Source organism: Burkholderia sp. AU45251, assembly GCF_030482905.1.
GTDB classification, from domain to species: Bacteria; Pseudomonadota; Gammaproteobacteria; order Burkholderiales; family Burkholderiaceae; genus Burkholderia; species Burkholderia aenigmatica.
The window spans coordinates 457171-514841 of the sequence record NZ_JAUJQH010000001.1 but is presented as its reverse complement, the minus strand read 5'-3'; the positions used below and the strand labels follow the sequence as shown (position 1 = coordinate 514841).

Below are 57671 nucleotides of genomic sequence, written 5' to 3'. Positions count from 1 at the left end.
GCCGCGCCGTACACGATCCGCATCGAAGACGCGCGCTGGGTCGACGGCAAGCTGACCGCCGACGGACTCGAGCCGTTGAGCTTCGAACAGCTCGCGAAGCAGGCCTATGCGCTCGGCCTGCCGACCGGCGCCGTCGTGCACGTGTTCAACCGCTGGCAGTGGACCGACGCCGAGTTCGAAGTCGGCGGCACGGTCGAGCGCTTGCCGATCGACGGGCTGTCGCTGCGCGTCGGCGCGCCGAAGACGGGCGACAACGGCCCGGTGCCCGGCACCGCCGCGCCGGCCGGCGCGACCGCGATGCGCGGCACGCTGGCGCCGACCGCGAACGGCTATCGCGTGCTGGACCGCAAGCGCGTGTTCATCCCGCCGACGAGCCGCAACAACGCGGCTGTCACGTACTACACGGCAGTCGGCACGCTCGTCGAGCTGGCCGTGCACGAAGCGACCGGCAAGGTCGAGCTGCTCACGCATCACTCGGTCATGGAATGCGGCAACCAGATTTCGCCGCAGCTCGTGTCCGGCCAGTTGCAGGGCGGTCTCGCGATGGGGATCGGCCACGCGCTGCACGAGTACCTGCCGCTGTATGAAGACGGCCCTGGCAACGGTACGTGGAACTTCAACCGTTACCAGCTACCGCGCGCGTCCGACGTCGCCGTGTGGACGCAGACGGGCGACGTGCTGCCGCCGCTGTCCGAGACCGATCCGCCGAAGGGCGTCGCCGAAGTGGTGATGATCCCCGTCGTCGGCGCGATCGTGAACGGCATCGCGCACGCGATCGGCCATCGTTTCACCGACCTGCCGGTGACCCCGCAAAAGATTCAGGAGGTGCTCGCATGACGACCGCCCAAACCGCGGCTTCGGCCGCGAGCGCCAGCGCCGCTGCGACCGGCGCTTCCGCGCCGAGCGCGGCTTCGGCCGCACCGGCCTCGGCCCCGGCAGTGCCGGCTGCGGCATCTGCACCGGCTGCCGTCGAGCGTCCGCTCGTCCGGTTCCAGTCGAAACCGCTGTCGATCAACATCAACGGCAAGTCCGTCGGCCCGATGCAGGTGCCGGAAGGGCTGATGATGATCGAGTTCCTGCACGAGTACGCGGGCCTCACCGGTTCGCGGCTTGGCTGCGGGCAGGGGATCTGCCACGCGTGCGTCGTGATCGTCGACAAGCCGGACGGCACGAGCGAGGAAATGCGCACGTGCATTACCGGCGCGCACTTCTTCCACGGCCGCTCGATCCGCACGATCGAAGGCCACGCGAAGCGCAACGAAGCCGGCGAAGTGGTCGAGCTGTCGCCGATCCAGCAGAAGTTCCTCGAGCACTTCAGCTTCCAGTGCGGCTACTGCACGCCGGGCTTCGTCAACGCGGCGACCGTGCTGATCGAACGCCTGAAGCGCGAGCCGATCGCGAAGGCCGACGTCGAACGCACGATCACCGAATCGCTCGACGCGCACATCTGCCGCTGCACGGGCTATGTCCGCTACTACGAAGCCGTCAAGGACGTGGTGCTGACGACGCCGGGACTCGTGAAGGACGCCGCATGAAACGCACCTACGCTCACCGTGTCGCGCGGGCTGCGGGCCTGCCCGCACTCGCCGCGGCCTGCGCGCTGCTGCTCGCTGCGTGTGGCGGCCGCGACGCGCCGGCCTCGAACGCCGCTTCCGGCGCGCCCGGCGCCGACCAGGTCGCGCGCGGCCGCTATCTCGTCAAGGCCGCCGACTGCGCGGCGTGCCACACCGCCAAGGACGGCGCGCCGTTCGCCGGCGGCGCGCCGCTCGAATCGCCGTTCGGCACGTTCTACGGCTCGAACATCACGCCCGACAAGGATCACGGGATCGGCAGCTGGAGCGCGGACGACTTCTACGCCGCGCTGCACGACGGCAAGGCGCCGGGCAAGCGCCTCTATCCGTCGATGCCGTATACGTCGTACCGGCAGCTCACGCGCGCCGATTCCGACGCGATGTACGCGTACCTGAAGACCGTCAAGCCGGTCGCGCAGGAAAACCGCGAACACGAGCTGAAGTTCCCGTACAACCTGCGTTTCGGGATGGTCTTCTGGGACATGGTGTTCCTGAAGGACAGCCTGCCCGATGCATCGACCGGCCAGTCCGCCGACTGGCAGCGCGGCCGCTATCTGGCGGGCGCGCTCGGCCACTGCGCGGAATGCCATACGCCGCGCGCGTTCACGGGCCAGCTCGACAGCGCGAAGCCGTTCGCGGGCGCGGCGCTCGGCCGTGTGGCGGCACCCGACATCACGCCGGCCGGCCTGGCCGCGCGCGGCTGGACGGGGGCCGACCTGCAGACGTTCTTCGGCGTCGGCATCGCACCGCAAGGGTCGGCATTCGGCGAGATGTACCCGGTCGTGCACCTGAGCACGCAGTACATGGCGAAGGACGACCTGCGCGCGCTGTCCGTGTACCTGCTGGGCGATACGCCGCCCGCGCCGCAACCGGTGAAGCCGGTGTCGGCCGACGCCGCGCAACTCGCCGCCGGCCGCTCGGTGTATCTCGCGGTCTGCGCGGGCTGTCACGGCTTCAACGGCGAAGGCAAGCCGCACGTGGCGGTGCCGATGAACGGCAATTCGACGGTGCGCCAGGGCGATTCCCGCAATCTGCTGGTCGCGATGCTCGACGGCATCGGCGAGCAGAAGTTTGCCGGGTTCGAGAACCTGCAGCCGATGCCCGGTTTCGCGCACACGCTGAGCGACGACGAACTCGCGCAGCTCGCGAACTACCTGCGTGCGACGTGGGGCGGCCAGCCCGCGAGCGTCACGCCGGCCGACGTGAAGGCCATGCGTTAAGTCGTGCCGCCGGGCAGGGCGTCGCGCGCGATTCAGCCGGTTTCCGGTGCTCGCGCGCGACGCGTCGCCCGATTTCTTGCGGCGGTTCTTCAGTAGCCGCCGCCCCCTCCGCCCCCCCCTCCGCTGCCTCCCGCGCCGCCACCGCCATACCGGCTCATGCCCGGTCCCTGCGCAGGGCCACTCCCCGACGACATGCATCCCGCCGACAGGACGAGCACCAGCGCGGCGATCAGCGCCGCGGCCAACGTTGCCGATTTCATGTCCGCCTCCTTGCCACGCGCAGGCCGCGGGAAAGGCCGGTTCGCGTGAACCGCACGTCTGCGCGCTGACGAAACACGAAACGTTTCGGGCGGGCCGTTTATTCCATGCTTTTTGTGGATCGTCGAACGCGAAGGGGCCGGATCGGAGCCGTCGCGCGGCGCCTTGGTACACTGCGGCACGCCGTCATTCCGATTCCGACTACAAAAACATGAGTGCCACCGTTGAGCGTCCGACGTCGCGTCCGTCCCATTCCGTCCTGCTCGGCTGCGTGTCATTTGCCGTCGGCGGCCCGCTGGTCACATCGCTCGTCTGGCCGGCGGTGACGCTGATCATGTGGTCGTTGCTCGACGGCCCGTCGTGGGAGCGACTGAATGTCAGCGCCGGCATGGTGCCGATCATCTTCTTCGGATCGTTCCTGCTTGGCTTTTTCCTGCCGGCAGCCGTGGCGGGCGGCATCATGGGCGCGATCGGCACGCGAATCCAGCGGCGCTGGTTCGTGCTGCTGGGGATGGTCGTCGGTGCTGGCGCGGCGCTCGGCTTCGTCGAAATCGTGAATGGCCTGGCGAAGACCGACAAGTTCGACACCTTCACAGCGGCCGCCACGCTCAATGCGATCGTGGCATCGGCCGTGATGTCGCACTGGCTGCATCGCCGGCTCGAACGCCGGCATTGAACGAGAAGCACCGCGGCATCGTCGGTGGCGTGCATGCGCCGCGCGGCCGCTTCTGCGGCCTGCGGGCTGCCATGCTGTTCGTGAAGCGGGTGCCACCGTCGCGGTGGCCCACGATCAACGATAGACGAGATCGGCGCGGCGGTTCTGTGCCCAGGAATCCTCGTCGTGGCCGAGCGCGACCGGCTTTTCCTTGCCGAGGCTGACCGCCTCGAGTTGCGTGGCCGGCACGCCGAGCGTTTCGAGCCCGCTCATCACGGCCTGCGACCGGCGTTGGCCGAGCGCGAGGTTGTATTCGGACGTGCCGCGTTCGTCAGTGTTGCCCTGGATCAGCACGTGCCGCGCCGGATGGCTGCGCAGGTAGTCGGCATGCGCCTGCAGCAGCGACTGGTATTCGGGCTTGACGGAGTACTGGTCGAAATCGAAGTAGATGCTGCGCTTCGCGAGCGGGCTGTTCGGATTATTGAGCTCGTCGGCCGTCACCGTTGCGACGGCTTCGCTCGAGGGCGTCGGCGCCATGCCGGCATTCTCGGGCGTCTTGGCCGCGTGGTGGCAACCGGCCAGCAGTACGACGGTTGCCAGGACCGCAATTCGGTTCGTTTTGCTCATCGTTCGTCTCCTGCGGTTGACTGCGTTGAACGCGTGGGGCGTGCGATCGGCACGTCCGTATCCGGCCTCGACAGCGCGAAAGGTCCGGCACCCACGACGTGAATCGTGTTCGTAAGCCGGTGGTGCGCCATATGAAAGAGTGTCGCGACCGGAACGCCAAATCTCGGCGCCGCTGCAAACAGATTAGGAAAAATGTCACAGCGTGACCAGTTTCTCCGCATTTTTTTGCGCCGACGCGACAGACCGGGCGGCATTCTTGCCTTCGTGCGGGGCGATGCCACAGCGAAAAGGCCGCGCACGGGCGCGGCCTTTTCGGCTCAGGGGCATGACGATCGGGCAGTGCCGGAACGCATGCCTTACGCGGTTGGCGTAGCGGCGTTGCGCCGCGCCGCGTCGTCAGAACTTGTGCCGCAGCCCCAGTGCGACGACGACCTGGTTGCTGTTCGCCGACGGCGTCAGCGTCCAGACGGTCGCGTTGAATGCGGGATTGCCGTTGCCGCCGCTCACGCTCTGGTAGACGCCTTCGAGATACGCATCCGTGCGCTTCGACAGCGCATAGTCGGCTTGCGCGACGACCTGGTTCCATTTCGGGCGCGTCTGGCCGGTGCGCGTGTCGAAGCGGCCCATCGTGTACGTGTACGCGGCCGAGAGGCTCAACGCACGCGTGACGAAGAAATGTCCGTCGACCGTGAAGTTGTCGAACACCAGCGATTCACCCTTCAGCGGTGCGATGCCGCCGCCCTGGAGGACACCCGTCACGCCATCGGTGGTCGAATGCGACCACGCGGCGCCGACCGAATGCGGCCCGAACGCATAACGGCCGGCGGCGGCCCAGATCTGCTGGTTGCCACCCGTGATCGTCGCCGAGCCGTCGACTGTGCTGAGTGCGCCATTCGGGTTCGGCGCATTGCGGTCGCGGCTGATTTTCAGGTAGCCGGCGCCGAGCTTCAGCGGCCCGTTCGCATACGACACCCCCGCGCTCCAGGCCGCGTTGTTGGCGAACTGGCCGGCCGTGTTCGAGAACCCGTACATTGCACCGAACGTCAGCCCCCGGTACGTCGGGCTCGTGTACTTCACCGCGTGATTGATGCGAAGGTTGCGGTTCGAATCGTCGTTGTCGTACGGATGAACTGCCAGGTTGCCGCCCCAGCCGGGGCCGGACGCGCCGAGCGGCGTCACGAAATCGAGGATCAGGTCGTACTGGCGGCCGAACGTGAGCGTGCCGGCCGTCTTCGAACTCAGGCCGATCCAAGCCTGGCGGCCGAACATGTCGACGCCTTTCTGCGACAGCGCGCCGGTGGTGCCCGAGAAACCGTTCTCGAGCGTGAAGACCGCGGCCGTCCCGCCGCCGAGATCCTCGCGGCCGCGCAGCCCCCAGCGCGACGCGTTAAGCGCACCGCTCGTCATCGCGACGGTGCCGCTGCCCGGCGAGCCGGCGCCGTGCGAGCGCTGGTTCGTCGCGTAGGTGATCGACGTATCGATCAGGCCGTACAGCGTCACGCTGCTCTGTGCGTGCGCGCCACCCGGCGCGAAGGCGGTCAGGCTGGCGGCAATGGCGGTCCCCGCGAGTCGCGTGCTGGCGTTCTTGGTCAATTTGTAGGAATGCATAGGAGTTTTTATCGTTTTTCCGGCCCGGTGGCCGGCGGATCGAGCGGCCATTATTGGAGATCGTGCGGCGGTCGATTAAGGCGTTGCACAGGAAAGGTCCTCTGCGAAATCGCTCGGAATCGCGGCGGGACGGAAGACGAGGGCGTGCGGTGCGGTGGAACGCGCGCGCCGGGTTGGCGATGCGTTCCAGCGCGACGTCGGGGGATTCAGGCGGCCATCGCGTGATCGTCGATCGAGCGATCGACGGCGAGCAGTCTAACGGCGAGCAACCGGCAGAGCGGCTTCGACGCCACCGCTGCGATACGCGGCGCGGACGGCGATCGCCCAGGCTTCGAGCGCTTCCGGCGAGAGCCAGGGCCGCAACCGAACCGCGACGCGCGGCAACGCGGCAAGCTGATCGCGCAGGCGCACGATCGACTGGCAGCCACGGAATGCCGACGATCGTGCATCGGGGCCCGACGCGGCTTCGGCGAGCTCTGCCGTCCACTCGACGCCGCGGTGGCCCCTGACTTCGTCGAGGTGCGGCAGATGACGCGCGTCGCCCGATAACGCGATCAACAGCGCGGCCCATTGCGCGCCGCGCCATCCGTGGTTCATGTCGCGCGTGAGGTCGGCCAGCAGCGCGTCGTCCAGCACGGACAGGCTTTGCTGGCACAGGTAGTGGAAGTCGAGCGGCTGATAGCGGACCTGCGGGTAGTCGCGCAGCACGTGCCCGAGTTCGGTGCCGGTCTCGACGGCGGCGGCCAGGAATTGTTCGGCCGGCGCGGGACGGTTCAGCAGCAGCGTCGGCACGCTCCGGTAGAGCCGGTGGATGTCGTCGGGGTGATAGTGCATCGCGAATGTCGGAGTGATCGACCGGCGCACGCGGTGCGCCGTTCAGGTTTTCTGCTGGTCGCCGGACAGTAGCGCCGTATAACGCCGCTGCATTTCATCGGGTTCGACCGCTTCGATCGTATGCCCGATCAGCCATTCGTAACCGAACGGGTCGCGAATCTTGCCGGAACGCTCGCTGTAGAACTGGTCCTGGATCGCGCGTGTCAATTGCGCGCCGGCCGCGACTGCGGCGGCGATCGTCGCGTCGGCGTCGTCGACATGCAGGTGAAGCGACATCGGCGCTTTGGCATCCGGGTCGAGGGCAACGATATCGTATTCGGGGAACTCGTCCGAGATCATCAGCGTGCATGGCCCGAGCTGCAATTCCGCGTGGCCGATGCGTCCCGACGGCTCGACGAGGCGGAATTTCTCCTGCGCGCCGAACGCCTTCGCATAGAACGCGATGGCGTCGTCCGCGTGTTTGGCGCGCAAATAGGGAAAGACTTCGTGAATCGCCATGGTGCCCTCCGGGTGATGGGGTGGGTGTCGCTCGATCCTGTCGGGCCTCGCGGGCCCGGTCTTGAACAAGATTTGCCGCCGTACCTGACATCGGGTCAGAGCGGAACGTGAAAGCCGTTCGCGTTCGCGCGTTACCGGTACTCTTCCGGCGACAGCCCCGTGAACGCGCGAAACTCGCGGTTGAAATGCGGCTGGTCGGCATAGCCCGCGGCACAGTTCATTCCGGATCGGAGGCGGCGGGTACGCCGCCCAGACCGAGTCGATGAAGGGCCGCAGGGCGCCGCCGGGGCGGCGGCTGACGATCATGCCTTTTACCGTGTCATGAACGGCGAACACGCCGATTCTACAAACGAATCGCGTGGGTGGGGGAAGGGCGGCGATGGCGAGCGGATGCTGACCGGTGGACTGTCATCCGCAATCCGCCGATCGGTCATTGTTGTGATTCCGCAGCGGGTCGAAAGCGATCACGATACGCACCCGGGCTGAGACCGACCTTCTCCTTGAACAGCCGGCAGAAAGAGCTCGTATCGCTGTATCCCACCTGGGCCGTGATCCGCTCGAGGCTGAGATCGCCGGTCTCCAGCAAACCGCGCGCGGCTTCGATGCGCAGGCTCTGCAAATACCGCAAGGGCGGCTGATTCAACGCGGCCTGGAATCGGCGGATGATCGTGCGCTCGCTCACGCCGAGATCATGCGCCATCGCCGACATCTTCACGTCCTTCGCCATGTTCTTCTGCAGCCAATGCTGTGCGCGGTGAACCAGCGAATCGGCGTGCGTCTTGTCCGTCAGCAACGGGAGGTACGGCGATTGCTTGGTCTGGCTCACGTCGATCAGCATCGTTTTGGCGCACTGCGCCGCGATGATCGCCCCAGCGAAACGCTCGATGACATGGATGGTCTGCAGCAGGTAGGACGCTGACGCACCGGCACAGATCAGTCGATCCGCTTCGGTGACGACGGGTTCCAGTTGAAGGTCGACACGGGGAAACCGGCTGCGAAACTGGTCGGCCAGCCACCACGTGGTCGTCGCAGGCCGTCCGTCCAGGAGACCGGTGTTGGCCAGCACGAACGTGCCGGTGCAGTTTGCCGCAAGGTAGGCCCCCGCGTTCCATTGCGAAACCAGCCAGTCGCATGCGGCAGACTGTCGTGCCAGCAACTGGTCGAACGCCTTGCCGCTCGCATAGTGCGCGCTGGGAATGAAAACCAGGTCGAACTTCTCTTGCGGCCGGATCGGCTCCGTGTTCAGTTGTAGCCCGTTGCTCGCCATCACCGGCTTCCCGGTCGGAGACAAGAACCGCCATTCGAACTGCGCATGTCCATCGCCCCGCTGTCGCCGCAAATGCGCGTTCGCAATCTGGAGGATGTCGGCGAACCCGCCCAGGCTGGAGGCGTAGCAATCGTCATACGCAAGGATGGCGGCGCGGGGCATGGCGTGTCGGATATCGCATTCAATGTGTCAGTTTAGCCAATGTACTGCAATCCGAACTGCGAGGAAACTGTCCAAATCTACCGGGGGCCAGTCGCGTTTCCGGCATGCGAAGGCGCTTTCGTCTCAACCTGAACCGAAAACATCATGAAAACCAGGATCACCGAACTCTTCGGCATCGACTATCCAATCATCCAGGGCGGCATGCATCACGTCGGGTACGCGGAGCTGGCCGCGGCAGTCTCCAATGCCGGTGGCCTCGGCATCATTACCGGCCTGACCCAGCGATCGCCGGCGGATCTCGCTGCCGAAATCCGGCGTTGCCGCGAGATGACCGACAAGCCGTTCGGCGTGAACCTCACGTTCCTGCCGACCGTCACGTCCCCCGACTATCCGGGCTATATCCGGGCCATCGTCGAAGGCGGGGTCAAGATCGTCGAAACGGCCGGCAACAACCCGCAGCCATACCTGGCCGCGCTCAAGGACGCGCATGTCAAGGTGATCCACAAGTGCACGTCGATTCGTCATGCGCTCAAGGCGGAGGCTGTCGGCTGCGATGCGGTCAGCGTCGATGGATTCGAATGCGGCGGCCATCCGGGCGAGGATGACATTCCGAACTTCATCCTGCTGCCGCGCGCGGCCGACGAGCTCAAGATCCCGTTCGTGGCCTCCGGCGGCATAGCTGATGGCCGGTCGCTGGTTGCGGCACTTTCGCTAGGCGCGGATGGCATCAACATGGGGACGCGCTTCATCGCCACCCGCGAGGCGCCGGTGCACGAAAACGTGAAGCAGGCGCTGGTCGCGGCGACCGAACTGGACACGCGTCTGGTCATGCGCCCGTTGCGCAATACCGAGCGCGTGCTGCGCAACGCCGCGGTCGATCGCATCCTCGACAAGGAAAGCAAGCTCGGCGCCAGTATCCGGTTCGACGATATCGTCGAAGAGGTCGCCGGCGTGTATCCGCGCATCATGAAGGAGGGCGCGCTCGATGCGGGCGCCTGGTCGTGCGGCCTGGTCGTCGGGTTGATCCGCGATATCCCGACCGTGAAGGAACTCGTCGAGCGCATCGTGAACGAGGCGACGGAGATCATTCGCGGTCGGCTGGCAGGTATCGCGGGTTGACATCGATGTGAGACACGAGATGCCGCTGGCCTTCGGTGACGAACGAGCGGCGTCGAACGCGCGATGAGCAGCCTGTTGCGGTGTTCATCGCACCCGCTCCATCACGAACCGGTGCCCGCGATCGAATCGCGGGATCGCCAAAACGCATGTTGACGGATCTTGTCGCCGCGCAGCGATATAATTCGCGCTCCGAGGGCATTCGAGCCCGACCGCGAATACAAGACAAGAAGAAGCAGACATGGCTCCGTCTCAACCGCATGCATTGCAGCGTCCGCCCGCTGAAGTCCTGTACGCCGATCAGCTCGCCGAGCTGAAGGCGCAGGATGGCGGCCAACCCCGTCCGCCGGGCTGGCAACTGAGCCTGACGGCCGCCCGTGCATTCATTGCCGGCGATCGCTCGCTCGGCATTGCGCCGAAGATCGTCGCGCCGATCGCAAGCATCGAGCGCATGCTCGTCACGCTCGCCACCGGCCGCGGACTGATGCTGGTCGGCGAACCGGGTACCGCGAAATCGATGCTGTCCGAGCTGCTGGCGGCCGCGATCAGCGGCACGTCGACGCTGACGATCCAGGGCGGCGCATCCATCACCGAAGACCAGATCAAGTACGGCTGGAACTACGCGTTGCTGATCAACGAAGGACCGAGCCCGCGCGCGCTCGTGCCCGCGCCGCTGTACCAGGGCATGCACGACGGCAAGATCGTGCGCTTCGAGGAAATCACGCGCGCGCCGCTGGAGGTGCAGGACTGCCTGCTCGGCATGCTGTCGGATCGCGTGATGGCGGTGCCCGAACTGCATGGCGAACACGGGATGCTGTATGCGCGCGAGGGTTTCAACATCATCGCGACCGCGAACACGCGCGATCGCGGCGTGAACGAGATGAGCGCGGCGCTCAAGCGGCGCTTCGATTTCGAAACCGTGTTTCCGATTCTCGACTTCGACAGCGAACTCGCGCTCGTGCGCGAAGCCAGCGCGCGGCTGCTGGCCGGCAGCGGCATTCCGGCGGCCGTGCCGCAGCCGGTGCTGGAATTGCTGGTCACCACGTTTCGCGACCTGCGCGGCGGGACCGGCGACGGCACAGGCAGCGACGGCGCGATGGATCGGTTGACGGCGGTGATGTCGACAGCCGAAGCGGTGAACGTCGCGCATGCGGTCGGGGTGCGCGCATGGTTCCTCGAGCAACGCGAAGGATCGCCGCAGGATCTCGTCGACTGCATCGCCGGCACCGTCGTCAAGGACAACGCCGACGATCGCGCAAAGCTGCGCCGCTACTTCGAACAGAAAGCCGCGCGGCGCGAAGGGGCGCACTGGCGCGCGTACTACGCGGCACGCCACCGTCTGCCGTGACGCGCGACATGAATGCGACCGATCACGGCGGCATGCCGGGGCGGGGACGGATTGCGCCCGACGCGTTCGACGCACACGGCGTGTGCGGGATGCACGGCGGCAAGGGCAGGTCGGGCGCCATCGTCGGCGCCGCATGCATCGACGTCGACTGACGGGCGCCGCATGCAGACCGAGACATCCAGCAACCCGCACATCGTCGGCATCCGGCATCACAGCCCCGCCTGCGCGCGGCTGGTGGCCGAGCGCATCCGTGCGCGGCGGCCGCGCTACGTGCTGATCGAAGGGCCGGCCGACTTCAACGGCCGGCTCGACGAACTGTATCGCCCGCACCGCCTGCCGATCGCGATCTACAGCTATCTGTCCGGCGATGCCGCGCATTACGGCTCGTGGACCCCGTTCGCCGAACATTCGCCGGAATGGCAGGCCTTGCAGGCGGGCCGCGAAGTCGGCGCGACGGTGCGCTTCATCGACCTGCCCGCGTGGCACGCGGCGTTCTCGCAGTTGGAGAACCGCTATGCCGATGTCACGGACGCCGAACACGAGGCACGTGCCGACGCCTACGAGCGCGCGCTGGCGGACACGCTTGCCGTGCAGGGGCGCGATGCGCTCTGGGACCACCTGTTCGAGAGCGTCGGCGAGACGCCGGACGCGCTGGGCGAGCTCGCGCAGCGCCTGTCGACCTACTTCTCGCATCTGCGCGACGCCGATCCGGGCTCGCTCGGCAACCAGGCACGCGAACGGATGATGGCGCGCTGGATCGCGTGGGCCGTCGCCGAAGCCGGCGGGCGGGCGGACGACGTGCTGGTGGTCTGCGGCGGCTATCACGCGCCGGCGCTGGCACGACTCTGGCGCACGCTGCCGGCCGCGTTGCCCGATACGCCCGAACCCGGCGCGCTCGACGGCGGCACCTGCACCGTGCTCGACGGACAGGCGGACGACGCCTGCGGGCCCGGGACGGATGCGAATACCGCCGACGGGGCCGCGCGCAGCGTCCGATACGGTTCCTATCTCGTGCCGTACACGTTCAAACGCCTCGACGCATTCGCGGGCTACGCGTCGGGCATGCCTTCGCCGGCCTATTACCAGTGGGTCTGGGCGTACGGCGCGGAAGAGGCCGCGCGGCGTGTGCTCGAGAACGTGATGCAGCGGCTGCGCGCGCGCAAGCTGCCGGTATCGACGGCCGACCTGATTGCCGTGCACGTGCGGGCCGAAGGGCTGGCACGCCTGCGCGGGCACGCGCGGCCGCTGCGCTGCGACTGGCTCGACGCGCTGGCCGGCGCGCTGGTCAAGGACGCGCTCGACGCGCCGCTGCCGTGGACCTATCGCGGACCGTTGAGGGCCGGCACCGATCCGGTGCTGGTCGAGGCGATGGCGGCGCTGGCCGGCGACGTCGCGGGCGAGCTTGCGCCCGGCACGCCGCAACCGCCGCTCGTCGCCGCGGTGCGCGACGAGCTGGCCACGCTCGGCATCGTGCTGCGCGGCACGCTGACGCTCGATCTGCTGACTAATGAAGGTCGTGCGCGCAGCCGCGTGCTGCACCGGTTGGCGCTGCTGCGGGTGCCCGGCATCGTGCGCTGCCAGGGCGCGCAGCTTGCGATGTCGGGCGAGCGCGACGAGGTCTGGCAGCTCGGCGAGCCGCTCGAGCAACAGGCCGCGCTGATCGAAGCCGGCGCGTGGGGCGCGACGCTGGCCGACGCGGCGCGCGCGCGGCTCGAGGATGAATTGCGTGAGGCGGGCGGCTGCATCGCGCCGCTCGCGGACGGGCTGAACCGCGCCGCGTGGGCCGGGCTGGCGGCACTGAGCGACAGCTTGCTGGACACGCTGCACGACGCCGTCGCGCGCGAGCAGCGCTTCGAATCGCTCGCACCGGCGCTCGGGAATCTGCATACGTTGCTGCGTCACGGCCATCTGCTCGGCATGCACGATGCGCCGGTGTTGCGGATCGTCGTCGAGGCCGGTTTCGATCGCGCGCTGTGGTTGCTCGAACCGGCCGCCGCGCTGGCGCCGGGCGATCTCGATGCTCATGTGCAGGGGCACGTCGCGCTGCGCCGGATCGTGGCCGACGTGCTGGCCGGCGCCGAGGGTGTCGCTCACACGCCGCTCGCGATCGAGCCGTTGCGCGCGCTGGCCGTCTGGCGGCGCAAGGCGGCCGATACCGCGGCGGCACCCGCGAGTCGCGGCGCGGCGCTCGGGGCGTTGCTTGATCTCGCCGCGCATGCCTGCGCCGACGACGGTCAACCCGTCGCCGGCATCGACGATGCGATGGCATTGCTGCAGGCGATGCCGGCCGCCGCGCTCGGCGATGCGCTCGGCGGATTGCTGGCGCTGGCGCGCGAGACGCTGGCGAGCGCGCCCGCGTTCGTCGCGGGCATGGATGCGACCGTGCGCGCACTCGACGACGCCGATTTCGTGCTTGCGCTGCCGGGGCTGCGCGGTGCGTTCGCATGGTTGCCGCCGCAGGAGCGCGGGCGGCTTGCCGATCAGGTGCTCGCGCTGCACCAGGCGACCCACCTGTCGCGACGCGTGCTGACCGAGCGGCACGCGGAAGAGGCATCGCCCGAGGCGGCCGCGCACGCGGCACGCATCGAGGCGCAGGTGCTGGGCCGCTTGCGGCGCTGGGGGCTGACGCCCGATCCGGAGGCATCGTGACGCGCCGATCGACGGGCCGCCGCGCGCCCGGCTTCTCCTTCCTTCACCCCGAGGCCGCGCCGTCACGGCACCACGCGGCGCGGTTTCCACGAGTCCTGCCATGCCGCTGAACATTCCCGGTCCGCTCGAACGCTGGCGGCTGCTGCTCGGCGAACCGGCCGAAGCCGCGTGCGGCACGCCCGGTGCCGATGCGCAGGCCGCCGATGCGGCACTCGAATGGCTGTACGGTCGCGACGGCGACCGCGCGCAGCGTGGTGAGCGCGGTGCCAACCTTGGGCCGTCCGCGCTGAGCACGCCGGACTGGATCAACACGATCCACACGCTGTTTCCGAAAGAGGTGATCGACCGGCTCGAACGCGATGCGGTCGAGCGCTTCGGTATCGACGAAGTCGTCACGAACCTCGACGTGCTGGAGCGGATCGAGCCGTCCGAATCGCTGCTGCGCGCCGTGCTGCACACCAAGCACCTGATGAATCCCGAGGTGCTGGCGGCCGCGCGGCGGCTGGTGGCCGAAGTCGTCCGGCGCATCATGGAGCGGCTGGCGACCGAGGTGCGGCAGGCCTTCAGCGGCACGCGCGACCGGCGCCGGCGCTCGCGGGTGAAGATCGCGCGCAATTTCGACTACACGCGCACGCTGGCCGCGAACCTGCGCCACTGGCATCCCGAACGGCGCAAGCTGTATCTCGACACGCCGGTTTTCAACAGCCGCACGCGTCGCCAGGTCGAGCCGTGGGACATCGTGCTGCTCGTCGACCAGAGCGGGTCGATGGTCAACTCGGTGATCCACAGCGCGGTGATGGCCGCGTGTCTGTGGCAATTGCCGGGCATGCGCACGCGGCTCGTGGCCTTCGATACATCCGTGGTCGACCTGACCGCCGACGTGTCCGACCCGGTCGAGCTGCTGATGAAGGTACAGCTCGGCGGCGGCACGGACATCGCGAAGGCCGTCGCGTATGCGCAATCCTGTGTCGCGAATCCCGCGCGCACGGTGGTCGTGCTCGTCAGCGATTTCTACGAAGGCAGCAGCGACTACGAACTCGTGCGCCGCGTGAAGGCGCTGGCCGAGAGCGGCGCGCGCGTGCTCGGGCTGGCCGCGCTCGATTCGGCGGCCGAGCCCGCGTACGACCGCGAGATGGCCGCGCGGCTCGTGAACGCCGGCGCGCAAGTCGGTGCGATGACGCCCGGGCAACTGGCCGCGTGGCTCGCCGAGAAGGTGCAGGGATGAGTGCGCCGATGCGTGACGACCTGCTCGAACTGACGCCGGAGGCGCTGACCGCGCTCGCCAACGCCGGGTTCGTCAAGCGCGCACAGAAGGATGTCGCGGCCGGCGCGATGCCGGCGCTGACCGTCGACGGCGACGGTACGGTGCACGCGTCGTTCGACGACGGTGTGCGGACCAGCCTGCCGCCGGGGCGGACCTTGCGCGATGCGGCGTGCAGCTGCACCGCGAGCGGCATGTGCCGGCATCGCGTGATGCTGGTGCTGGCTTATCAGGCGAGTACGCCGGCGAACGAAGCGGCCGATGCGGCTGCGTCGGGCGATGGACATGCAGGCGGAGACGGCAAGGCGGGGCAGGCCGATCCCCGCGACGAATCGATCCGCGATCCGAATGACGCAACGCGCGGCGAAACGCGCGACGGCCCGGACGATGCGTCACCGGACAACGACACGAACGGCACGTCGTCCGCGGATCGCGCATGGAGCCCGGCCGATTTCGACGATGCCGCGCTGGCGGCGAGTTTCGCGCCGTCGGTGCTCGAACAGGCCGCGCGCCTCGCGGTCGCGCGTCCCGTCGTGGCCGTGCAGCCGTGGTCCGACGCGCAGTCGTCGCCGATTGCACGCCTGCCGATGTGCACCGTGCGGTTCTTCTCGCGGCGCTCGCTCGCGCATGCGCGCTGCGACTGCCGGCAGGGTAGCGGCTGCGCGCATGTCGTGGTGGCCGTCTGGGCGTTTCGCCAGGCCGGCACACCGGCCGACGGCGCAACGGAGACGATCGTCGAGGTGCGCCCGCCGGCCGGCAATGAAGCGGAGAGCGACGACGACCGTTCACCGCTGCGCGACGACGCGGCGCATGCGTTGATCGCCGACCTCGACGGGCTGGTGCAGGCCCTATGGCTGGACGGTTCGAGCCAGCCGCCGATCGCGCTGGCCGCGCGCGTGGAGTCGTTGCGCGGCCGTCTGCGCGAGCGCGGCTGGCAGTGGGTCGACGACGCGCTCGACGAAGCCTGGCAGCTCGTGCTCGCGCAGCATGCGCGCAGCAGCCGTTTCGAGCCGCTGCGGCTCGTGCGCGTGCTGGCCGAACTGTGGGCGCGCCTGCGCGCGGCGATGGGCGCCGCGACGCAGCCCGACGGTGCCGCGGTACCGGCCCGCCAGATGCTCGGTATCGGCGTGAAGGGCGAGGTCGAACTCGATCATCTGCGGCTGGTGTCGCTCGGTGTCGAGCTGTGGGCCGACGAAGCGGAAGAGGGGGCGAGCGTGCTGTTCGCCGATCCCGATACGCAAACCGTGATGGTGCTCACGCGAAACTGGCCGCGTGCCGCCGACGTCGCGGCCGGCGGCCGGGCGCAGGATCTGGCCGGCCGCCGTGTCGCGGGTTTTCCGCTGCGGCAGATCGCGGCCGGGCAGGTCGTCACGAAAACCGCGAAGCGGCGCGCGAACGGTGCGGTCGACATCGCGGCCGGCGTACGACAGACGGGCGTGCTGCCGCTGTCGCCGAAATCCTGGGACGATCTGGCCGCGCCGATCCGCCAGCCGGGCATCGCGGCGCTCGTGGCGTACCTGCGTGACGCGCTGCCCGATTTCGTGCGGCCGAGACAGGCGGCGAATGGGGCGGCGGCCGGCGCGGCCGGGTCGCTGCACGTCGTCGCGTTCGAGCCGATGGTCGTGCGGTCGGTTCACTGGGATGCGGCCGCGCAGGTGCTTCACGCCCGGCTTGCGCACGGCGAAGCCGCGACAACCGGCGTGGACGGCGGCGATGTGCTGCACCTCGCGCTGCCGCATCGCGCCGTGGCGCCTGGCGCCGTCGACGCACTGGCGCGTGCGCTGGCCGGCGAATGGGGCGCGTTGCGCGCACTGGCGGGCACCGTGCGCCTGCATGCGGGCACGGCTGTGATGCGGCCGCTGGCCGTGCTGACCGCACAGCGCGCCGTCGTGCTGCAGACCGAAGCGACGGCGCCGCAACCGCTGCCGCTGGCTGGCGGGCGCGCGCCGTTGCCCGAGCTGGTCGCGCTCGCGGAGGACACGCTGGCGCTCTTGGCCGAGTGGCTGCGCCAGGGGATGCGCCATCAGGGCGGCGGCGCGGTCGAGCGTGCGCGGGCGCAGGCCACGCGGCTGGAGCGGGCCGGCCTCGCTCACGCGGGCCGCCTGCTGCGCTTGCTGGCCGACGGCCTGCGTGCCGCGCAACCGGCGTCGCTACTGGCGCAACTGAGTTCGCTGACGTTGCTGTTGCTGGGCATCGTCGAGCAATGACGGCATGACCGTCGACCGGGCGAGCAGGTCGCGCCCGACATCGCGAGTCGTCGTGCAGGATGCACGGATCGCGGGATGAATGAACGAGAGGGCGTCGTGGCTGCCTGGCGGCCACGGCATGCAGGCGCGGCATCGTGCTGCGTCGTCGATCCGAGTGAGAGGGAACGGATGCGTCGTTTTGAACTGATCGAAGGCAATTCCAGCAAGTTCTGGGAAGTGGAGCAGGACGGCTCCGGGCTCAATATCCGCTGGGGCCGCATCGGCACCGCGGGTCAGAGCCAGACGAAGTCGTTCGCGGACGACGCGAAAGCGCGCGCCGCGCTCGACAAGCTCGTCAAGGAGAAGACCGGCAAGGGCTATGCGGAAGTTGCGGTGGCGGCTGGCACCAGCATCGGCGCGACCGCCGCGAAGCCGCCGGCCGCGGCGCCGTCGGCAAGCTCGTCCGCGGTGTCGGAGGCATCGACAGATGCAGAGCCGGCGGCGAGTACGCAACCCGTGGCGGTGACGGCGGGGAACAGCGCGGCGCCCACGCCGTCGCCCCAGCTGGCCGCATCGACACCGGCTTCTACGGCCACCTCCACCACCACCAACCCCGCACCCGTGCCGCCCGTTGCCGCCGAAAGTTTCGATGCCCAGTGCGAGCGCGTCGTCGAGACCATGCGCGCGGAGATCGCGAACGGCGACATGAAGCCTGGCGAGCGGCTGACGGTCGCTGCGATCAAGCGTCGCTACAACGTCGGTGACCAGGGCGCCGCGATGGCGTTCGACCTGCTCAAGTCGCGCCGGTTGCTGTATGGCTGGGGAACGTCGGCCGCCGTGCACGACCACGCGCAGGCGACCGCCGTGGCGCTTGGCGAGGCGGTGGCAACTGAGGCCGCTGCACCGGCGCCCGCAGCGCCCGCGGTCGCCGACACCGGCGCGCCGCCGTGGCTTGCGCACGGCGACCCCGTGCGCCTGTCGCCGCAGATGCAGCGCGAAGCGTTTGCGTCGCGCCGTTTTCCCGTCGAGGTGACCGTGCTCGACGTGCGTGCCGCGTGGCTGAAGATCGAAAACAAGGACAGCTACTCGATCGACATCGGCGCGACCGACGCGGCGCTGCGCCCGGCCGTCCAGCGGATGCTCGACCGGCTGGCCGCGCGCACGCCGATCGCCGGGCCGGTGGCGGATGCCGAAGCCGACGCCGCGCTGTTCGCGCTCGCGATGACCCTGGGCGACTATCACGGCGAAACCACGATCGGCCGGCCGGTCGTCGGCTACCTGATCGCGCAATACGGCCTGACGGGTGCGATCGACGTGCTGCTCGACGCGTTGAAAATCCAGGTGCACACCGACTACGACCGTCAGGCGCAGCGCCGCGTCCATCGTTTCACGACGAATGTCGAAGGCCCGGTGCGCGGTAGCTGGCGCGGGCCGATCGTCGGCGGCGAGGCGGCGCTGCGCGAGTATCTCGCCGCCGCGAGCGAAGCGGACTGGCAGGCCTGCGTCGACAGGATCGAGGCCGCACTGCCGGCGCTGCACCCGACCCGCCAGCCGATACCGGCACTGCTGCTGCCCGACGCGCCGCACGTGTCGAATGCACTGGTGCGCCGGCTGGGTGCGGAGCGCAACGTGCCCGAGACGCTGCACTGGATGCTGCTGACTGCGACCGACCCCGACGCGATCGCGGTTGCCGCGAAGATCCGGCCCGACAGCTTTGGCTATTCGTTCTGGGGAATGTCGCGGATGGTCGCGACCGTGTTGCGCGAGCGCGGCGCGGCGGCGTTCGATGCGCTGGAACGCGGCGCCGCCGACGATGCGGCGGGCGATGGGCTTGCCGCGATCGGCACGCCCGACGCGGTGGCCGCGCTGGGCAAGGTCGCGAGCGGTTCGAAGGGCGCGCTCGCGCGCCTGTCGCTGGCGCTCGATCGCTGGCCGGTGGCGGGCATGGTCGCGCTGTCGCGGCTCGTGGCCGCGGGCGGCAAGGATGCCGGGCTGCTGACGCCGAGCCTGACACGCCTGCTGCGCGCGCACGCGGTGCAGGTCGACGGGCTGCGGCCGTGGCTCGACGCACCGGCACAGGCCGTGATCGACAAGCTGCTCGCGCTGCTGGCAGGCCCGGCCGACGTCGCATCGGCCGACGAATTGCCGGGCGTGCTGGCCGCGCCGCCGTGGCTTGCCGCGCGGCAAAAGAAGGCCGCTGCGCTGACGCTGGAGCCGCTCGCACTGGCGGCGATCGAATGCTGGGACGAAGCGAAGCGCAACCAGGCGAAAACGCCAGGTCAGTGGGAGGCGAAGCGACTTGCCGAGGCGGCGAAGGACACGTTGACGCTGGTTGCCGGCCTCGGTTTCGAGGCGAGTAAGAAGTACTACGGGCCGCTCGGCGAGGCCGCGGCAAAGGCGATCCGGCAAGGCGACGCGCCGGCGTTCGTCGCCGCGTGGCGCGGGATGATCGACGAGCGCAAGCGCGAGCGGTACTTCTGGTACACGCTGCGCGCCGAGTACCTGACGCTGTTGCCGGCCGCGGTGGCGGTCGATATCTGGAATGCGATTGCGGGCGATTTCAGCACGGCGGGCGTCAACATGATGATGGCAACCTTCGGCTTGCCCGCGTTGCCCGGCCTCATCGCAGCCGTGCGCAGCAAGCCGACGGAGAATTTCGGCGGTGCGCTGAACTACGGCGCTGTCGAATGCGCGCCGATCGCGGCCCGCGCATTTGCGAAGCTGAAGACGTTGCGCGACGAAGGCCGTACGTGGCTGCTGAAGTTTCCCGAGCATGCGGCCAGCGGCCTGATCGCGCCGTCGCTCGGCAAGCCGGGCGAAGCGCGCGACTGCGCCGGCGCCGCGCTGCGTTTGCTGCAGGCGAACGGCCACGAGGCGCTGCTGATGGACATCGCCGCGCGCTATGCCGACGACGCGGTGCAGCAGGCGGTGCGCGCGGTGCTCGACGAGAGCCCGCTCGACCGTTTCCCGACCAAGCGCAGCAAGCTGCCCGAATTCTGGCAGCCGCGCGGCTGGCGCCGGCCGGTGCTGAAAAACGGCAAGGCGTTGCCGGACGACGCGCTCGACCATCTCGGCCAGATGCTGACGTTCTCGACCAATGAAGAGATCTACGGCGGCATCGACGTCGTGAAGGACGCATGCACGGCGGAGTCGCTGGCCGACTTCGCATGGGACTGCTTCAACGCCTGGCTCGATGCCGGCGCACCGGGCAAGGAAGGCTGGGCGCTGACCGCGCTGGGCCTGTTCGGCAACGACGATACCGCACGCAAGCTGACGCCGCTGATCCGCACGTGGCCCGGCGAATCGGCGCATGCACGCGCGGCGACCGGCCTCGACGTGCTGGCCTCGATCGGCAGCGACGTTGCGCTGATGCTGCTCAATGGCATCGCACAGAAGGTCAAGTTCCGCGCGCTGCAGGACCGCGCGCGCGAGAAGATCGAGGCGATCGCGGAAGCGCGCGGGCTGTCGTCCGAGGAGCTGGAGGATCGCCTTGCGCCGGATCTCGGGCTCGATGCGCAGGGCACGATGCTGCTCGACTTCGGTCCGCGCGTGTTCCAGGTCGGCTTCGACGAGACGCTGAAACCGTATGTGCGCGAGACGGGGGCCGACGGCGTGCCCGGCGCGCGGCTGGCGGACCTGCCGAAACCGAAGAAGACCGACGATCCGGTGAAGGGCAAGGACGCGGTCGAGCGCTTCAAGCTGCTGAAGAAGGATGCGCGCACCATTGCGAGCCAGCAGCTTGCGCGGCTCGAGGTCGCGATGTGCGGGCGCCGTCGCTGGACGCCCGAGGTGTTTCGCGCGTTTCTCGCCGAGCATCCGCTGGTGCGCCACCTCGTGCAGCGCCTCGTGTGGGGAGTGTACGAAGTCGACGACGGCGGCAACTTCGGCGGCACGCTGAAGGCCTGCTTCCGTGTGGCGGAAGACGGCACCGCAGCCACGGCCGACGACGACGCGTTCACGTTGCCGGAAGGCGCGACGATCCGCATCGGTGTGCCGCATGCGCTGGAAATCGCGCCGGCCGATGCCGCCGCGTTCGGGCAGGTGTTCGCCGACTACGAATTGCTGCAGCCGTTCGCGCAGCTCGGCCGCGACGTGTACCGTCTGACCGACGCTGAGCGCAACGGGCGGTTGCTCGAACGCTGGAAGGGCGTCAAGGTACCGACCGGCCGCGTGCTCGGGCTCGTCAACAAGGGCTGGCGCCGCGGCCAGGTGGAGGATGGCGGCTGCATCTGGTATTTCACGAAGCCGCTCGGCGCCGGCAAGGTGATCGAGCTGTCGCTCGACCCGGGGATCATCGTCGGGGCGATCGACATGTATCCGGATCAGGCGCTCGGTGCGTTGCAGGCCGGTGCGCCGTCGAACTGGGGCAGCATTCGCGAGCCTGATGCGCTGTCGACGCTCGACGAGATCTCGGCCAGCGAGTTGATCCGCGATCTGGAAGGGATGCGGGAGTAACGCGCGCTTGCCACCGAAGCGGGTGGGCGTTGCCCCGTCCGCTTCGGTCACGCCAACGTCGATCGTTCTTGCTTGCAACAACACCCACCATGACGCTGCTCACGCCTGAATTCCTTGCCGTCCTGCACCGGCCCGTCCTCGACGAAGCCGATCTTTTCACGATGGACGACTTCTTCGAACTGACCGAAGTCGACGACTTGCGCGAGCAGGCGCAGGATCGTGCCCGCGCCGACGCCATTCTGCGCGCGTGTGCGGCCGAACTGCCGGCGCTGCATCCGAATCGCGCGGCGTTGCTGGCGCTGCTCGGTGGCGCGATCGTCGAGCGCGGGGCCGATCCGCGCATCCTGTTTCCTGCCGCGCAGGCGAGGCTTGGGGCGTGGCTGCCCCAACTCGCGCCGTTTTGCGCAAGGGCGGTCGAGGAGGGCGACGATGAAGCCACCGACGACGAACGACGCGACTGGCAGGCGGCCCGGCAGCAGCTCGATGCACTCGACGCTCAGCAACGCCGGGAAGTCGATGCGTTACGGGACGCGGTCGATACGCTCGTCTTGCCGCTGATGGCCATGCTGATGCGCGATCGTGACAATCACGGCGACCTGATTGCTGACGCCGCGCTGCAGGCGTTGCTGGACAAAGTAGCCGACAACGACAGTTTGCCGTCCGACCAGTTGCACTTTCTATGCCGCGCGTCGGCGTTGAGCTACGAACCGGAGTGCGTCGTCGTGCTGCCGGCTTCAGGCACCGGCTTCGTCGCCAGCGCGCATGCGGTCAACAACACGTTCCACGCGTTCACGCTGCTCCAGCGCCTGATCGGCGAACACGCGCAGACGCTGTGCGTCGGCAAGGCGATTGCGCCGAGGAACGGCGACGAGGAGCTGGACACCTCGGAGTTTCACTGGCTGCAGGCCCATGCGTATGAGAATGGCGTGCTGGTCGACAACCTGGCGCTCGCGTGGGGCGAAGCGCCGTTGCGCAGCCACCGCAAGCACGGCAAATGCGTGCTGATCGCACTGGAGACGGAAAAGGGTATCCAGCGGAGCTGGGACGGCTTTGGTGGCGTGTTCCATCCGGCGCAGAATCCGTCCGTGACGCTGGTGCGGTTCCTGACGGCGGATGAGGTTGCCGTGTATCTGGCCTGATGCGTTGGCTTCGGCGGATTGACCTTGAATCGGTCCAGCTCGCGCATCGTCAGTGTCACCAGTCCGGCTGGTTGCATGGTCGGCTCCCGTGCTTGCTCAACGAGCCGTCCAGCATGCCAGCAGTCAAAAACACGACATCTGTAAATAGCCAGAACACGACATTTCTAAAAAGCTACTACAAACGAAAATATCGATAATTCACGTTATGTCAAATAAAGAAACGCCCTGAACGAGACGAGTCAAGGAGCCTTCTTGAAGAATGTCCCTGTCCCTGCATCTTGCGAAGTCAGTACAGCCTTTGCATGACTAGACATTGTTTGGCGTAGTTCCACTTTGCGTTAGTCACCAATCAGTCGGTTCTCCATCTTCGTCCTGGATCGTGATTTGAGTTTTCTCGCGGATCCATGAAAACAATGAAATCAAGTCAAGCTCGATCGTCCTGGGGTGCGAGCTGATCTCGATGAATATTTCACTTTTCCTCAGAAAGAGTCGAACATCAAATTCCCATCTGCCAGGAACTCCTCTTTCCTCAATGCCCAGGAGCCAATATTCCTCATCGATTCTTTTGGAAAATGTCGTAAGTAATTGAATTTTTTCATCAATCAGATCACGATTTGTCGAGTACCAATTGCCATCATTGAAAGACAAAATAAATTCGGCGGCCATCTTTCTAGTCCCCATGGTTTCTTCCGGATACAGCAGGAAAGTCGGATGGATTTTTTATCCCGATATGTGCGGCAGCAGAGAGTTGATGTACTGCAGTTCTTCCATCGTCTGCAAGCTCCACAGTGGGCGGAGTGGTGCTATTGGGGCCTGGTACGTTTCCGTGTTTTCCAAGCGACTTATGAGCGTGTGCGTTGTTGCTCGCTTTATATTGTGATGTATTTGTGTTTCCATACGCGTGCACCTGAACTTCGGATCCGTCGGGATGTTTCCAGCGCTGATTTTTCGGGTTTGAGGGGTTTGTTCTCGTGAAGCCCGCCCTCCGGAGAATTCCTTCAACGCCTTTTACGGTTTTTCCTTTCAGCTTCGGGAGTAAGGAAATGATTGGCGTGACTGCAAACCGACCGCGGGCATCGATCCATTGCCCCCTTGAATTCTGCCTTACTGCCGGCCCGCATGCAAGGCCAAGCGGATCGACCCAGGTAATCGGGTTTGGTGCGAACTGGTAGAGATTGAGTCCGCCGTCAAGCCCGATCGGGTCTTGAGATATAAATGCGGCACTTTTTGAATCGAAATATCGGTATCGATTGTAATGAAGGCCGGTTTCTTCGTCGTAATATTGCCCCTGAAGCCGAAGAGGATGGTTGCTTTCGAACTTTCTTTCGATGTTGCCGATGCCACCCCAGGCAACATGTTCAATTTCCCAAATAATCCCACCCTCCGAATCAGTAATTCTTGTTGGAGCGCCATTGGGGTCTACGTGGAAATAATGTACTGTGGTCTGGCTCGACGCCGGGAAAGTCGAATTTTGATCCTCTCCATCTCCATACCTTGCTTGCCCTCCTCCTCTCCGCGCATCGCCCGTTTCGTATTCGGTGATCCGTTCGTGGCCAGCCATAGAAACTGGAGCTTCGATTTTGTGCGGCCACTGAATACCTGCTAACGGAACAAAACTATCGGGATAGTAGATCCACTCCTGCGCGACACCGTGACCACCCTTCTCCGGATATTTAATCTCGCTTGCGAGTACATCGGTATCCCAGAAAAATGAAGTGGTCTGAGATTGTAATGAAGCCGTTTCCATTCCATCGGAAGCGTGTTGAACATGGGTAGTCTTTTTCGTGCGTCGATGGAAGGCATCGTATTCGTAACAAGTACGAAGGTGTAGAGTCTTGTCGATGCAAAGTCCATCACTATTTGATCCCCGACGTACAGCCAATGTCTCAATCAACAAACCATCGCCATCCCAACGCAAAATCAGATCCTGCTCCCGATCTCGCTTGTGAATCAGATTTCCGATTCGATCAAAAGCATAGTGGCAATCGTCATATTCACCATCCCTAGTCCATGTATCGTTGCGACTCGGACTGGAGGGAATTCGCGTTGTCAGAAGATTCCCCGTCGGGTCGTACGATAAACTAAGTAATTTGCGGATTGGATTGAGATGTCCGGTCAGTCGACCAACCGGGTCGTACTGATAACTTTCAAACCCAAGACGTGAATCTGATTTACCAATGATCTCATCGTTCGCGCTATAGGAATATTCGCTTGAAAATAGTGAACCGGTACCGGAGAATAGCTCCTGTTTCGCGAGAAATCCTTCAGATGTGTACGATAATTCGCGTCGCATCGCATCGGTTAATTGCTCTGTTTGGGTTCGCCCGAGCGCGTCACGCTCAAATATGATTGGCACGGCGTCATCGATCTGAATCGAAGTGACTGCATCGAGAATGTCATACTCGTAGCGAATCCGATGTACGACGATGTCATTTTCCGATTCGAATCTGGTTCGGCGACCAATGCAGTTCCCGGCAGCATCATAGTCGCGGTCGATTGTAAAGGTATCACCTTGCCTTTCCTCAACGAGACGGTTGGCGGCGTCATACATCAGCACGACCTGGCTATCCGGATGCTCCGCCGCTACCAGGTTGCCTCGGCAATCGTATGAGAACGTTTCAGTGCGAATCCCGTCCAATCGGCGTGGATCCGGCACACGTTTTTGTACGATACGCCCGAGTCGATCCACTTTATAATCGATCGCCTGACCGAGTGGATCGATGCTCCGCGTCAACTCACCTCTTACACCGTATTCGTAGCGGCGAGTTTGCCCCCAGTAATCAATTTCTTCAACAATCCTTCCCAGCTCATCGCGATTCAGGCGATAAATTTCGCCGCATTCGTTAATTATGGAAACCAGTTGATCTTCAGTATCATATCGATATGACACCACCCCGCCATCGGGCGTTGTTCGCTTTGTTACCTGACCAAGCGCCGAATATTCGAACTGTGTAACTTGACCTTTGGGGTCGCGATAGCGGACGAGGTTGCCTTCAGGATCATAGCTGCAGGATGTTTCTCGTTCACCGGGCTCGATTGCTCGAATCAAGTTGTCGTTGCGATCGTAGTCATATCTGGACACTTGCCCGAGTGCGTTAACAATTTTGATAACATTGGCCCTCGCATCACAGGTGTATCGCGTGCTGGCGCCAGCCGCGTTTATTATCTCTTTTAGATTGCCATTGGAGTCGTAGGAGAATCGTGTAATTGCACCGCGCGGCCCCGTATGGACAGCAAGTTGACCATGGCTGTCGTATTCGTAATGCATACGAGCGTTTGTGGGCAGGGTTTGTTCAAGCAGTTTGCCGCAATCATCCCAAATGTAATGCCACTGCCGATTACCGGGAGCCGTCACGCACGTTGGTCTACAGTTGTTGTCGTACTCCGTTTTTGTGAGGCTTCCATCCGCAAGCGTGCGTTTAATGATATTTCCGTATGCATCGTACTCCCATGTGGTAGTGAATCCGCCAGGATCGACTTCGGCGCAGGTGCGCCCTTGTTCATCGTAGCGATAATGTGTCACGCCACCGAGAGGATTGATCAAGCTTACCGGGAAGCCACGCTCGTTAGTTTGTAATGTTGTTATATCTCCCTGGGAATCAATAATCCGAATTTCGTGATGCTTGGCATCGTATGCGAAGCGATAATCAAATAGTCCGCCATCGCCCCATGCACGATCAACTTTCCACGATTCGGCATCACTTTGAAGATAGCTATAGTAAAATGACACTCCCCTTGCACTTGTGTGACGTATCATGCGATGGCCGGTGTCATATTCAAATTCATGCGGCTGGGCCATCGCGTCCAACGCGACCATCAGGTTTCCATTTTGATCGCACTCGTAACCTACAAGGGAGTGAGCGCCGCCGACACTATCGGTTAGTACCAGTTCTGTTATGAAATTGGTTTGTCTTTCGTTCCTGCTGGATAGATGCGTTTCGACGATAATTGCGCGGCCGGTAGCATCCTCCCCTTTGAATTCAATAATTCGCTCCAGCCCTTGACCAGCATTTCGCTCAAAGGCCCAGGCGTTTTTGTGTAGATCTGAAATTCGCCGAACCGGCAATGTTAATGCCGCGCCGTCAATGCCTTTGTTTATTTCGTTTTCCCAGTTTGATGGCAGCGAGAATTCATACTCAACTCCGGCGTGTGTGCGCAGAATTAATAGATTAACCCGTCGATAGAGTGCATACCCATTTTGCCAGTCATACTGGCGTGCCTCCCATCCAATTTTTCGAGGCATTACGTCGAACGCTGTCGCATGATCCGGGAAAAACGAGACGACTCCCACGACATTGTTATGTGGAACCAGTTCGAGCCGTATATCCGCGGGGGTTTGCCAGCCTACGCCGATCGCTCCTTTTCGCTTGTCGTGACTTGCGTAGGAGCGATCCCATTCGAGCGGTAGGCGACCCATGACGGTAAAATCATGCTGTTGCACAATCACCTCACCGGTGATTGAATCGACCGGCTCTGCCTGTAAAACATTGCACCGCAAAAATCCAGGCTTCAAATGAAGCTTGTCCGCCAGCGTCTTCGCCCACTTCGATCCCTGAAACGACTTGAACAACCCCTTCGCCGCCGCAGCCATGTTCATGATCGGCGGCCCGCCCACCAACACCGGCCGCCCGGCCGGAATCGGCAACATCACCGAACTCGGCATCGACGGATAGGTTCGATTCGTATGCGCGCTGTTATGCGGGGGCGGTTCCATCCCGATCGACCAGCAACTCAATGCCTCGAGCGCCATGTACGACATCGGATCGTTGTTGGCGAGCACCGTCTTGCTGCCCATGAACGATTCCCCGTCGTTCGACGGTTCGACCTTCTCAGGCGGCGGCGCAAACGATTCCCCAAGCGGAAAATGCAACCCCGGAACGTGATACGCATGCGTCCCCGCCGTGGCTCGCATCATCCCGTTCACAAAAATCGGCCTGCCGCTGCCGCCACCTGCCCCGACATTCGAGCCCAGATCATCACTAATGCGGCTCTTGAGCCGATCGACATATTGGGAACTCAACGCACGATCAGTATCGATGCGGTTCTTGAGTTGATTGACATCTTCCGCAAACCTCGCTCCTCCAGCGACGATGGGGTTGGCCATGAAGTCAGGCGACTTGCCGCCGCCCATTGACCCGGACAAGTCGTTGATCGATTGATTGATCTGCTGATTCGTTTCATCTGCCAGGTGGTTTGCTTCGTCTGCCAGATGTTCCAGCTTCGCCACATCGTCGGGATGATCTGCGATGTATTCGTTTACCTTTTCCTGCGCGATCATCGTTGCAATGCAGCCAACCACGGCCTTCGCGGCCTGGATGTACTCGCGCTTGTCGAGCATGAATCCGACATGAGGGTGCGGCAGAAACACCGGTGGCGTACCCGGCGTGACCAGCACCGAATGGACGTCGACGCCAACGACCGGATCGAGATGCTTGACGGCCAGAAGTGCCACGGTTTCGGCCTCCGCTCAGCGCCCACCGCGCAACGCAGCGACCTTCTCGCTCAACGCGTTGCGCCGCCGGTCCATCGCACCCAACTGCGACACCATCCACTCGACAACCATCGGCAGATTGCTGTTCGCCCGCATCGGTTCGTCGATCATCAACCCCGCATCGAGCGCATTGAACCCGGCCTCCAGCGCGTGCTCGCGCTCCCCTGCCCGTTCCCAGCACACCGCGCTCATCCGCCAGGCCTCGACCGTCATCAGCCCGTCCTTCGCCGCGGTGGTCGACGCCACCGCGCGCTCATAGCAATACGCCGAGTGCGCATAATCCTTGTGCGTCAGATGCACGCTCGCCTCGCCGAACAACCCGTTCGCCACGAGCTTGTGCCCTGCCGGATGCCCTGCCTCGACCGCGCGCATGCCGCTGCTGGCGGCACGCCGATAGGCATCGATTGCACGCTCCCGATCGCGCCATTTCAGATAGGCGGCCCCCGCAATCAGGTGCACGACAACGCATTGATCGAACCACTGCTCGCGCTCGGCGACCTTCAGCGCCGCCGCGCGCAATTCCTCCAGCCGAGAAGGATTGCCGCCTTCGATCATCTCGGTCAGCATCACGAAATGCCGTCTAAACTCCCCGCTCGGCCCGTGCTCGCCCGATTCCGCCAGTAACTCGCGAGGCACGCTCGCCATCGAATACTTGCCATGTACGACGCGCACCGCCGCGCGATGCCGTTGCATCAACGCAGCAAACGGCGCGATTTCAATACGCGGCACGACAAAGCGCACACGCTCGCCAAGCTGCGGCGCGACCGCAATGATCGACAGCAAATCGTCCATCCACCGCACCCATGCCGAGGTATCCCGCACATTCACCGGTTCCAGCACGAACACCATCGCTGGAAAAATATCCGGATGGTGCTGCATGAGGCTGTCGGTAACCGCGAACAGATACAGCAAGGGATTCTTGCCGTCGTCGTACGGCGCTTGCCAGTCCGCGCGCACGCCCTGCGCATTGGATGCCTCCCGCCGGCTGTCGTAGAACGCAATCAGCTCGTCCGTCAACGCCGTCGCATAACCCGCTTCATCGACGAACGACGCACGCATCGTCCTGACCGCGCACGACGTCTCATCCTGAACCTGGAAATACAGCCGCACGAGCTCCGCATCCGTCTCGTCGGTCTGCCAGATCATCAATCGCGCGTCCTGCTCTTTCGCGAAACTCATCCAGTCCGTGTGCGCATCCATGAACCTGCGCTCTACCGGATTGGTCGGCTGCCAGTTCTGCATTCGTGCGGGCCTCCGTCACGGATTCAGTTTCAGGACGGCGCCTTCGACCGTGTGCTCCGCGGTCGCCGACGACGTCACCGTCTTGCCGTTCACGCTGTGGGTGTTCGTACCGGTCGATGCGACGTTGACGCCCTGGATCGTGATCGTGCCGTCGCTCTTCATCACGATGCTGGACATCCCGCAGACGAGCGAAAGCTGGTCGCCGGCATTGACCAGCACCTGGTGCTGCACGCTCGTCGTATGGTTCGCGCCGACGCTGACGGTGTGCTCACCGCCGACCGTGTGCGTGTGCGCATTCGCGATTGTCGACGTTCGCGTACCGATCTCTTCGGTATGCGCCGACGCAACCAGCGTCTTCATGTCCTGCGACGTCGTCTGATACATCTGTCCGACGTTCAGCATCTTGGCTTCGCCGATCGTTTCGGTCTTGCCCTTCGCGACCGTCTCGGTATGCACGCCACCAATGGTGGCGTCGCGATTGGCGGCGATCGTCACGGTTTCGTTCTTCCCGACCGTCCGCGTCCGATTCCCCCCCACCCCATGCGTCTCATCCACCCCGATCTGCGCGACCCGGTTCTTGCCGATATTCAGCGTCTCGTTCTGCCCGACACTCCGTTGCCGGTTGTTCTTCACCTGCATCGTTTCGTCGTTCCCGACCGTATGCGTATGGTTGTTCCCGACAGACAGCGAGTGATCGGCCTCCGTCTCTGCATCGAAATTCCGTTCCGCATGCATCCAGAGTTGCTCGGCGCCCTTCTTGTCCTCGAACCGGAACGCATTGGCATGGTCGGTCGTCCCGCCCGGCGACGATCTCGACAGCAGCCCGCTTTGCGTCGCACTCCCCGGCAGCCCCCACGGCGGCATCTTTTCGCCGTTGTAAACCCGCCCGGTGACGATCGGCTCGTCCGGATCGCCGTTCAGGAAATCCACGACCACCTCATCGCCCACCCGAGGAATCTGCACGCCCCCGAACCCGCCTCCGGCCCACGGACTCGACACCCGCACCCAGCACGACGAATCCTGATTGCTCTGCCCGTACCGATCCCAGCGGAACTGCAGCTTCACGCGCCCATACTGGTCGGTCCAGATTTCCTCGCCGGGCGGCCCGACGACGGTCGCCGTCTGCGGCCCGTTGGTGCGCGGCCGCGGCGTGTCGCGCGGCGACCGGTAAGGCAGGCTCGACGGTTGCACGAGCATCATCGTCTGATGCACGACGGCCTCCGCGCCCTGATCGCTCGCATACGCGTTCTCCTGAAACCGGTACCGGCACCGCACGATCAGGTACTCGCGGTTCTGGTCGGCGCGCGGGCAATGTTCGAGCGTGAACAGATACCCGGGCGCGGCACCACGCACGTCGGTATCGGCGCTCGCCCGCTCGTGTTCAGCCTGCTGTTCCTCGAGCCGCACGCGGCTGTAATGCGCGCCTGGCGCATCATCGCGATAGCCGCCCGGCCACTCGAACGATGCGAAACTGTCGTGATCGTGACCACGCGGATCGACCTTCTGCGACGAAAGATCGGCGCGCGGCTTCGTATAGTCGTAATCGGTGGTCTGGTGCCGGCCGACACTCACTTCCTGCGCGGGCAGCCAGCCGTCGATGTGCTCCTCGTCGGCGATCGCCGTACGGTCGCGCGCGATGTACGGAATCGTTTCGTAGCCGGGCAGCACGGTGTGCGACGACATCGCGTCGCCCAGCATCAGCGTATGCGTATCCTCGGCGTGCCGGAACCAGAAATAAATCCCCTCGAACTCCATCAGTCTCGACACGAACGCGGCATCGGTCTCGTTGTACTGCACGCAGTAGTCGCGTGGCGCATACGACTCGGCGAGGTGGTTCTCGATCGGAAAGCCGTACGTGGACAGCACTTCCTGCACGATCTCGGGCACGGTCTTGTTCTGGAAGATCCGGCAATCGGAGCGGCGCGTCGCGAGCCACAGCCACGGGCGCACGATCAGCTCGTAGCCGTAGTACCGTTCGGCTCGCCGTCCGGCGAGCGATGCGCGCGCAACGATGCCGTTCAGGTAGCGCGTCGAGAGGTCCTGCTGCTCGATCCGGACTGTCACGGGTTTGCCGAGCATGTCCTTCAGCGACAGGCTGTGGCTGTCGGCAAGCGCCTCGATCCGGAATTCGTACAGGCGGCCGAGTTCGTCGCTGCCGTCGAGCGTATGGAATTTGAGGGCATCGCCGTGCGGGCTGTCGAGTGTGAATACGCGATTCACGTCGTTTCCTCCTCGTCGAACCGGTACGTGAATTCGCCGTCGGCCGCGCTCAACTCGATCGACGCGAGCGCGCGCCCTTCGAGCGTGGCCTGCAGGATCGCGCGGCCGATGCGTGGCATCACGGTATGCGTGAGAATCGCGTCGACCATCCGGCCACCGGATTCGATCGTCCGGCAGCGCTCGACGACCAGCGCGGTCGCCGCGTCGGTGCAGTGCAGCAGGATGCCGTGATGCGCGTCGATCCGCTGCTCGATCCGCCGCAACTGCAATGCGACGATCCGCGCGAGCGTCGCGTCGGTGAGCGGGTAGTACGGTACGACGGTCAGCCGGCCGAGCAGCGCGGCGGGAAACACGTCGAGCAGCGGCGCGCGCAGCGCATCGGCGAGCGTCTGCGTGTCCGGGAGGCGCTCGGGATCGCGGCATAGCTGCATCACGCGATCGGCGCCGACGTTCGACGTCAGCAGGATCACCGTATGCCGGAAATCGATGTCGCGCCCTTCGCCGTCCTCCATCCAGCCCTTGTCGAATACCTGGAAGAAGATCTCGTGCACGTCGCGGTGCGCCTTCTCGATCTCGTCGAGCAGCACGACGCTGTACGGGCGGCGGCGCACGGCCTCGGTGAGCACCCCTCCCTGGCCGTAGCCGACATAGCCGGGCGGCGCGCCTTTCAGCGTCGACACGGTATGCGCCTCTTGGAACTCGCTCATGTTGATCGTGATTGCGTTGTGTTCGCCGCCGTACAGCGTGTCGGCCAGTGCGAGCGCGGTCTCGGTCTTGCCGACACCCGACGGGCCGCACAGCAGGAACACGCCATGCGGCTTCTTCGGATCGTCCAGCTTCGCGCGTGCGGTCTGGATGCGCTCGGCGATCAGTTCGACCGCGTGCTTCTGGCCGACGACGCGCTCGCCGAGCGTATCGGCGAGCTTCAGCACGGCCTGCGTTTCGTCGCGCACCATCCGGCCGAGCGGAATGCCGGTCCAGTCGGCCACGACGGCGGCCACCGCATGCGTGTCGACGGCGGGCAGCACGAGCGGCGCGTCGCCCTGCAGGTCGGTCAGCGCCTGCTGCTCGGCCGAGAGACGGCTCTGCGCCGCGGTACGCGCGTCGGCGTCGAGCGCACGCGACGGATCGTCGTCGAGCAGCAGCGCACGGGCGTCGACGATCGCCGTCAACGCGTCGCGTTCGGTTTGCCAGCGCGTGTCGAGCCGGTCGAGTTCGGTCTGGGCAGCGGCGATGTCGTGATCGATCGCCTCGCGCCGGGCCGTATCGCCGGTGCCGAGCGTGCATTCGCGCCCGATCCGTTCCTGTTCGACACGCAGGCTGTCGATCCGGCGGCGCGCATCTTCGATCGGCGCGGGCACCGCGTGCTGGCTGACGGCGACGCGCGCGCAGGCCGTATCGAGCAGGCTGATCGCCTTGTCGGGCAACTGGCGGGCGGGAATGTAGCGGTGCGACAGCGTGACGGCGGCCTGCAACGCGTCGTCGAGCACCAGCACGCGATGGTGGGCCTCGAGTTTCCCGGCCAGGCCACGCAGCATCGTCAGCGCAGCCGCTTCTTCGGGTTCGTGCACGTGCACGAGCTGGAAGCGCCGCGTCAGCGCGGGATCCTTCTCGATGTACTGCTTGTACTCGGACCATGTGGTCGCGCCGATCGTGCGCAGCAGCCCGCGCGCGAGCGCGGGCTTCAACAGGTTCGCGGCGTCGCCGGTGCCGGCGGCCCCGCCCGCGCCGACGAGCGTGTGGACTTCATCGATGAACAGGATCGCGGGCCGCTCGGACGACATCGCTTCGTCGATCACGCCGCGCAGCCGGCTCTCGAACTCGCCCTTCACGCTCGCGCCGGCCTGCAGCAGCCCGATGTCGAGCAGGTACAGCGCGACGTCGCGCAGCGATGGCGGCACGTCGCCGGCGGCGATTCGCAGCGCGAAGCCTTCCGCGACGGCGGTCTTGCCGACGCCGGCCTCGCCGACCAGCAGCGGGTTGTTCTGCCGGCGCCGCAGCAGGATGTCGACGATCTGGCGAATCTCCGGATCGCGCCCGATCACGGGATCGATCTCGCCGGCCCGCGCGCGGGCGGTCAGGTCGACCGCGAAGCGCGCAAGCGCCGAGCCGTCGGCGGCGGCGGTCGTGCCGCGCATCGCAGCGTCGCCGCCCGGCGCAGCCTGCCCGGCCGGTGGTGCCTCCGGCGAGCCTTCGACGATCGATTCGAGCGCGTCGGCGAGCACGTCCGGCACGATGCGCTCGAATTCGCGCGTGATCGCCAGCAGCACGTTGCGCAACTGCGGCGTCTTCAGGAGCGCGAGCAGCAGCACCGCGCCGCGAATGCGCGTCGCGTCGTACTTCAGCGTCGCGTAGACCCACGCACGTTCGACCGCATCGTCGATATGCACGGACAGATCCGACACCGAGCCCGCGCCGCGCGGCAGCTTGTCGAGCGCGGCAACGAGCCCGCGGTCGAGCGCGGCGGCGTCGATCGCGAAGTGGCGCAGTACGCGCTGCAGGTCGCCGTCGGGCCGCTGCAGCATCTGCTTGAGCCAGTGTGCAAGTTCGACATACGGATTGCCGCGCAGCCGGCAGAAGCCGGTCGCCTGCTCGAGCGTCTCGTAGAGGAACGGATTCAGTTTTCCGAACAGGTTGGCGCGGCCGATATCGGACATGACGGTTCCCATTTAGGCGGTTTCGCGATGAAGGGGGGCGCCGCCGCGCCGCACGTCGTAGCGGACGACGAGGTCGCGCGCGGGGCCCGGTTCGAGCCGCTGTCCGAGCCACGCGGTGCGGCCGATGCCCTGCGGCACGCCGAGCGCGATCGCCGGCACCGCGTCGGCCGCGAGTTCGAGTTGCACGTCCCAGTCGAACTCGATGCCGACGTATTCGCGCACCCATTGCGCGAGCTGCCGGGCATGCGGGCCGCCCGGCAGGAAACGGCGGTACGCGTCGAGCGACAGCGGGCCGAGCACGATCCGGAAGCGCGACTGCGCATCGCGCACCGCGATGCCGAGTGCGACGGCGCCGACCCGCAACGTCGGCCGCGTCGCGCGGATCGTGCAGCGCTGCGAGCGTTCGATCGCGACCCACTGCGGCATGTGCTCGACGATGCGGGCCTCGACACCGAAGTGCCGGCGCAGGATCTGCACGAGGCCCTCCGGGTTGCGCGTGTGCCGCACCAGATGGCCCGCATGGAAATAGCGCGCGTGCGGCGCGAGCGCGTCGGTGTCGGCGTTGGCTTGCGAGGCCGGTTTGTCGCCGTGTGCTGCTCGCCCGATCAGGCTCGCGACATAGCCATCGAACCGTGCACGTTCCGGGCGATCGAGGCTCACCGTCGGCTGCGCGTCGGCCCACGCGCGGTAGAACAGCAGGATCAGCCGGTGATGGAACAGGTCGGCGAACGCGGCGAACGTCGGGTCGTCGTGCTGTGCCGCGCGTTCGTGCGCGTATTCGGTCAGGTGCGTCGGCAGCGGCCCGTTCGGCCCGAACACCCCGAACCCGTGGATCGCGATGCGCGGCGGCGTGCCACTGCCCTCGTCGCTCACGCCGGCCAGCATCGATGCCGCGAACGCGAGCGACGGCTGTTGCCCGAGCCGCACCGGTTCGTCACGCGGCCGCGCGGCATGGCCAAGCGGCGCGCGGCCGGGCGACAGCGCGTCGAGCCAGCGCAGCGCCTGGAACAGGTCGTAACCATGCGGCGCGGCACGCAGGCGTGCCCACCACGCGTCGCGGCGTGCGGCTTCGGCGGCCGGGGCGGCGCCCGGTGACCTATCGCGCTTCATATCGCGGGCCGCCTGCCGATGCGCGCCGGCCAGCGCGCGAGCGTGCCGCGCTGCGCGCTGGTCAGCACGCATTCGGCGAACGCGTTGATCGACACGTGGCGCGCGAAGAACTGTTCGAGCACCGCGCCGAGCAGGAACGGACTGTCGCCGGAAAACGCATGGTCGTCGACCGTCACGTCGACCTGCACGCCGCGCCCGAACATCAGCGGCCCGGCCGTCGGCAGCCGGCGGAACACCGGCGAGAACGCCACGCGCAGTACGCCATCGATCTGCCGGCGCATCGCGGCATCGGCCGGGTCGGCATGCAGGCCGAGCAGTTCGCGCAGCGCATGCGCGCCCTCGTCGTCGTCGAGATCGGTCAGCGTGTGGCGGGCCAGCCCGAGATGGCGGATCAGCCGCCACGCGGTTTGCGCATCGGCGATCGGCGGGCGCGGCCGCGACGGGCCACGGATCGCGACGATGCTTTCGACCGGGGCCGACACGCGCAGCGTGAACGTGTTCGCGTCGCCGGGTGCCTGCAGCAGCACGAGATCGCGGTTCGTGCACAGCGTGTCGGCCGCCAGGTAACGCATCGTCTCGTCGTACGGCGCGCACTGGCTGTCGACCAGCGACACGTAGGTCTCGCTGCCGACGTAGCCGGTGCGCGTGCCGCTCGCGCGTGCCTGCGTGGAGACCAGCCGCGGCTCGCGCCGCACCGTGTAGTACGCGCCGTGGTTGCCGTCGTCGCTGGCGATCGACGCGTGAAACGGCCGGAATTCGCGCGACTGGCCGTCGTCGCGCTGCTCGCTCGCGAGCCGCTGCACCGCATAGACCTCGTAGTCGAGCGGCCGGCTGCGATCAACGACGACATGGTGCTCACGCGCGCCGGGCTGCAGCGGAATGCGATCGGCACGGCGCGCGAACAGGTTCACGGCCGGCGTGCAGTTCAGCGCGAGGTGTTTCGCGCTGACGGCCGCTTCGAGCGCCGCGTCGTGGCGGTCGAACAGCACGGTCAGTTCGAACTCGTCGCCGGTCGCGCGCGCGAGCGCGGCACGCAGCCCGCCGATGCTGAAGAACAGGAAGCGCGCCGGAAACGCGAAATACTCGCGCAGCAGCCGGTAGCCGTGGAAGCTGCGGCCGTCGTCGGGCAGGATCGCCTGCGCGGGATCGAAACCCTCGTGGACGATCGCGTCGGCGTCGAGCGTATGCAACCAGCGCGGCGGCTGCGCCGGATCGTGGCACACGACGCCAAGCGCATGCGCGGCGATCAGTTCGAGCAGGTGCAACGCGTCGCGCTCGGGGCCGGCGAGATGGAACGTCAGCCGGTCGAGCGGCAACTGGGAGAGTTTGGCACCGCCGCGCGCTTTCAGCCGGATGCGCAGCGCACCGCGCACGTCCTGCCGTGCGGCGAAGGCGCCACGCGGCAGCCACGACGGCGCGCCGGTGACGGTCGCATCGGTCAGTTCGAGCGGCCACAACGTCAGGTCATGCGCGGTGCGGAATTCACAGGCGGTCTGCTCGGACGCGGCCGGACGCGCGCGCAGCGCGGTGCCGGCCGGCAGCCGCCAGCCTTGCGCGAGGCTGCCTTCGTTCAGCAGCGGCGCGAACCGCACGATCGCCATCGACGGCAGCGGTGCGATATAGCCCGGATACACGGCATCGAGCAGCGCCTGCGTGAAGCGCGGAAACTCGGCGTCCATCTTGAGCTGCACGCGCGCGGTAAGGAAGCTGAAGCCTTCGAGCAGCCGCTCGACGTACGGGTCGGGCGGCCCCGATTCATTGAGCCGCAGCCGCGCGGCCACTTTCGGGAACTGCTGCGCGAATTCGCCGCCCAGCTCGCGCAGGTACGCGAGTTCGCGGTTGTAGTAGTCGAGCAGGCGCGTATCCATCGCGTCAGGCCCCCGCCACGGATTGCAGCGACATCGCGCCCGTCTCGAGATCGAGGTCGGAGCGCAGCACGAATTCGAGCGGATGCGGGATCGACCACAGCGTGCCGTGAATCTCGAACAGCAACACGTTGTGGCGCCGTTCGCCAGCCCGGCCGCCGGCCGCGTCGATCACGCTGCGCACTTCGACGCTGTCGGGCGCGATGCGCGGCTCGAAACGGAGGATCGCGTCGCGGATCGACGCCTCGACCGACATGCGCTCGACGCCCGACATCGGCTTGCCGACGAGCGGCCGCATCCCGTAGTTGAGCACCGACGCCTGCGCGTGCGCGAACGCCGACCAGTCGACGAAACCGTCCTCGGCGTTGCGCGTGTTGAGCAGCCACGCGAGATCGCGCAGCACGGCCGCGCGCAGGCGGTCGGTGCCGATCCACTGTGCGCCGGGCGCTTCGGTCGCGTGCTGCGGCGCATCGTCGGTGAGCCGGTCGAGCAACGCGGGCTGGAGCCGGTCGCGCAGGCTGCCCTCCCGGCCGTCGCGGGTTCGCGGGTCGTCCATGGTCATCTCCGCACCGTCACATCTCGGTGTTTTCCTTGATGTTCCAGCCGACGGTCACCTCCGCGCCCTTGCCGCCGTTGTCGTTCTGCTGCCAGTACTGCTTCTTCACCTTCGCGGCCTGGAAACCGTAGTGCATCATCAGCCGGTCGGCGACGTCGCCCGGATCGATGCCCGCGACCTGCGCGGACGTGACGAGCACCTCCTGCAGCGTCACGCGCATGAACTCGACCTGCGTGCCGCCCGTCTTGCACGCGGAGATCTCGACCGACGACAGATGCTTGCCGTTCGCGCAGTTCTTGATGATCGCGGGCGCGCCCTTGTCCATGTACGCGGCGACGACGAGATCGTTGAAGCTCGCCTTGCCCGCATTGCCGCCGCTGCCGCTCGCCATCGCGCCCGGCTGGCTCGCGCCCCACGTGAACGACTGGATGTCGGTCCAGCCCTTGTGCTGTGCGTCCGCCGATTCGCCGGTCACGCCGTCCACCTTCATAAACATTGCCACGCCCATTGCCGTCTCCGTTTCAGTGCGATGTCAGGATGAATGCCGCGTTGAATGCCGATCGTTGCTTGCGCCGCCGCTCACTCGTTGGCCGCCTTCGCGGTCGGCAGCCGCGAGATGAGCCGCAGCGACACCGTGAGCCCTTCGAGCTGGTAGTGCGGCCGCAGGAAGAATTTCGACGTGTAGTAGCCGGGGTTGTCCTCGACCTCGTCGACCACCACCTGCGCGGCCGCGAGCGGTTTGCGCGCCTTGGTTTCCTGCGACGAGTTGATGGGGTCGCCGTCGACGTAGTTCATGATCCAGTCGTTCAGCCAGCGCTCCATGTCGTCGCGTTCGCGGAACGAGCCGATCTTGTCGCGCACGATGCACTTCAGGTAATGCGCGAAGCGGCAGCACGCGAACAGGTACGGCAGGCGGCCGGACAGCCGCGCGTTCGCGGTCGCGTCGGGATCGTGGTATTCGGCCGGCTGGTACAGCGACTGCGCGCCGATGAACGCCGCGAAATCCGAGTTCTTCCGGTGCACGAACGGCATGAAGCCGTTCTTCGCGAGCTCGGCTTCGCGGCGGTCGCTGATCGCGATTTCCGTCGGGCATTTCTGGTCGACGCCGCCGTCGTCGGTCGGGAACGTGTGGCTCGGCAGCCCCTCGACCGCCCCACCCGATTCGACGCCGCGGATCGACGAACACCAGCCGAACTGCTTGAACGAGCGGTTGATGTTCGCGGCCATTGCGTACGCCGAGTTCGCCCACGTGTAGCGGTCGTGGTTCGCGGCATCGGTGTCTTCCTCGAAGTCGAATTCGTCGACCGGATTGGTGCGCGCACCGTACGGCAGCCGCGCGAGAAAGCGCGGCATCGCGAGGCCGATGTAGCGCGAATCCTCCGACTGCCGCAGGCTGCGCCATGCCGCGTATTCGGTGTTCTGGAAGATCTTCGTCAGGTCGCGCGGGTTCGACAGCTCCTGCCACGAATCCATCTGCATCAGCTCCGGCGACGCGCCGGCGATGAACGGCGCGTGCGCGGCCGCCGCGATCTTCGACAACTCGCCGAGCATCTCGACGTCGGGCGGGCTGTGGTTGAAATGGAAGTCGCCGACCAGGCAGCCGAACGGTTCGCCGCCGAACTGCCCGTACTCCTCTTCGTAGATCTTGCGGAACAGCGGACTCTGGTCCCACGCGACGCCCTTGTAGCGCTTCAGCATCCGCGCGACTTCGTTGCGCGACGCCGGCAGCGCCTTGATCTTCAGCAGCTCGTCGGTCTCGGTGTGCGTGACGAGGTAATGCAGCCCGCGCCACGCGCCTTCGAGCGTCTGGAACTCGTTGTGATGCAGGATCTGGTTGATCTGCTCGGACAGCTTGCGGTCGATCTCCGCGATGATCTGCTTCACGCTGCCGTATGCATCGGTCGTCATGCCGACCGTATGTTCGAGCGCCTGCTGCGCGAGCGTGCGCACCGCGCGCTCGACCGACTCGCGCGCCTCGGCCGTCTTCGGCTTGAACTCCTTCTGCAGCAGCGCGGCGAATTCGTCGTGCGCGACGGCCGGTTGCGCGGTATCGCGTGTGTCCGCGCGGGATTGGACGGGATCATTCATCGCGGGCCTCCGGTTGGGTCGCGTCGCCGCCCTGTGCAGGGGCATGCGGTTCGCGCACGAGCGTCTTCAGCAGGTCGGGATCGTTGATCGCGCGCTCGATCAGCTGTTCGGCGCCGTGCTTGCCGTCCATGTACGACAGCAGGTTCGACAGCTCGGTGCGCGCCTCCAGCAGCCGGCGCAGCGCGTCGACGTTGCGCGCGATCGCGGCCGGCGAGAAATCGTCGATCTGCTCGAACGTCATGTCGACGTTGAGCATCCCTTCGCCCGTCAGCGTGTTCGGCACCTGGAACGCGACGCGCGGCGCGACCGACTTCATCCGCTCGTCGAAGTTGTCGACGTCGATCTCGAGGAACTTGCGCTCCGGCAAATCCGGCAGCGGCTCGGCACGCTTGCCCGCCAGATCCGAAATCACGCCCATCACGAACGGCAACTGCACCTTGCGTTCGGCGCCGTAGGTCTCGACGTCGTACTCGATCTGCACGCGCGGCGCCCGATTGCGCGCAATGAACTTCTGTCCGCTGCCTGCCGCCTTGGTTCTGTCCGTCATCGTCCACTCCTTCACATCGATCAGGTTGCGCAGTCCGTCGGCGTCGCCCGCATGGCGGCGCCTTTCGTTCGTTTCATTCGCTCCGCTCGCCGCTCAGCAGATCCAGCTTCGGCAGGCTCTCCGGCGCGAGATCGCGGATGATTTCGTAGAAGTCGAGCGCGAGCAGCCGCTGCGCGCGACGCAGCAGCAACGGCGCCGGATGGCTCGGCTCGTGCTGCTCGAAATAGCGGCACATCTTGTCGAGACCGATCCGCACGTCGTCGCGGCTCGTGACTTCGGCGTCGCGCCACGCGTGGGCGTTCGGCATCGCCGCCGCTGCGGTTGCTGCGGGGCCGGCCGGTGAGGCGTCGCCGGGTGCGGCCTGCTGCATGTCGGGAGAGACCGGTTGCGGCTCGGGCAGCGGCACTTCGCGCACGATCCGCCGCAGCGCCTTCTCCGCATCGCCTTCGTCGGGCGCCCATTCGCGGCCCAGCCTGTCCGTCACGCACACGCGGATCGCATCCAGCGCGTGCAGTACCACGCGCGCCGCGTCGAGCGGGGTCGTGCCGTCGCTGCGCGCGGTGGACAGCGCAGCCAGCAGGCTTTCGCGGCTGCCGGCCACGGGGCTGCCGGCGTCGTCGCGGCCGTCGAGCAGCCGTTCGGCGTCGCGCACGCTCGGCCCGCCGTCGAACAACGGCTGGCGGCGCGCCGCACGTGCGCAATCGTGCGCGCCGGCTACCTCGGCGAGCGCGTTCATCCGCAGTGTCGGGTCCGGTTCGCCGTCCGCGTCGAGCCGCGGATGCAGGTCGTCCCAGCGGCGCTCGAGCAGGTTCGCGACGAGCGCGAGCGCGTCCGCGTAGCCGGGAATGCCGTGCTGCTCGGTCCAGCTTCGTGCGAGACAGGCGATGACGCGCAGATCCTTCGTGCGCGCGGACAGCGCCAGCGCGAGCCGCTCGACCGCGCGCCAGTCGGGCGCTTCGGCCGGGATCACGGTGTCGCCGTATTGCTGCTCGGCACGCGGCGTCGCACGCTCCTGCAGTTGCAGGAACTCGGCGTCGTATTCGAGGTTCGTGCCGCACGGCGCATCGGGCGCGACATCCGCGAGCAGTTGGCCGATTACGTCGGCGCGCGGTGTCGCCGGCATGCCGGGTGGCATCGGGGACAATGCGGCGGCGGCCAGCGCCGCCTGGCTGACGTCATTCGAATGCATAGTCGATGTTGACCGGTTTGCTGCCGAAGTCGATCGCCACGGTGCGGTGCAACGGCGGCAGCGAGCCGTTGCGGATCTCGATCACGTAGACGCCCGGCGTCAGCGATACCGAACGCAGCGGCGGGCTCGCGCCGCGCCGCGCGCCGTTCACGTAGATGTCGCCCCACGGCCGCACGTTGAATCGCACCTGCACGGTTTCCTGCGCCTTCTGCGGACGCGGCTGTTGCTCGGCGGGCAGCACGTTCGCGGCGGCGATGGCCGTCTGGTTTTCAGGCGGCTTCGGCGCCGAGGATGCCGAAGCCACCGGTGGTACGGCGGCTTCCGACGGCGGCACGTTGACGACGCGCTCCGACGCGTCGAGGCTGCCGGCGGGCGCGATGGCGGAACTGGAACCGGCCGCCGCCGGGGCCGGGTTCGTCACGGTGGTCGCAACCTGCGGCGCGGGCGCGGCTTCAACGGCAGGCGTGCTGGCAGGCTCGGCGGCAATGGGGGGCGGCGGAACTTGCGCGGACGATCCGGCCGGCAGGCTGGACGGCGGCACGACGGTCGGTGTCGGCCCCTGTTGGGCCAGTGTGGCGGCCGGCGCGCTTGCAGGCGGAGACGTGCCGGCCAGCGGCTGGCTCGCAACGGGCGCGGGCGCGTCGGCGACGCGGGCAGGACGCGACAGATAGGTTGCGGCGAGGCCGACGGCGATCAGCGCGACGAGCGCGCTACCGACGTAGACCGGCAGGCGGCGGTGGCGCGATCCGGCGGTGGCTTGACCGCGTTGGGCACCGGGCGGCACGGATGCACCGCCTGATGACGAAGCCGATGCGGCGGGATACGGTGCGCCGGCAGTCGCGTGCGCGTTCGCATTCCCGGAACCTGCTGCACTGCGCGCACCGATGTCCGTGTCGGGATTTGCGGATCGCGTACCGGCTTCGTCGCGGGTGTCGGTTCGTGCAGCGGGCGGTGCTTTCGCGCGTTCGGCGTTTCCGTTCGGTGCGTCGGATTCAATCGGCTTTTCAACCGGGTTGACCGCCGGCTGAGGCCCAGACGATGCGGACGCTGCGAGCGTGCCGGCGGCCGCAGTCGTGGCGCCTTGCGCGGCCGCCTGGCGCGTTGAACGCGCATCGGTCTCCGGCTTGGCAGCGGACACGGCAGACGATGCGGATGCCGTGTCGGTGGCCCTGGACACCTGATCCTCACCGGCGGGCGTTGACGGCCGCCCATCCTGCGCAGCGTTGCCCGAAGCGGTCGCGCCCGCGCCGATCGAAGCCGCAGCGGCAGCCGACGTCGTGCCGGACGCAGCAGAAGCTTCACCCTTCCCTTCCCCGCTCCTGCCTGCTTCAGTCACAGGCGGCACGGCCGCCGCACCATACCCGCCACCCGCCCCGAAATCCCGCAACCCGAGTTCCGCCGCGAACGCTGCGACCGATTCCGGCCGATCCGGAATCCGCAACTGCAGCGCATGATCGACGGCCGCGAGAAACGCCGGGCTGTACACCTCGCCGGCCGGCAGTTCGCGCGATGCGAGCGGCCGGTACGTGTCCTTGATGCTGCGCACGACCGCCGCGGGCGGCAGCTCGCCGGTGATCATCGCGTGCATCACCGCGCCGAGCGCATAGAGATCGGTCCACGGCCCCTGGCTGAACGCGGGATCGTCGGTGTACTGCTCGATCGGCGCGTAGCCGGGCTTGATCATCATCGCGCCGTCGTCGACCAGATCGCCGATCCGTTTGCGCGCCGCGCCGAAGTCGAGCAGGATCGCGCTGCCGTTCGGGCGGATCAGCACGTTGTCGAGCGCGACGTCGCGATGGAAGCACTGCGCGCGGTGCAGCGTGTCGAGCGCGCCGAGCAGCGCGCCGACGATATTGCGCAACTGCGTCTCGCTGATCCGCATCCCGCCGTCGAGCAGCTGCTTGAGCGTGCGCCCTTCGTAGAACGGCATCACCATGTATGCGGTGCCGTGGCTTTCCCAGAAATGCAGGACCTTGACGAGCCCCGGATGATCGAATTGCGCGAGCAGGCGCGCTTCGTTGAGGAACGCGCCGCGCCCGGCGTCGAACGCCTGCGCGAACCGCTCGGAGCGCAGCGACACCGTATAGTCGCCGCCGCGCGTGGCCAGCATCGACGGCATGTATTCCTTGATCGCGACCGCGCGCCGCAACGTGCGGTCGAATGCGCGATAGACGATCCCGAAGCCGCCGATGCCCAGCACCTCGTCGAGCTGCAGTTCGCCCAGGCGATGGCCGAGCGGCAGCGGCCGCACCGTGAATTCGGATGCGTCGCCGCGTATCGCCGTGTCGTGCTCGTTGTCTCTCGATCCAGCGTCCTTCATCTCCACCACCTCTCGAAACCGCGTCCTGTCCGCCCGCCGCGCCCGGCGGCCCGCCCTCCTGCGGCCGGGCCGCTAACTGCCGCCGAACAGCGTCAGGAACAGCGCGTTGTCGGGCGTGCCCGTATGCGCATGCGTGCGCAGCGGCGATCCGTCCGCGCGGTTGGTCCACCAGAAACTGGTGCCGCCGTGCGGATCGAAGTAACCGGACAGCCCCGGCCACGCAGCCGGGGCCGGCCGTTCCGGCGGCGGCGCCGGCATGCCGTCGACGATGTCCGCGTACGTGTCGTCGCCCTGTGTGAGCCGCACGCGTTCGAGCATCTGCTCGAGATCGCCCGGCGCGCGTGCATGGCGGATCGCGTCGAGCAGCGCCTGGCCGACCTGCCAGTAGAACGTGTCGGCGGCATCCGGCAGCCCGTTCCAGTAATCGGCCGCGCGCATCGGCAGCGTGACGATCACCGGGTAGTAACGCCCCACGCGGTCGCAGCTCGGCGCGAGGCAGCCCGGCTGCACGCACGACGCGCCGGCGCCCGCCGGAATCAGGAAATTCCAGACCGGCGCGACCGTGTAGTGGCGCTCGATCTCGTCCGCGCCGCGCTGCCGCATCGCGGCCATCCCCTGCTGGAGCCAACGCTCCCACCACAGCGCGAGCGCATGCGGCAGACGGCTGTTCACGAAGTCGCCGGCGCCGGGAATCTTCCCGTACCAGGCCGGCGCATCGCCGTCGGTACGCGTGAACGGCGGGGTCGAGCTCATGGCTTCGGAGGGCATGTAAAGGACTCCATCTGGGGCAGCCTGAACGGGTTGCGGACACTGCCCGCATTCACTTGCAGCACGATCGGTTTGCCGTCGACCGTGAAGCGCGCAATCATCTGGTCGGAACCGCGCCCGGCCGACACGGCCGCGCGGTCGAACAGCCGGTGCAGTGCCCACGGCCCGTCGGTCGAGAAACCGTCGGTCGCACCGGCCTGCCCCGATACCTGCAGCCGCACCTGGTTGCTGCCGCGCGGGCCTGGCCAGTCCACCGCGCTCTGCACCAGCGGGCCGTGCGCGTAGCGGACGATCTGCCCGTCGACGTCGAGCACCATCTCCGTGATCGACGGATCCATTTCGAGCGGCTGGATCTGCACCTTCAGTTGCGCGGTGCGCGCACCGCCGCCGAAATAGACGTCGCGGATCACCGCCGCCTTCTCGAACGATGCAAGCATCGCGGCGGCCGACGGATCGGCGTCCGCATTGCGGTTCGCGAAGCGCCACGGATGCGACGTCGTATCGACGATCGACTGCAGGTTCTTCTGGAAGAAGTCGTCCATCAGCCCGCCGGGCGCGAACATCTGCGCGAAATCCGCCGGCGCGACGTCGCGCGACGCGCCGCGCGCGAACGGATAGCGGCCCGCGATCGCCTGCCGGCAGAAGTCGCCCACGTTCGCGCCGGCCCGCGTCGCGACGCTGCGCTGCTCGACGGTCGCGACACTGCCGTTCGCGACGTTCGACAGGTCGTCGAGCACTTCGCGGAACGGCGTCGGCAGGCGGCCGGCCTGCGCGCGCAGCTTGGCGGGCGCGTCGGACGGCGGCGGTTGCGCGCCGCTCCTCAGCGCGTCGTCGGTGGCCGTCAGGTACGTGTACAGCGCGTCGATCGACTTCAACACCTCGTTGAACGCCTGGGCCTGGTCGCCGCTGCCCGGCGCGAACGCGCGCAGCCCGGCGAAGTGGCTGTCGACGATCTGTTCGGCGCTCGCGGGCGCCGCCGCGGATGCGCTCGCATTGCTGCCCTGGCCCGCGAAGATCTGCGACAGCGAACTGCGCGCCTCGTCAACCTTGTCCTGCGCGCGCGCCGCGAGATTGCGCGCCCCGCCCGGCGCATCGCCGAGCGCCGTGTCGCGCGCGAGCGCAACCATCAGCCGCGTGAGCGGCGAATCGGCGGACGACAGCGCACGCGCCACCTGGATGCTCTGCGCGAGCGTCGCGGTGCGTTGCAGTTTGATGTCGGCGAGATAGTCGTCCCAGATCTTCAGGTAGTCGTTCAGGTACAGCTGGCGGATATCGCGGGCCCATGCGGCCGCGTCGTTCGGCCCCGGAATCTCGGAGAGACCGAGGTTCAGCACCCACACTTCCTCGCGTCCGTAGGCTTCGACCTCGCCGGCCAGGCGCGGCGCGAACACGTTGCGATAGCCGTTGCGCGTATAGAAGCCCGGCACGCCTTCCGACAGCGGCTTGCCGCTCTGGCGGCGGAACACGAGCGACGCGTCGGGGCCGACTGCCCGCGCGACGCTGAAGTCGAACGCGGAGGTGGCCGGCCGCAGCGTGAGCGTGAGCTGACGGTACAGCCGCTGCGAGAACGGCACCTGCCGCAGCCGGTCGCGCACGTCGGCCACGAGCCGCTCGTTCATCGGATACGGCGACACCGCGACGCGTCCGCCGAACAGCGCGGCGAGATGGGCACGCAGCGCGGAGCGCTCGGCCGGCGAGAAATCGGGCGGCAGCGCGCGTTCCATTTCGAGGTCGACGACGGCCTGCACGAACGCCGGATCGTAGTGCGCGCTGTCGTACAGCATCAGGTACGCCTTCAGCGCCGCATACGCGTATTCGGTCTCGTCGGGCCGTGCGTCGCGCAACGCGGCTTCCATCCGGCTCGCGGCGATCGGCAGCAGCACGTCTTCGAGCGCGCGCCGGTACACGGCATCGACGGCTTCGTCGATCTTCTCGCCCTGGAACAGCCCCCACCGATACGCGAGCGGCGGATGCTGCAGGTCGACGCCGCCCGCATTCGCGAGGCCGCCGAGCGCGTCGAGCACGGGCAGCAGGCGGGCGACGTCGGCGGCATCGGAGAATTTCGCCCCGGCGATCTGCGTATCGACGGCCGGTACGCGCGCGGCGATCTGGTCGAGATACGCGCGATTGTTCGAATAGCTGCGCAGCCACGCGACCAGCACGGCCACGCACACCAGCGCGAGCAGCACGTAGCCGGCGATCTGCAGCACGCGCCGCTTCTGATGCCAGCGCAGATCGCTGCCGGCGAGCGCGGCTTCGCGGAAGATGTGCTCCTGCAGCAGCGACTTCAGGAAGAAGCTGCGCCCGGTCGAACCGACCTGCGCGACCGGCGGCACGCCCTCGATCTTCAGGAAGCGCTTGATGCCGCTCATCACGCGATCGAACGCGGTGCCCTCCTGCGTGCCGCTCGTCAGGTAGACGCCGCGCAACATCGGCATCGGCTCGTAGCTCGACACGGAAAACACCTCGGCGACGAACTGGCCGAGCATGTCCTGCAGGTCGGCGATCTGCTGCGGCAGCAGGTACGTCATCTCGCGCTGTCGGGCGTCGGTCTGCGCGGCAAGCAGTTCGGGCAGCCCGTCATTCAGCCGCTGGTGCAGCAGCCGGTATTCGCGGTCGAATGCCGCGCGCAGGTCGAAACCCGGTGCCTCGCTTTGCGCGAGCGGGAACGTGAAACCCCACACCTGCGCGCATTCTGTGCGGCCGTAGCTGCTGAAATACTCGGCGAAGCCCGCGAGCAGGTCGGCCTTCGTCACGAGCAGGTACACGGGAAAACGGATGCCGAGCTGCGCGCGCAGTTCGAGCAGCCGCTTGCGAAGCACCATCGCGTGCTGCGTGCGTTCGGCCTCCGACGCGCCGAGCAGGTCGGCCACGCTGATCGTCAGCATCGCACCGTTCAGCGGCTGGCGCGTGCGGTATTTCTTCAACAGGTCGACGAAGCCTTTCCACTCGGCCTCGTCGAGCGCGCGGTTGCCCTCGTGCGTCGTATAGCGGCCGGCCGTGTCGATCAGCACCGCGTCGTTCGTGAACCACCAGTCGCAATGCCGGGTGCCGCCTACGCCGCGAATCGCCGCGCGGCCGAACTGCTCGGCGAGCGGAAAACTGAGCCCGGAATTCACGAGCGCGGTGGTCTTGCCCGAGCCCGGTGCGCCGATGAACACGTACCACGGCAACTGATACAGATACTGGCGCGACATCCGGTCGAACCACTGCGACAGGCCCTTGCGCGCTGTGTCGGCCTGGCCGAAGCGGACTTTCTTCAGCAGCGTCGCGGCTTCGTCGAAGCGGCTGCGCAACTCGTCGAGCTGCGCTTTGGCCGGATCGTCGGCGGTGGCCGGCCCCGGCGCGGCTTCGCGCAGCTGGTTCAGCAACTGCGCGTTGAGGCGGCCGGCACGCCAGCCGCGCCACGCGACCCGTGCGCCCCACGCGAGGAACAGCACCGCGATCGTCAGCCCGCGCGCCCAGCCGCTTTCGAGCGGCCGGACCTCGGCGAACGAGAACAGCGGGCCGGCGAGCCAGATGAAGCATGCGAGCACGACGAGACCGGCGAAAGTCCAGATTTCCCGCGACGGCAACGGCCGGACGAAACGCGCGACAGCCTGGTTCATGTCAGTGGGCTCCCTGCGTGGCGCTCGCGCCGACGGCGGCAGTGCCGGGCGCCGGCAGCAGCGTGATCTCGACGCGCCGGTTCAGCGCGCGGTTCGCCGGCGAATCGTTCGGTGCGACCGGGTCGAGCGTGCCACGCCCTTCCGCCGCGAGCCGCTCCGGATGGTCGAGCCGCGCGGCGATCATGCCGCGCACGGCTTCCGCGCGTTCGCGCGACAGGTCCCAGTTCGACGCGAAGCGCGCGGTATGCACGGGCGTGTCGTCGGTATAGCCGGTCACGCGCACGTTGCCGGGCACCTTGTTCAGCGCATCGGCCACGCGCGCGAGCACCGGCACGTAGCGGTCGATCACCGACGTCGAGCCGGACTTGAACAACCCGTCGCCGCGCAACACGATCACGCTGCGATCGGCGTCGTCGCGCACCGACACGAGGCCAGCCGCGATTTCCGGTTCCAGGAACTTCGCGATGCGCGGCGCCGGCGCCGGACGCGGCGGCGCCTGCGCGGGCTGCAGCTTCGGCACGTGCAGCGCGTCGATCGACGCGAACAGCCGATCCGAATGCCCGGCGAGCGCGATCCGCAGCCCGACGAACACGCCGAAGCCGATCAGCAGCGCCAGCGCCACGCATACCCACAGCGGCACGACGAAACGGCGTGCGACATCGCGCGTGACGACGTCGCGCCAGTGCGGCGACAGCGCCGGTTCGAATTCGCCGCGCACCGAGCGGATCGTCAGCGCGAGCTGGTGGCGTAGCGCGTCGAGCTGCGCATGACCGTTGTCGAGCACGCGATAGCGGCCCTCGAAGCCGAGCGCGAGACAGAAATACAGCAGCTCGAGCAGGTCGAGATGCTGGCGCGGCTGCTGCGACAGGCGTTCGAGCAGGTGGAAGAACTTCTCGCCGCCCCAGGTCTCGTTGTGGAACGACACGAGCAGGCTGTGCGACGACCACACGCTGCCGCCCCACGGCGTCAGCGCGGCCGCTTCGTCGAGCGCCGTGCACAGGCAGTAGCGCGCGCCGATGATCGCTTCCGACGGCACGCCGGCTTCCTGCGCACGTGCCTCGAACTGCCGGATCTCGACGACCAGGTGCTCGCGCAGCCACGCCGGATTCGGGTGATGGACGGTCGAACGGATCTGCGGCACCAGGTTCAGCAACGGATTTGCCGCCGCGACGAGCGGGTTCGTGCCGCTCGCGGCCCAGCGCCCCGGGCGCGGCTGCGTCGCGGTCGGGCCGGCCGTGCCCGCCGCGGACGGATGCACGCCGCCCGGATTCGGCGGCACGAATCCGCCTGCGCCGGGGGAGATCGAATCGGAGGAGGAATTCATCGCGTCGCCCCGCCCTTACCCGCGTATCGCCCAGAACTCCATCGAGAGTCCAGGGAATTCGCCGGCGAAATGAAAAGCGAGACCGCCGGAGCGCGCCAGCTGCTTCCACAGGTCGCTGCCCTTGTCGATCTCGAAGTACGTATGACCTGCGTGATACGGGATCTGCCGCGGCGCGACCGGCAACTGGCGCATCGTGATGCCCGGCAGCTGTAGCTGCACGAGATCGCGGATCCGCTCGACCGGCCCGAGCTTCGCCTGGGCGGGAAAACGCGTGCGCAGGCTGTCGGCCGGCACGTCCGCGCGCACCGCGAGCACGAAGCCGGCCGTGTCGCGCAGCGCCGGGTCGGCCAGCATCGCGACGCGGATGCCGTTGCCCGCATCGCGCAGCTCGATCTGGATCGCGTTTTGTTCGAGCACCGTCGACAGCGACCGGCGCAGCTCGGTCATCAGTTCCGCGAAGCTCGTGCGCAGGTCGTCGTGCACATAGACCGCGAGCGACTGCGGGCGCCGGCCGGCCGCCGTGAATGTGCTGAGGTCGCACGCGAGCTTCAGCCAGTCGCAGAACAGCGCCTCCGGATGCGTCGACACGTGCTGCTGCGCGTGCCAGGTCAGTGCGAGATAGCGGTTCACGAGCTGCAGCAGCAGGAAATCCGCGACTTCCGACACGCCGCCGCGGCCGGGCTCCGACAACCGTGCCGCGAGCGCTTCGCTGCGTTGCGTGAGCAGCCCGTGCAGCTCGCGTGCATAGGCCAGCAGCACGGCGTCGTGCTGCGCGACGAGGCGCGGCGGAATGTAGCCGTCGTCGACGAGCAGCCGCGCGTCGGTGCGCCGCTCGACGATCCGCGCGACGCCGAGCGCGTGCCAGTCGCCGGTCAACTCGGCTTCGAGCATCAGCCGCACGTTCAAGCGGCCCGTCTGCAGCAGCGCGGGGCCGAGCGCGACCGCGTTCGCGTCGGCCACTTCGTATTCGCGCACGACGTAGCGCGCGACATCCACGCTGCCATTAGCGCCGTTCGCGCCATTGCCTCCGGCTGCCCCTGCCCCTGCCCCGAACGACACCTCCTCGCCCCCGCCGCGCCACAGCGGCAGCGCGAGCACGACGAGCTGGTCTTTCGCGTCGGCCGGCACGTCGAGCGGTTCGGGGAGATCGTCCGGATGGGACAGGTCGAACGGCGTGCCGTCGCGCATCACGCCCGACGCGGTGCGCAGCGCGACCTTGCCGAGCGCCAGTTGCTCGCGATCGAGCTCCAGCGTGTCGAAGCCCCAGTAGAAGCCCTGCAGCGGCAGGCAGCGCAGCGCGACGTAGCGTTCCCAGTGCCGTTCGAGCTGCTGGAAATGCTGCGGCCGCAGGAACATCCCCTCGGTCCACACCACTCGCTGGCGGAGCGCCGCGACCGGCGTCGCGGACATCGTCGGTTCGGTCATGGGCGCCCCTTCGCATCGTTCAGCGCGATGCCGCCATTGCGTACGGCGATCGACAGCTTCAGCTCGCCCGGCGACGTCTGCCAGAACTTGTAGAGGTTGAGCTGCTTCGCGCGCGGCAGCGGCACCGTCAGCCGCCAGCGGTTCTTTTCGAGCATGCGGTATTCGGCGACCACGCCGATCGCACCCGCCTCGACGTTGCCGCGATAGTGCAGCGTGCGCGATTCGCCGGGCCGCAGGATCACGCGGTCGGTGCCGAGCAGGTCCGCGCCGAGCACGTTCTCCGGCTTGTCCTGCAGCGAGAAGAAATCCGCGCTGTCGAACGACGACGACGCGCGGAGCTGGAACACCTTCAGCACGATCGGCGAAGGCTTGCGGTTCATATCAGGGTTGACGTCGGGTGCAACGTCAACCCTGATCGCATACGGCACCGCCGCGGCGTGTTCCGTCGCGCCGCATCCCGGCAACAGCATCACGCATCCCCATACGATGAAACTGCTCGACCGCCATTGCATATTCCACCCTCGCCACCTAATAGCCACGCACCGGTTTTCGACTGCCAAACCGGATGATCTGATTGAAAAAGGGACAATTAATTGATCGGTAATTGTGTAACCTGCATATCCATACATTGCAATCCGTGTCGGCAAATTATTCTTGTAAAAAGCCGGGTCATATCATTCGGGGTTTTTGAAAGTCGATTTGGCGAAATGATGGGCAATTGAATTGAGATTGGTAAATTAATGGCAACAGTTAATCCGACCGGTGCGCCTGGGCGGCCCGGTTCTATGGCACGGACACCTGTCGGATGGCTCGGGGGCGCAAGCCGGCCGGCCGCCGGGCAAGGGGCGCCCGCGACACGGAGGGTGTGCCAGGCTATTCGTTTCGCACGAACGGACGGGCCGTTTTTTCGAGCATTGACGTGCGCTAACCAAACAACTGACGAATCCGAAAAACACAGCGAACTATAGGCCGTTTTTCTGGATTCACAAGCACTGAAATTCGTAGTCGATTCTGCATTCAAGTGGAAATGAATCGGCCAAATGAAACAAAACGTAACAGCTGGTTCGATGCAGATGATTGGCACTAGAATCCAACAGCGCTTGTGTGCCACCTTCCAATTACGCCAATTTTTAATTTCAATAATGAAAGGTCGTTCATCGCTCGTTCTTTTCCTCGGCGCATTGTTGCTGGGGGCCGGCGGGTGCAGTACGTCCCCGACACAGTCGGCTGCACGCGCGACGGTCGATAGCGCGCGTGCCGCGTACGACAGCGGCGACTACGGGCGCACGATCGCGCTGCTGAGCCACGCGAAGGAGATCGACGGCGCCGACACCGACACGCAGGTGGCCGCGCACAAGCTTCTCGCGTTCAGCTATTGCGTGACGAACCGCATCACGCCGTGCCGCGCCGAGTTCTCGAAAATTCTCGATCTCAACCCGCGCTTCGACTTGTCCCCTGCCGAGAAGGGGCATCCGATCTGGGGGCCCGCGTTCGAATTCGCGCGCCGCAGGCATGCGTCGTCATCCTGAACGAACCGGCTTCCACGCGAGCGCTTCACCGAGCGACGTATGACATGCAACTGATCGTGATCGAACATGCCGGCGAGCCGGTCGAAAACGACTCCTACGACGCCGTCGTGTTTCATCCGCCGGGCGGCACCATCGGCCGGGCCAGCGACAACCATCTGGTGTTGCGCGACGACACGCGGCAGATCTCGCGGCTGCAGGCGCTGCTGCAGGTCGGCGACGACGCCTGCCTGCTGAAGAACCTGAGCAGCGTCTCGACGATCGAGGTGAACCGCGAGCCGGTCGGCTATGCGCAGGAGCGCCCGCTCAACACCGGCGACATCATCCGCATCGGGCCGTATGTGCTGCGCGCCGAACGTGACGATGGCGGCGATGACGACGCGGCACCGGTCATCGACATGGCGCGCGATGCCGGCGTGCACGTCGATACGCAGGCGCAGGCGCAGGCGCAGGCGCGCGCGTCAGCGACGCCCGCGCAAGCTTCGTCTTCGCGGGTCGATACGAAAGGCGGCGGCAACCGGCTGTGGGGGCTCCTGCAGGATCGTCTCGCGCCGCGCGGCAAGGCGGCGGACGCCGGTACCCGGCCAGGTGGCCCGGCACGTGCGGATGCACCGCAGCCGGCGAACCGCGCAGCGCAGGCCGTACCGCCCGCGCCGTCGCAACGCGACCTGAACCAGCTATCGACCGATCCGCTCGACCTGTTCACGCAGTCGTCGGGCGATATCGGCGCAACGGGCACGGCGGCGCAAGTCGATCGTGGCCACGCCGATCGCGAAGCGTCGTCCACGACACAGGCCGACCACGCACCCGAGTGGATGCAACACGTGCGTGTGCAACCCGCCGCCGCGCACGCCGCCGATACGCAGCCCGCCGACGAACCGGCGCCGCGTGCCACCCGCGCGCCGACGCCCGATGAACTGCTGAGCGCGTTCTTCGAAGGCGCGGGGCTCGATACGGCCGCCGAATCGCATCAGTGGTCGGCCGAACAGCTGTACATCGCGGGCCAGTTGCTGGCGCTGTTCGCGAACGGCACGGTCGAGCTGCTGTCGTCGCGCAGCATCCTGAAGCGCGAGGTGAAGGCGCACATGACGATGCTGCTCGACCGCGAGAACAACCCGCTGAAGCTGCTGCCGGACGGCGGTGCGGTGCTGCGGCAGATGTTCGGGCTGCCGCTGCCGGGCTTCATGTCGCCGCAAAGCGCGGTCAGCGACGCGTTCCAGGATCTGCATGCGCACCAGATCGGCATGGTCGCCGGCATGCGCGCCGCGTTGATGGACCTGCTGACGCGCTTTTCACCGCAACGGCTGCGCGAGCGGGACGACGCGATGCGCTGGTACGAGAAGCGCTTGCCTGTGCTGTACAAGGCGCGGATGTGGGATCGCTACGCGGCCACCCATCGCGACACGGTGTTCGCGATCGAGGACGACTTCGCGTCGGTGTTCGGCAAGGCGTTTCTCGCGGCGTACGACGCGGAAGTGGAAAGCTATCGCGGCAGCGGCCGGCATTGAGCGTCTAGCCTTGGAGGGCACGCCTGCCATCGGCAGCGGGCGATGCGTGCCGGCGGTGGTGTCAGGCGCCAGTTTCATGCGACGCGACCTTGTTTCGCCCCGTTTCCTTCGCGTGGTACAGCGCCTCGTCGGCCGCCTTGATCACCGATTCGACCTCCCCTTCCTGCCCGGGCGCCCAGCTTGCCACGCCGATACTCGCGGTGACGCGCCCGAATTCGCTTTCCGCATGTTCGATCGCCAGTCCGTCGATGGCGGCCCGAATCCGTTCGGCGATCTCGGTCGCACCCGTTGCCGGCGTATCGGGGAGGATCACGACGAATTCCTCGCCGCCGTAGCGGGCCGCGGTGTCCGCGGGACGCCGGATGTTGTCGCCGATGCACCGCGCAACCGCCGTCAGCGCGTCATCGCCGGCCTGGTGACCATAGGTGTCGTTGTAGGCCTTGAAGCGGTCGACGTCGACGAACAGCAGCGAAAACACCGAACGGGCACGGCGTGCGCGGCGCCATTCGAGGTCCAGCACTTCCCCGAACGAGCGGCGATTGTTGAGCCCGGTGAGGCCATCGGTGCGTGCCAGCATCACCAGCTCGGATTCGGCACGCATCCGCCGCCGCAGCTGCGTGCCCAGCAAGAACGACAGCACGATGAACGCCACGCCGAAGGTGGCCACCAGCGCGCCGATCGTGATCGCCCGGCGCCGCCACGCGGCGTAGATGTCCTGCTCCGCCTCGGCGACCATGATGATCATCGGGAGGTGCGGCAGCGTCTTGAAGTAGTACAGGCGCCGAACCTTGTCGATCGTCGAGGTGTCAAGGAACGAACCTTCCGGCGCCGTCATGAAGTGGCGAAACGTCGCCGCCTGGCTGATGTCGCGACCGATGGTGTGCACGTCGTACGGCTGGCGCATGAACATGATGCCGTCCGTGCCGACCAGCGAGATCGCGCCGTGCGAACCGAGCGCGAGGCCGGCGAACAGCGTGTGGAAATACTCGAGATTGACCGCGATCATCACGATGCCGCCGAACGAGCCGTCCGGATTCGACACGCGGCGCGTCAGCGCCACGCTGAGCGAGCCGCCGCGCAGGCGGGACGCGTAGGGATCGCTGATGTAAAGCCCGGCGTTCGGATTGTCGCGATGAACCGTAAAGTATTTGCGGTCGCCGAAATTGCCCTGTCGCGGCACGTCGGTCGCCGAATCCAGGATGATGTTGCCGGCCGAATCCAGCACGAGCATCGAGCCGAGAAATTTCGCCGTCATCGCGTGATCGAACAGGACGCCGCGCCGCAAGGCCGGCGACGCCGCCATGACGTCCGGCCGCTGAAGGCCCTCGATCACCGCCTCCAGCGACAGGCCGTACAGTTCGATATTGCGTTCGATGTCGCGCTCGGCGACGAGCGCCAGATTCCGCGACGTATCGCGCGCGCGATCGAGCGCGTCGTGACGGCTCTGAAACAACTGCAACACGCAGAGTCCCATCAGCGCGCACGCTATCAAGGTCCCCGCCAGCACAACGTAGTACGGCGCTGCCGACCGCGGATGCATCCGTTTCCTCTCAGGTTAGGCCGACGCTCACGCACCGGTTGTTATGGTTTGTTCTGAATAACCTATACCAAAAAGTGCGACGCCCGGGTACGAGGTGCAGTCCGAACTTGCCAGGTGGTTGACGACGTGAGCCGCGCGGTGTCGGGCGGATCGTGTGTCGTGCGAGCCGGCACCGGATGCCGGTATCGATTCACCGAGGGGTGTAGTGTGTGGCGTTGCCGATGATGGAATTGAAACAATCCATCCGCAGTGGCACGCACAGTGAAATGCCGAGTGGGTTGCCGTTCGAATGCACGGCAGGCGGGAAACGCTGGCGAGAGACCGGGCATGCCGCCCGGCCCGCGCCGACCGCGCGCGCCACGCCAATGGCGCCGCGCACGCGATCGATCGACAACCGTCAGACGGCCATCACCGTCACCGACTTCGTGACGAGGTACGGCTCGAGTGCTTCCGGCCCGCCTTCCGACCCGTAGCCCGAGTCCTTCACGCCGCCGAACGGCATTTCCGGCCACGGCGTTGCCGGCTGGTTGATCCACAGCATCCCGACTTCGAGGCGCTGCGTGAGCAGGTGCACGTTCGCGAACGAACGCGTGAACGCGTAGCCGGCGAGGCCGAACGGCAGGCGGTTCGCTTCCGCGATCGCGTCCTCGAGCTTGTCGAAGCCGCGGATCGCCGCGACCGGGCCAAACGGCTCGTTGTTGAACACGTCCGCTTCGAGCGGCACGTTCGCGATCACGGTCGGGGCGAAGAAGTTGCCTTCCGAGCCGATCCGCTCGCCGCCGGTTTCGATGCTCGCGCCGACCTTGCGCGCGTTGTCGACGACCGACGCCATCGCGGTGAGCCGGCGCGGGTTCGCGAGCGCGCCGAGCGTCGTGCCTTCCTCGAGGCCGTTGCCGACCTTCAGCCCTTCCGCATGCTTGACCAGCGCGCGCGTGAATTCGTCGCGGATGCTGTTGTGCACGAGAAAGCGCGTCGGCGAAATGCAGACCTGCCCCGCGTTGCGGAACTTCGCGCCGCCGGCGGCCTTCACCGCGAGCGCGACGTCGGCGTCCTCGGCGACGATCACCGGCGCGTGCCCGCCCAGCTCCATCGTCGCGCGCTTCATGTGTAGGCCGGCCATCGCGGCGAGCTGCTTGCCGACCGGCGTCGACCCCGTGAACGTGACCTTGCGGATCACCGGATGCGGGATCAGGTACGACGAGATTTCAGCCGGATCGCCATACACGAGGCCGATCACGCCCGCCGGCACGCCTGCGTCGACGAAGGCGCGCAGCAGCGCGGCCGGCGACGCGGGGGTTTCTTCCGGTGCTTTCACGAGAAACGAGCAGCCGGTTGCCAGCGCGGCGCTCAGCTTGCGCACGACCTGGTTGACCGGGAAGTTCCACGGCGTGAACGCGGCGACCGGGCCGACCGGCTCCTTCACGACGGTCTGCTGTGCGCTGAGGTTGCGCGGCGGCACGATCCGGCCGTACACGCGGCGGCCTTCGTCCGCGAACCATTCGATGATGTCCGCCGCCGACAGCACTTCGACGCGCGCTTCGGTGAGCGGCTTGCCCTGTTCCTGCGTCATCAGCTGCGCGATCGCGTCCGTACGTTCGCGCACCAGCGCGGCCGCCTTGCGCATCGTCGCCGCACGCTCGTGCGCGGGCACCTTGCGCCAGGCGTCGAAGCCGCGTTGCGCGGCGGCGAGCGCACGGTCGAGATCGGCGATGCCCGCATGGGCCACCTTGCCGATCGGCTTGCCGGTCGCCGGGTTCACGACGTCGATCGTCTTGCCGCTCACGGCGTCGACCCACTCGCCGTCGATCAGCAGTTGCGTATCCGTATAAGTCA

General features: G+C 66.8%; 40 protein-coding genes (2 of these 40 only partly in view). 14 read left to right on the top strand and 26 right to left on the bottom strand.

What is annotated here, in order from left to right; translation table 11 throughout:
• The 4 genes from QZM67_RS02235 to QZM67_RS02220 form a co-directional block, all read left to right on the top strand.
• A protein-coding gene (locus tag QZM67_RS02235) for a xanthine dehydrogenase family protein molybdopterin-binding subunit (RefSeq protein WP_301800500.1) crosses the window boundary here: on the top strand, nucleotides 1–837 show its final stretch. 2040 nt of this gene lie to the left of the window's left edge; 837 of the gene's 2877 nt are visible here — the last part of the coding sequence; its start codon lies beyond the left edge, outside the window; the stop codon is at nucleotides 835–837.
• Entirely contained in the window at nucleotides 834–1535 is a 702-nt protein-coding gene (locus QZM67_RS02230) for a (2Fe-2S)-binding protein (RefSeq protein WP_089452929.1), read from the top strand. The genes QZM67_RS02235 and QZM67_RS02230 overlap by 4 nt, the downstream gene beginning before the upstream one ends.
• Nucleotides 1532–2791, top strand: a complete 1260-nt coding sequence (locus tag QZM67_RS02225; protein WP_301800499.1) for a cytochrome c — start codon at nucleotides 1532–1534, stop codon at nucleotides 2789–2791. The genes QZM67_RS02230 and QZM67_RS02225 overlap by 4 nt, the downstream gene beginning before the upstream one ends.
• Nucleotides 2792–3260: 469 nt before the next feature.
• The gene (locus QZM67_RS02220) at nucleotides 3261–3725 is read left to right on the top strand and encodes a hypothetical protein (RefSeq protein WP_301800498.1); all 465 of its coding nucleotides are present in this window, start codon (nucleotides 3261–3263) and stop codon (nucleotides 3723–3725) included.
• 114 nt (nucleotides 3726–3839) lie between these two features.
• Here the strand turns inward: QZM67_RS02220 and pal are convergent, their stop codons facing one another.
• From pal to QZM67_RS02195, 5 genes are all read right to left on the bottom strand, one after another.
• Nucleotides 3840–4331 carry a peptidoglycan-associated lipoprotein Pal gene (pal, locus tag QZM67_RS02215; protein WP_043186780.1) on the bottom strand — a complete coding sequence of 164 codons (492 nt, stop codon included), beginning with the start codon at nucleotides 4329–4331 and terminating at the stop codon, nucleotides 3840–3842.
• 396 nt (nucleotides 4332–4727) lie between these two features.
• Nucleotides 4728–5939 carry a porin gene (locus QZM67_RS02210; RefSeq protein ID WP_301800497.1) on the bottom strand — a complete coding sequence of 404 codons (1212 nt, stop codon included), beginning with the start codon at nucleotides 5937–5939 and terminating at the stop codon, nucleotides 4728–4730.
• Nucleotides 5940–6194: 255 nt separating this feature from the next.
• Nucleotides 6195–6773 carry a hypothetical protein gene (locus QZM67_RS02205; protein WP_301800495.1) on the bottom strand — a complete coding sequence of 193 codons (579 nt, stop codon included), beginning with the start codon at nucleotides 6771–6773 and terminating at the stop codon, nucleotides 6195–6197.
• Between the two features lie 42 nt (nucleotides 6774–6815).
• Nucleotides 6816–7271, bottom strand: a complete 456-nt coding sequence (locus QZM67_RS02200; RefSeq protein ID WP_301801396.1) for a VOC family protein — start codon at nucleotides 7269–7271, stop codon at nucleotides 6816–6818.
• Nucleotides 7272–7701: 430 nt separating this feature from the next.
• The gene (locus tag QZM67_RS02195; RefSeq protein WP_301800493.1) at nucleotides 7702–8700 is read right to left on the bottom strand and encodes a GlxA family transcriptional regulator; all 999 of its coding nucleotides are present in this window, start codon (nucleotides 8698–8700) and stop codon (nucleotides 7702–7704) included.
• Nucleotides 8701–8844: 144 nt separating this feature from the next.
• On the opposite strand from QZM67_RS02195, the gene QZM67_RS02190 reads away from it, so the two are divergent.
• The 7 genes from QZM67_RS02190 (at nucleotide 8845) to QZM67_RS02160 (ending at nucleotide 21715) form a co-directional block, all read left to right on the top strand.
• Nucleotides 8845–9819 (top strand): nitronate monooxygenase family protein, encoded by a 975-nt coding sequence (locus QZM67_RS02190; protein ID WP_301800491.1) that lies wholly within the window; start codon nucleotides 8845–8847, stop codon nucleotides 9817–9819.
• Between the two features lie 238 nt (nucleotides 9820–10057).
• On the top strand, nucleotides 10058–11164 hold the full coding sequence (locus QZM67_RS02185; protein ID WP_175024523.1) for an AAA family ATPase: 1107 nt from the start codon (nucleotides 10058–10060) through the stop codon (nucleotides 11162–11164).
• An 8-nt stretch (nucleotides 11165–11172) separates the two neighbouring features.
• A complete protein-coding gene (locus QZM67_RS02180; RefSeq protein ID WP_301800487.1) occupies nucleotides 11173–11316 on the top strand; it encodes a hypothetical protein in 144 nt (47 codons plus the stop codon).
• Nucleotides 11317–11326: 10 nt separating this feature from the next.
• Nucleotides 11327–13813, top strand: a complete 2487-nt coding sequence (locus QZM67_RS02175) for a DUF5682 family protein (RefSeq protein ID WP_301800485.1) — start codon at nucleotides 11327–11329, stop codon at nucleotides 13811–13813.
• A 100-nt stretch (nucleotides 13814–13913) separates the two neighbouring features.
• Nucleotides 13914–15038, top strand: coding sequence for a VWA domain-containing protein (locus QZM67_RS02170; RefSeq protein ID WP_301800483.1), 1125 nt, complete (start codon nucleotides 13914–13916; stop codon nucleotides 15036–15038).
• Nucleotides 15035–17281, top strand: coding sequence for an SWIM zinc finger family protein (locus QZM67_RS02165; protein WP_301800482.1), 2247 nt, complete (start codon nucleotides 15035–15037; stop codon nucleotides 17279–17281). Before QZM67_RS02170 ends, QZM67_RS02165 begins: the two co-directional genes overlap by 4 nt.
• 168 nt (nucleotides 17282–17449) lie before the next feature.
• Nucleotides 17450–21715, top strand: a complete 4266-nt coding sequence (locus tag QZM67_RS02160; protein ID WP_301800480.1) for a WGR and DUF4132 domain-containing protein — start codon at nucleotides 17450–17452, stop codon at nucleotides 21713–21715.
• 47 nt (nucleotides 21716–21762) lie between these two features.
• Here QZM67_RS02160 and QZM67_RS02155 read toward each other — a convergent pair whose 3' ends face one another.
• Nucleotides 21763–21990 (bottom strand): hypothetical protein, encoded by a 228-nt coding sequence (locus QZM67_RS02155; RefSeq protein ID WP_301800479.1) that lies wholly within the window; start codon nucleotides 21988–21990, stop codon nucleotides 21763–21765.
• Between the two features lie 15 nt (nucleotides 21991–22005).
• Here QZM67_RS02155 and QZM67_RS02150 point away from each other — a divergent pair, with 15 nt between their 5' ends.
• On the top strand, nucleotides 22006–22854 hold the full coding sequence (locus QZM67_RS02150; protein ID WP_301800477.1) for a hypothetical protein: 849 nt from the start codon (nucleotides 22006–22008) through the stop codon (nucleotides 22852–22854).
• Between the two features lie 342 nt (nucleotides 22855–23196).
• On the opposite strand, the gene QZM67_RS02145 is transcribed toward QZM67_RS02150, so the two are convergent.
• The 18 genes from QZM67_RS02145 to tssJ all read right to left on the bottom strand — a co-directional run bounded on the left by QZM67_RS02145 (nucleotide 23197) and on the right by tssJ (nucleotide 51776).
• On the bottom strand, nucleotides 23197–23520 hold the full coding sequence (locus QZM67_RS02145) for a hypothetical protein (RefSeq protein ID WP_301800476.1): 324 nt from the start codon (nucleotides 23518–23520) through the stop codon (nucleotides 23197–23199).
• A gap of 4 nt (nucleotides 23521–23524) precedes the next feature.
• Nucleotides 23525–28306 carry an RHS repeat-associated core domain-containing protein gene (locus tag QZM67_RS02140; RefSeq protein ID WP_301800475.1) on the bottom strand — a complete coding sequence of 1594 codons (4782 nt, stop codon included), beginning with the start codon at nucleotides 28304–28306 and terminating at the stop codon, nucleotides 23525–23527.
• Nucleotides 28307–28321: 15 nt separating this feature from the next.
• Complete coding sequence (locus QZM67_RS02135; protein ID WP_301800473.1) at nucleotides 28322–29587, bottom strand: hypothetical protein; 1266 nt, start codon at nucleotides 29585–29587, stop codon at nucleotides 28322–28324.
• A 15-nt stretch (nucleotides 29588–29602) separates the two neighbouring features.
• Complete coding sequence (tssI, locus tag QZM67_RS02130) at nucleotides 29603–31807, bottom strand: type VI secretion system tip protein VgrG (RefSeq protein WP_301800471.1); 2205 nt, start codon at nucleotides 31805–31807, stop codon at nucleotides 29603–29605.
• Nucleotides 31804–34464: a type VI secretion system ATPase TssH gene (tssH, locus tag QZM67_RS02125; RefSeq protein WP_301800470.1), complete on the bottom strand. Its 2661-nt coding sequence runs from the start codon at nucleotides 34462–34464 to the stop codon at nucleotides 31804–31806. The genes tssI and tssH overlap by 4 nt, the downstream gene beginning before the upstream one ends.
• Nucleotides 34465–34476: 12 nt before the next feature.
• Nucleotides 34477–35574: a type VI secretion system baseplate subunit TssG gene (gene tssG, locus QZM67_RS02120; RefSeq protein WP_301800468.1), complete on the bottom strand. Its 1098-nt coding sequence runs from the start codon at nucleotides 35572–35574 to the stop codon at nucleotides 34477–34479.
• Complete coding sequence (gene tssF / locus QZM67_RS02115) at nucleotides 35571–37442, bottom strand: type VI secretion system baseplate subunit TssF (RefSeq protein ID WP_301800465.1); 1872 nt, start codon at nucleotides 37440–37442, stop codon at nucleotides 35571–35573. The genes tssG and tssF overlap by 4 nt, the downstream gene beginning before the upstream one ends.
• Before the next feature lie 4 nt (nucleotides 37443–37446).
• Complete coding sequence (gene tssE, locus QZM67_RS02110) at nucleotides 37447–37995, bottom strand: type VI secretion system baseplate subunit TssE (RefSeq protein WP_301800463.1); 549 nt, start codon at nucleotides 37993–37995, stop codon at nucleotides 37447–37449.
• A 16-nt stretch (nucleotides 37996–38011) separates the two neighbouring features.
• On the bottom strand, nucleotides 38012–38503 hold the full coding sequence (locus QZM67_RS02105; protein ID WP_027791618.1) for a type VI secretion system tube protein Hcp: 492 nt from the start codon (nucleotides 38501–38503) through the stop codon (nucleotides 38012–38014).
• A 71-nt stretch (nucleotides 38504–38574) separates the two neighbouring features.
• Nucleotides 38575–40083 (bottom strand): type VI secretion system contractile sheath large subunit, encoded by a 1509-nt coding sequence (gene tssC / locus QZM67_RS02100; RefSeq protein ID WP_089452965.1) that lies wholly within the window; start codon nucleotides 40081–40083, stop codon nucleotides 38575–38577.
• Nucleotides 40076–40630 (bottom strand): type VI secretion system contractile sheath small subunit, encoded by a 555-nt coding sequence (gene tssB, locus QZM67_RS02095; protein ID WP_043183757.1) that lies wholly within the window; start codon nucleotides 40628–40630, stop codon nucleotides 40076–40078. Before tssB ends, tssC begins: the two co-directional genes overlap by 8 nt.
• A 73-nt stretch (nucleotides 40631–40703) precedes the next feature.
• Nucleotides 40704–41765: a type VI secretion system protein TssA gene (tssA, locus tag QZM67_RS02090; protein WP_301801395.1), complete on the bottom strand. Its 1062-nt coding sequence runs from the start codon at nucleotides 41763–41765 to the stop codon at nucleotides 40704–40706.
• A 40-nt stretch (nucleotides 41766–41805) separates the two neighbouring features.
• A complete protein-coding gene (locus QZM67_RS02085) occupies nucleotides 41806–44139 on the bottom strand; it encodes a serine/threonine-protein kinase (protein ID WP_301800460.1) in 2334 nt (777 codons plus the stop codon).
• A gap of 72 nt (nucleotides 44140–44211) precedes the next feature.
• Nucleotides 44212–44907, bottom strand: coding sequence for a type VI secretion system-associated protein TagF (tagF, locus tag QZM67_RS02080; RefSeq protein WP_175024506.1), 696 nt, complete (start codon nucleotides 44905–44907; stop codon nucleotides 44212–44214).
• Entirely contained in the window at nucleotides 44889–48515 is a 3627-nt protein-coding gene (tssM, locus tag QZM67_RS02075) for a type VI secretion system membrane subunit TssM (protein WP_301800457.1), read from the bottom strand. The genes tagF and tssM overlap by 19 nt, the downstream gene beginning before the upstream one ends.
• Before the next feature lies 1 nt (nucleotide 48516).
• Nucleotides 48517–49839 carry a DotU family type VI secretion system protein gene (locus QZM67_RS02070; protein WP_175024504.1) on the bottom strand — a complete coding sequence of 441 codons (1323 nt, stop codon included), beginning with the start codon at nucleotides 49837–49839 and terminating at the stop codon, nucleotides 48517–48519.
• Between the two features lie 15 nt (nucleotides 49840–49854).
• Entirely contained in the window at nucleotides 49855–51264 is a 1410-nt protein-coding gene (gene tssK, locus QZM67_RS02065) for a type VI secretion system baseplate subunit TssK (RefSeq protein ID WP_301800455.1), read from the bottom strand.
• Complete coding sequence (gene tssJ, locus QZM67_RS02060) at nucleotides 51261–51776, bottom strand: type VI secretion system lipoprotein TssJ (protein ID WP_301800451.1); 516 nt, start codon at nucleotides 51774–51776, stop codon at nucleotides 51261–51263. Before tssJ ends, tssK begins: the two co-directional genes overlap by 4 nt.
• 630 nt (nucleotides 51777–52406) lie before the next feature.
• Here tssJ and QZM67_RS02055 point away from each other — a divergent pair.
• Together QZM67_RS02055 and tagH are read left to right on the top strand one after the other, a co-directional pair.
• On the top strand, nucleotides 52407–52793 hold the full coding sequence (locus QZM67_RS02055) for a TssQ family T6SS-associated lipoprotein (RefSeq protein ID WP_027791608.1): 387 nt from the start codon (nucleotides 52407–52409) through the stop codon (nucleotides 52791–52793).
• A 44-nt stretch (nucleotides 52794–52837) separates the two neighbouring features.
• Nucleotides 52838–54298: a type VI secretion system-associated FHA domain protein TagH gene (gene tagH / locus QZM67_RS02050; protein WP_301800449.1), complete on the top strand. Its 1461-nt coding sequence runs from the start codon at nucleotides 52838–52840 to the stop codon at nucleotides 54296–54298.
• Between the two features lie 61 nt (nucleotides 54299–54359).
• Here tagH and QZM67_RS02045 read toward each other — a convergent pair whose 3' ends face one another.
• A complete protein-coding gene (locus QZM67_RS02045) occupies nucleotides 54360–55838 on the bottom strand; it encodes a diguanylate cyclase (RefSeq protein ID WP_301800447.1) in 1479 nt (492 codons plus the stop codon).
• 397 nt (nucleotides 55839–56235) lie between these two features.
• Nucleotides 56236–57671, bottom strand: the 3' portion of a protein-coding gene (locus QZM67_RS02040; RefSeq protein ID WP_301800446.1) for an NAD-dependent succinate-semialdehyde dehydrogenase. 10 nt of this gene lie beyond the right edge of the window; only the last 1436 of its 1446 coding nucleotides appear in the window; its start codon lies off the right edge, out of view; the stop codon is at nucleotides 56236–56238.

Coding starts and splice junctions, on each gene's coding strand:
- QZM67_RS02165 (WP_301800482.1), top strand. CDS start 15,035: ATGAGTGCGCCGATGCGTGACGACCTGCTCGAACTGACGCCGGAGGCG.
- pal (WP_043186780.1), bottom strand. CDS start 4,331: ATGAGCAAAACGAACCGAATTGCGGTCCTGGCAACCGTCGTACTGCTG.
- tssM (WP_301800457.1), bottom strand. CDS start 48,515: ATGAACCAGGCTGTCGCGCGTTTCGTCCGGCCGTTGCCGTCGCGGGAA.
- tssF (WP_301800465.1), bottom strand. CDS start 37,442: ATGGATACGCGCCTGCTCGACTACTACAACCGCGAACTCGCGTACCTG.
- QZM67_RS02055 (WP_027791608.1), top strand. CDS start 52,407: ATGAAAGGTCGTTCATCGCTCGTTCTTTTCCTCGGCGCATTGTTGCTG.
- QZM67_RS02190 (WP_301800491.1), top strand. CDS start 8,845: ATGAAAACCAGGATCACCGAACTCTTCGGCATCGACTATCCAATCATC.
- tagH (WP_301800449.1), top strand. CDS start 52,838: ATGCAACTGATCGTGATCGAACATGCCGGCGAGCCGGTCGAAAACGAC.
- QZM67_RS02175 (WP_301800485.1), top strand. CDS start 11,327: ATGCAGACCGAGACATCCAGCAACCCGCACATCGTCGGCATCCGGCAT.
- QZM67_RS02180 (WP_301800487.1), top strand. CDS start 11,173: ATGAATGCGACCGATCACGGCGGCATGCCGGGGCGGGGACGGATTGCG.
- QZM67_RS02145 (WP_301800476.1), bottom strand. CDS start 23,520: ATGGCCGCCGAATTTATTTTGTCTTTCAATGATGGCAATTGGTACTCG.
- QZM67_RS02085 (WP_301800460.1), bottom strand. CDS start 44,139: ATGAAGGACGCTGGATCGAGAGACAACGAGCACGACACGGCGATACGC.
- QZM67_RS02205 (WP_301800495.1), bottom strand. CDS start 6,773: ATGCACTATCACCCCGACGACATCCACCGGCTCTACCGGAGCGTGCCG.
- tssC (WP_089452965.1), bottom strand. CDS start 40,083: ATGAATGATCCCGTCCAATCCCGCGCGGACACACGCGATACCGCGCAA.
- tssH (WP_301800470.1), bottom strand. CDS start 34,464: ATGTCCGATATCGGCCGCGCCAACCTGTTCGGAAAACTGAATCCGTTC.
- tssB (WP_043183757.1), bottom strand. CDS start 40,630: ATGACGGACAGAACCAAGGCGGCAGGCAGCGGACAGAAGTTCATTGCG.
- QZM67_RS02170 (WP_301800483.1), top strand. CDS start 13,914: ATGCCGCTGAACATTCCCGGTCCGCTCGAACGCTGGCGGCTGCTGCTC.
- tssJ (WP_301800451.1), bottom strand. CDS start 51,776: ATGCAATGGCGGTCGAGCAGTTTCATCGTATGGGGATGCGTGATGCTG.
- QZM67_RS02160 (WP_301800480.1), top strand. CDS start 17,450: ATGCGTCGTTTTGAACTGATCGAAGGCAATTCCAGCAAGTTCTGGGAA.
- tssA (WP_301801395.1), bottom strand. CDS start 41,765: ATGCCACCCGGCATGCCGGCGACACCGCGCGCCGACGTAATCGGCCAA.
- QZM67_RS02230 (WP_089452929.1), top strand. CDS start 834: ATGACGACCGCCCAAACCGCGGCTTCGGCCGCGAGCGCCAGCGCCGCT.
- tssK (WP_301800455.1), bottom strand. CDS start 51,264: ATGACCGAACCGACGATGTCCGCGACGCCGGTCGCGGCGCTCCGCCAG.
- QZM67_RS02185 (WP_175024523.1), top strand. CDS start 10,058: ATGGCTCCGTCTCAACCGCATGCATTGCAGCGTCCGCCCGCTGAAGTC.
- QZM67_RS02045 (WP_301800447.1), bottom strand. CDS start 55,838: ATGCATCCGCGGTCGGCAGCGCCGTACTACGTTGTGCTGGCGGGGACC.
- tssG (WP_301800468.1), bottom strand. CDS start 35,574: ATGAAGCGCGATAGGTCACCGGGCGCCGCCCCGGCCGCCGAAGCCGCA.
- QZM67_RS02070 (WP_175024504.1), bottom strand. CDS start 49,839: ATGAATTCCTCCTCCGATTCGATCTCCCCCGGCGCAGGCGGATTCGTG.
- QZM67_RS02210 (WP_301800497.1), bottom strand. CDS start 5,939: ATGCATTCCTACAAATTGACCAAGAACGCCAGCACGCGACTCGCGGGG.
- QZM67_RS02225 (WP_301800499.1), top strand. CDS start 1,532: ATGAAACGCACCTACGCTCACCGTGTCGCGCGGGCTGCGGGCCTGCCC.
- QZM67_RS02155 (WP_301800479.1), bottom strand. CDS start 21,990: ATGCAGCGCCGGCAGTTCGGCCGCACACGCGCGCAGAATGGCGTCGGC.
- QZM67_RS02200 (WP_301801396.1), bottom strand. CDS start 7,271: ATGGCGATTCACGAAGTCTTTCCCTATTTGCGCGCCAAACACGCGGAC.
- QZM67_RS02195 (WP_301800493.1), bottom strand. CDS start 8,700: ATGCCCCGCGCCGCCATCCTTGCGTATGACGATTGCTACGCCTCCAGC.
- QZM67_RS02135 (WP_301800473.1), bottom strand. CDS start 29,587: ATGCAGAACTGGCAGCCGACCAATCCGGTAGAGCGCAGGTTCATGGAT.
- tssE (WP_301800463.1), bottom strand. CDS start 37,995: ATGGACGACCCGCGAACCCGCGACGGCCGGGAGGGCAGCCTGCGCGAC.
- QZM67_RS02105 (WP_027791618.1), bottom strand. CDS start 38,503: ATGGGCGTGGCAATGTTTATGAAGGTGGACGGCGTGACCGGCGAATCG.
- tagF (WP_175024506.1), bottom strand. CDS start 44,907: ATGCCCTCCGAAGCCATGAGCTCGACCCCGCCGTTCACGCGTACCGAC.
- QZM67_RS02220 (WP_301800498.1), top strand. CDS start 3,261: ATGAGTGCCACCGTTGAGCGTCCGACGTCGCGTCCGTCCCATTCCGTC.